At 71.7% G+C, this 57,061-nt stretch carries 49 protein-coding genes and 1 tRNA gene (2 of these 50 cut by a window edge); 32 read left to right on the top strand and 18 right to left on the bottom strand.

Features of this window, described 5'->3' with window-relative positions; translation table 11 throughout:
- Positions 1-839 carry the 5' portion of a transporter substrate-binding domain-containing protein gene (locus ACIBTX_RS05060; RefSeq protein WP_357129357.1) on the bottom strand. The gene continues 301 nt to the left of window position 1, outside the view, so only the first 839 of its 1,140 coding nucleotides appear in the window; its start codon is at positions 837-839; its stop codon lies off the left edge, out of view.
- Positions 840-1,182: 343 nt separating this feature from the next.
- On the opposite strand from ACIBTX_RS05060, the gene ACIBTX_RS05055 reads away from it, so the two are divergent.
- The 3 genes from ACIBTX_RS05055 to ACIBTX_RS05045 all read left to right on the top strand — a co-directional run bounded on the left by ACIBTX_RS05055 (position 1,183) and on the right by ACIBTX_RS05045 (position 3,388).
- Positions 1,183-1,950: an SGNH/GDSL hydrolase family protein gene (locus ACIBTX_RS05055; protein ID WP_357129360.1), complete on the top strand. Its 768-nt coding sequence runs from the start codon at positions 1,183-1,185 to the stop codon at positions 1,948-1,950.
- Between the two features lie 3 nt (positions 1,951-1,953).
- A complete protein-coding gene (locus tag ACIBTX_RS05050) occupies positions 1,954-2,400 on the top strand; it encodes an imidazolonepropionase-like domain-containing protein (protein ID WP_357129363.1) in 447 nt (148 codons plus the stop codon).
- 85 nt (positions 2,401-2,485) lie between these two features.
- Positions 2,486-3,388, top strand: coding sequence for a sulfurtransferase (locus ACIBTX_RS05045; RefSeq protein ID WP_357129366.1), 903 nt, complete (start codon positions 2,486-2,488; stop codon positions 3,386-3,388).
- Between the two features lie 94 nt (positions 3,389-3,482).
- Here ACIBTX_RS05045 and ACIBTX_RS05040 read toward each other — a convergent pair whose 3' ends face one another.
- The 3 genes from ACIBTX_RS05040 to ACIBTX_RS05030 are packed head-to-tail and all read right to left on the bottom strand — an operon-like array spanning position 3,483 to position 6,467.
- Positions 3,483-4,661 (bottom strand): hypothetical protein, encoded by a 1,179-nt coding sequence (locus ACIBTX_RS05040; RefSeq protein WP_357129369.1) that lies wholly within the window; start codon positions 4,659-4,661, stop codon positions 3,483-3,485.
- On the bottom strand, positions 4,658-5,194 hold the full coding sequence (locus ACIBTX_RS05035) for a SigE family RNA polymerase sigma factor (protein ID WP_357129372.1): 537 nt from the start codon (positions 5,192-5,194) through the stop codon (positions 4,658-4,660). The genes ACIBTX_RS05040 and ACIBTX_RS05035 overlap by 4 nt, the downstream gene beginning before the upstream one ends.
- Positions 5,195-5,225: 31 nt before the next feature.
- Positions 5,226-6,467, bottom strand: coding sequence for an MFS transporter (locus ACIBTX_RS05030; RefSeq protein WP_396832059.1), 1,242 nt, complete (start codon positions 6,465-6,467; stop codon positions 5,226-5,228).
- A 121-nt stretch (positions 6,468-6,588) separates the two neighbouring features.
- Here ACIBTX_RS05030 and ACIBTX_RS05025 point away from each other — a divergent pair, with 121 nt between their 5' ends.
- The 5 genes from ACIBTX_RS05025 to ACIBTX_RS05005 all read left to right on the top strand — a co-directional run bounded on the left by ACIBTX_RS05025 (position 6,589) and on the right by ACIBTX_RS05005 (position 14,864).
- Positions 6,589-8,382, top strand: a complete 1,794-nt coding sequence (locus tag ACIBTX_RS05025) for an HSP90 family protein (protein WP_396832135.1) — start codon at positions 6,589-6,591, stop codon at positions 8,380-8,382.
- Positions 8,379-11,246, top strand: coding sequence for a hypothetical protein (locus ACIBTX_RS05020; RefSeq protein ID WP_396832058.1), 2,868 nt, complete (start codon positions 8,379-8,381; stop codon positions 11,244-11,246). Before ACIBTX_RS05025 ends, ACIBTX_RS05020 begins: the two co-directional genes overlap by 4 nt.
- A 66-nt stretch (positions 11,247-11,312) precedes the next feature.
- On the top strand, positions 11,313-11,912 hold the full coding sequence (locus ACIBTX_RS05015; RefSeq protein WP_355048539.1) for a TetR/AcrR family transcriptional regulator: 600 nt from the start codon (positions 11,313-11,315) through the stop codon (positions 11,910-11,912).
- A gap of 71 nt (positions 11,913-11,983) precedes the next feature.
- Positions 11,984-13,321: a biotin carboxylase N-terminal domain-containing protein gene (locus ACIBTX_RS05010; protein ID WP_357129381.1), complete on the top strand. Its 1,338-nt coding sequence runs from the start codon at positions 11,984-11,986 to the stop codon at positions 13,319-13,321.
- 622 nt (positions 13,322-13,943) lie between these two features.
- On the top strand, positions 13,944-14,864 hold the full coding sequence (locus tag ACIBTX_RS05005; protein ID WP_357129384.1) for a hydroxymethylglutaryl-CoA lyase: 921 nt from the start codon (positions 13,944-13,946) through the stop codon (positions 14,862-14,864).
- A 55-nt stretch (positions 14,865-14,919) separates the two neighbouring features.
- Here ACIBTX_RS05005 and ACIBTX_RS05000 read toward each other — a convergent pair whose 3' ends face one another.
- Positions 14,920-15,480 carry a snapalysin family zinc-dependent metalloprotease gene (locus ACIBTX_RS05000; protein ID WP_357129387.1) on the bottom strand — a complete coding sequence of 187 codons (561 nt, stop codon included), beginning with the start codon at positions 15,478-15,480 and terminating at the stop codon, positions 14,920-14,922.
- 163 nt (positions 15,481-15,643) lie between these two features.
- Between ACIBTX_RS05000 and ACIBTX_RS04995 the strand changes: the two genes are divergently transcribed.
- From ACIBTX_RS04995 to ACIBTX_RS04985, 3 genes are all read left to right on the top strand, one after another.
- The gene (locus ACIBTX_RS04995; RefSeq protein WP_357129390.1) at positions 15,644-17,176 is read left to right on the top strand and encodes an acyl-CoA carboxylase subunit beta; all 1,533 of its coding nucleotides are present in this window, start codon (positions 15,644-15,646) and stop codon (positions 17,174-17,176) included.
- A 114-nt stretch (positions 17,177-17,290) separates the two neighbouring features.
- Positions 17,291-18,439 (top strand): acyl-CoA dehydrogenase family protein, encoded by a 1,149-nt coding sequence (locus tag ACIBTX_RS04990; protein WP_396832057.1) that lies wholly within the window; start codon positions 17,291-17,293, stop codon positions 18,437-18,439.
- A gap of 141 nt (positions 18,440-18,580) precedes the next feature.
- Complete coding sequence (locus tag ACIBTX_RS04985) at positions 18,581-21,253, top strand: helix-turn-helix domain-containing protein (RefSeq protein ID WP_357129398.1); 2,673 nt, start codon at positions 18,581-18,583, stop codon at positions 21,251-21,253.
- A gap of 241 nt (positions 21,254-21,494) precedes the next feature.
- Here the strand turns inward: ACIBTX_RS04985 and ACIBTX_RS04980 are convergent, their stop codons facing one another.
- Positions 21,495-21,995 carry a MarR family transcriptional regulator gene (locus ACIBTX_RS04980; protein ID WP_355048531.1) on the bottom strand — a complete coding sequence of 167 codons (501 nt, stop codon included), beginning with the start codon at positions 21,993-21,995 and terminating at the stop codon, positions 21,495-21,497.
- Between the two features lie 100 nt (positions 21,996-22,095).
- Between ACIBTX_RS04980 and ACIBTX_RS04975 the strand changes: the two genes are divergently transcribed.
- A complete protein-coding gene (locus ACIBTX_RS04975) occupies positions 22,096-22,677 on the top strand; it encodes a YceI family protein (RefSeq protein WP_357129402.1) in 582 nt (193 codons plus the stop codon).
- 283 nt (positions 22,678-22,960) lie between these two features.
- Positions 22,961-24,439, top strand: coding sequence for a glutamate--cysteine ligase (locus ACIBTX_RS04970; RefSeq protein ID WP_357129405.1), 1,479 nt, complete (start codon positions 22,961-22,963; stop codon positions 24,437-24,439).
- A gap of 102 nt (positions 24,440-24,541) precedes the next feature.
- On the opposite strand, the gene ACIBTX_RS04965 is transcribed toward ACIBTX_RS04970, so the two are convergent.
- Positions 24,542-26,104, bottom strand: coding sequence for a hypothetical protein (locus tag ACIBTX_RS04965; protein ID WP_396832056.1), 1,563 nt, complete (start codon positions 26,102-26,104; stop codon positions 24,542-24,544).
- A 122-nt stretch (positions 26,105-26,226) separates the two neighbouring features.
- On the opposite strand from ACIBTX_RS04965, the gene ACIBTX_RS04960 reads away from it, so the two are divergent.
- Entirely contained in the window at positions 26,227-26,928 is a 702-nt protein-coding gene (locus tag ACIBTX_RS04960) for a PASTA domain-containing protein (RefSeq protein WP_357129411.1), read from the top strand.
- Positions 26,929-27,052: 124 nt separating this feature from the next.
- Positions 27,053-27,859, top strand: a complete 807-nt coding sequence (locus ACIBTX_RS04955) for a PASTA domain-containing protein (RefSeq protein WP_357171721.1) — start codon at positions 27,053-27,055, stop codon at positions 27,857-27,859.
- Positions 27,860-27,866: 7 nt separating this feature from the next.
- Here the strand turns inward: ACIBTX_RS04955 and ACIBTX_RS04950 are convergent, their stop codons facing one another.
- Positions 27,867-28,310 carry a hypothetical protein gene (locus ACIBTX_RS04950; RefSeq protein ID WP_357171719.1) on the bottom strand — a complete coding sequence of 148 codons (444 nt, stop codon included), beginning with the start codon at positions 28,308-28,310 and terminating at the stop codon, positions 27,867-27,869.
- 98 nt (positions 28,311-28,408) lie between these two features.
- Positions 28,409-28,693: a hypothetical protein gene (locus ACIBTX_RS04945; RefSeq protein WP_355048524.1), complete on the bottom strand. Its 285-nt coding sequence runs from the start codon at positions 28,691-28,693 to the stop codon at positions 28,409-28,411.
- A gap of 623 nt (positions 28,694-29,316) precedes the next feature.
- On the opposite strand from ACIBTX_RS04945, the gene ACIBTX_RS04940 reads away from it, so the two are divergent.
- The 3 genes from ACIBTX_RS04940 to ACIBTX_RS04930 all read left to right on the top strand — a co-directional run bounded on the left by ACIBTX_RS04940 (position 29,317) and on the right by ACIBTX_RS04930 (position 30,981).
- Positions 29,317-30,192 carry a helix-turn-helix transcriptional regulator gene (locus ACIBTX_RS04940; protein WP_234584497.1) on the top strand — a complete coding sequence of 292 codons (876 nt, stop codon included), beginning with the start codon at positions 29,317-29,319 and terminating at the stop codon, positions 30,190-30,192.
- Entirely contained in the window at positions 30,162-30,383 is a 222-nt protein-coding gene (locus tag ACIBTX_RS04935; RefSeq protein WP_355048523.1) for a DUF397 domain-containing protein, read from the top strand. Before ACIBTX_RS04940 ends, ACIBTX_RS04935 begins: the two co-directional genes overlap by 31 nt.
- A 199-nt stretch (positions 30,384-30,582) precedes the next feature.
- Positions 30,583-30,981, top strand: coding sequence for a hypothetical protein (locus ACIBTX_RS04930; protein WP_357129423.1), 399 nt, complete (start codon positions 30,583-30,585; stop codon positions 30,979-30,981).
- On the opposite strand, the gene ACIBTX_RS04925 is transcribed toward ACIBTX_RS04930, so the two are convergent.
- Positions 30,949-31,554, bottom strand: coding sequence for a hypothetical protein (locus tag ACIBTX_RS04925; protein ID WP_357129426.1), 606 nt, complete (start codon positions 31,552-31,554; stop codon positions 30,949-30,951). The two genes, ACIBTX_RS04930 and ACIBTX_RS04925, sit on opposite strands and share 33 nt — an antisense overlap.
- Positions 31,555-31,768: 214 nt before the next feature.
- Between ACIBTX_RS04925 and ACIBTX_RS04920 the strand changes: the two genes are divergently transcribed.
- Entirely contained in the window at positions 31,769-33,325 is a 1,557-nt protein-coding gene (locus ACIBTX_RS04920) for a S8 family serine peptidase (protein ID WP_357392195.1), read from the top strand.
- Positions 33,326-33,382: 57 nt separating this feature from the next.
- Here the strand turns inward: ACIBTX_RS04920 and ACIBTX_RS04915 are convergent, their stop codons facing one another.
- The 3 genes from ACIBTX_RS04915 to ACIBTX_RS04905 form a co-directional block, all read right to left on the bottom strand.
- Positions 33,383-34,189, bottom strand: coding sequence for a WecB/TagA/CpsF family glycosyltransferase (locus tag ACIBTX_RS04915; protein WP_355048519.1), 807 nt, complete (start codon positions 34,187-34,189; stop codon positions 33,383-33,385).
- Positions 34,186-35,301: an NAD-dependent epimerase/dehydratase family protein gene (locus ACIBTX_RS04910; RefSeq protein ID WP_357129432.1), complete on the bottom strand. Its 1,116-nt coding sequence runs from the start codon at positions 35,299-35,301 to the stop codon at positions 34,186-34,188. Before ACIBTX_RS04910 ends, ACIBTX_RS04915 begins: the two co-directional genes overlap by 4 nt.
- A gap of 65 nt (positions 35,302-35,366) precedes the next feature.
- Positions 35,367-35,452: transfer RNA gene (locus ACIBTX_RS04905), tRNA-Leu, on the bottom strand.
- Between the two features lie 207 nt (positions 35,453-35,659).
- Here ACIBTX_RS04905 and ACIBTX_RS04900 point away from each other — a divergent pair.
- The 8 genes from ACIBTX_RS04900 (at position 35,660) to ACIBTX_RS04865 (ending at position 45,370) form a co-directional block, all read left to right on the top strand.
- On the top strand, positions 35,660-36,448 hold the full coding sequence (locus tag ACIBTX_RS04900) for a DUF3662 and FHA domain-containing protein (RefSeq protein ID WP_007454122.1): 789 nt from the start codon (positions 35,660-35,662) through the stop codon (positions 36,446-36,448).
- Positions 36,449-36,454: 6 nt separating this feature from the next.
- Positions 36,455-36,940 (top strand): FHA domain-containing protein, encoded by a 486-nt coding sequence (locus tag ACIBTX_RS04895; RefSeq protein ID WP_355048517.1) that lies wholly within the window; start codon positions 36,455-36,457, stop codon positions 36,938-36,940.
- The gene (locus ACIBTX_RS04890) at positions 36,937-38,397 is read left to right on the top strand and encodes a PP2C family serine/threonine-protein phosphatase (RefSeq protein ID WP_357129436.1); all 1,461 of its coding nucleotides are present in this window, start codon (positions 36,937-36,939) and stop codon (positions 38,395-38,397) included. The genes ACIBTX_RS04895 and ACIBTX_RS04890 overlap by 4 nt, the downstream gene beginning before the upstream one ends.
- Before the next feature lie 30 nt (positions 38,398-38,427).
- Positions 38,428-39,918 carry an FtsW/RodA/SpoVE family cell cycle protein gene (locus ACIBTX_RS04885; RefSeq protein ID WP_355048515.1) on the top strand — a complete coding sequence of 497 codons (1,491 nt, stop codon included), beginning with the start codon at positions 38,428-38,430 and terminating at the stop codon, positions 39,916-39,918.
- Positions 39,915-41,420 carry a penicillin-binding transpeptidase domain-containing protein gene (locus tag ACIBTX_RS04880; RefSeq protein WP_357392193.1) on the top strand — a complete coding sequence of 502 codons (1,506 nt, stop codon included), beginning with the start codon at positions 39,915-39,917 and terminating at the stop codon, positions 41,418-41,420. The genes ACIBTX_RS04885 and ACIBTX_RS04880 overlap by 4 nt, the downstream gene beginning before the upstream one ends.
- A 1-nt stretch (position 41,421) precedes the next feature.
- A complete protein-coding gene (locus tag ACIBTX_RS04875) occupies positions 41,422-42,828 on the top strand; it encodes a protein kinase (RefSeq protein ID WP_357129442.1) in 1,407 nt (468 codons plus the stop codon).
- Complete coding sequence (gene pknB, locus ACIBTX_RS04870; RefSeq protein WP_357392191.1) at positions 42,825-44,648, top strand: Stk1 family PASTA domain-containing Ser/Thr kinase; 1,824 nt, start codon at positions 42,825-42,827, stop codon at positions 44,646-44,648. The genes ACIBTX_RS04875 and pknB overlap by 4 nt, the downstream gene beginning before the upstream one ends.
- A gap of 86 nt (positions 44,649-44,734) precedes the next feature.
- On the top strand, positions 44,735-45,370 hold the full coding sequence (locus tag ACIBTX_RS04865) for an ElyC/SanA/YdcF family protein (protein WP_357129448.1): 636 nt from the start codon (positions 44,735-44,737) through the stop codon (positions 45,368-45,370).
- Positions 45,371-45,380: 10 nt separating this feature from the next.
- Here ACIBTX_RS04865 and ACIBTX_RS04860 read toward each other — a convergent pair whose 3' ends face one another.
- Genes ACIBTX_RS04860 through ACIBTX_RS04845 form a run of 4 tightly spaced genes read right to left on the bottom strand, consistent with a single transcriptional unit; the run spans position 45,381 to position 48,724 of the window.
- On the bottom strand, positions 45,381-46,031 hold the full coding sequence (locus ACIBTX_RS04860) for an aminodeoxychorismate/anthranilate synthase component II (protein ID WP_396832055.1): 651 nt from the start codon (positions 46,029-46,031) through the stop codon (positions 45,381-45,383).
- A 2-nt stretch (positions 46,032-46,033) separates the two neighbouring features.
- A complete protein-coding gene (locus tag ACIBTX_RS04855; protein ID WP_357129454.1) occupies positions 46,034-46,318 on the bottom strand; it encodes a hypothetical protein in 285 nt (94 codons plus the stop codon).
- Positions 46,319-46,322: 4 nt separating this feature from the next.
- Complete coding sequence (locus tag ACIBTX_RS04850) at positions 46,323-47,924, bottom strand: class E sortase (RefSeq protein WP_396832054.1); 1,602 nt, start codon at positions 47,922-47,924, stop codon at positions 46,323-46,325.
- Positions 47,921-48,724 (bottom strand): DUF881 domain-containing protein, encoded by an 804-nt coding sequence (locus tag ACIBTX_RS04845; protein WP_396832053.1) that lies wholly within the window; start codon positions 48,722-48,724, stop codon positions 47,921-47,923. Before ACIBTX_RS04845 ends, ACIBTX_RS04850 begins: the two co-directional genes overlap by 4 nt.
- A gap of 221 nt (positions 48,725-48,945) precedes the next feature.
- Here ACIBTX_RS04845 and ACIBTX_RS04840 point away from each other — a divergent pair, with 221 nt between their 5' ends.
- The 5 genes from ACIBTX_RS04840 (at position 48,946) to ACIBTX_RS04820 (ending at position 55,316) form a co-directional block, all read left to right on the top strand.
- Positions 48,946-49,209 (top strand): cell division protein CrgA, encoded by a 264-nt coding sequence (locus ACIBTX_RS04840; protein ID WP_007454145.1) that lies wholly within the window; start codon positions 48,946-48,948, stop codon positions 49,207-49,209.
- A gap of 306 nt (positions 49,210-49,515) precedes the next feature.
- Positions 49,516-51,714: a (Fe-S)-binding protein gene (locus ACIBTX_RS04835; protein WP_396832052.1), complete on the top strand. Its 2,199-nt coding sequence runs from the start codon at positions 49,516-49,518 to the stop codon at positions 51,712-51,714.
- A 104-nt stretch (positions 51,715-51,818) separates the two neighbouring features.
- Positions 51,819-53,141 (top strand): hemolysin family protein, encoded by a 1,323-nt coding sequence (locus ACIBTX_RS04830; RefSeq protein ID WP_357129464.1) that lies wholly within the window; start codon positions 51,819-51,821, stop codon positions 53,139-53,141.
- Positions 53,134-54,135 carry a hemolysin family protein gene (locus ACIBTX_RS04825; RefSeq protein WP_357129467.1) on the top strand — a complete coding sequence of 334 codons (1,002 nt, stop codon included), beginning with the start codon at positions 53,134-53,136 and terminating at the stop codon, positions 54,133-54,135. The genes ACIBTX_RS04830 and ACIBTX_RS04825 overlap by 8 nt, the downstream gene beginning before the upstream one ends.
- A gap of 167 nt (positions 54,136-54,302) precedes the next feature.
- Positions 54,303-55,316 (top strand): NlpC/P60 family protein, encoded by a 1,014-nt coding sequence (locus ACIBTX_RS04820; protein ID WP_396832051.1) that lies wholly within the window; start codon positions 54,303-54,305, stop codon positions 55,314-55,316.
- A 58-nt stretch (positions 55,317-55,374) separates the two neighbouring features.
- Here the strand turns inward: ACIBTX_RS04820 and ACIBTX_RS04815 are convergent, their stop codons facing one another.
- Positions 55,375-57,061, bottom strand: the 3' portion of a protein-coding gene (locus tag ACIBTX_RS04815; protein WP_396832050.1) for an N-acetylmuramoyl-L-alanine amidase. Its footprint extends 269 nt past the window's final position; 1,687 of the gene's 1,956 nt are visible here — the last part of the coding sequence; its start codon lies beyond the right edge, outside the window — the gene reads right to left on this strand; it ends in the stop codon at positions 55,375-55,377.

Raw genomic sequence — 57,061 nt, 5'->3', positions numbered from 1 at the left:
CCGGTGTTGACGCCCCACCGCTCCTGCGGCGACGAGCCGATGTCCCAGTGCCGCAGCGGTTTGACGTTCTTCAGGGTCACGGTGAACCGCTGGCCGTCGTCGCCCGGCCGGTCACCGGTGACGAAACCGGCGAGGATCGCCGCGTCGGTGGTGACCGCCTGCACCTTGCCGTCGTACATCTCCTGGATGCACTCGCTGATCCGGTTCCGGCCCACCGGCGTCGCGCCGGCCTCGGCGAGGCGCTGGATGGACGTCGAGGTCGTCAGCGAGCAGACGGTCAGGCCGCGCAGGTCCTCCAGGCTGCTCACCTGGCCCTTGAAGTCCTCCAACGTCACCACCGACTGCTCGGTATGCAGGTACGCGGCCGAGAAGACCGCGCCCTCCTCCCGGCGCTTGTCGTTGATGCTGTACGAGGCGATGACCAGGTCGACGGTGACGAAACCCTCGCCGTCCTGGGCCTGCCGGCGGGCCCGGTCCTCACTCTCGATCGGCACGAAACGCACCTGCGAGTGGTCGAAGCCGAGATAGCTCGCGATCATGTACGCGATGTCGACGTCGAAGCCCTTCCAGACGTTGTTCGGAAGGCGCTGTGAGATGCCCGGCTGGTCGTCCTTCACTCCGATGATGAGCTGCTGCTTGCCCTTGAGGTGCGCGTCCTCCAGCAACTCGTCCCGGGTCGGCGGACCCATGGCGAGGACGATCGGGACCAGGGCGGCGGCCAGCACGGCCAGCGCGACGACGAGCCCCACGAGTCGGATCTGACGGGTCCGCGTGGTGCGCGACGGTGTGTCCGCCGCCGGTGCCGGCCCGGCGGGGCTCGGCTCGCTTGCCTGACTCAACTAGGCCCTCCCCGCTACCCGGCCCGGTGACCGGCCCTCCATTGTGGGGCCTGCTGGCGAGCGAGGGCACCCCGACATCCGCCGGATTGGCGACACCGTCCCGGGCCGCAGTTGCGGTTGATCGACACGAGTTCGCCGAAGTCGGGGTATCAACTCGACTCCGATACCCCAAATCAACGACCTCGTGTCGATCAAGGCGGTCGAGCCCGGCGCTGGGCTCAGGCACGGCCCTCGATCGAGGCGCGCGCATGACCTCCGCCACGTCGGCCGGTCGGGGCACCGGCCGACGCGCCTGCGGTGAAAGACTGTCGCCGCAGGCAACGGGTGGCGTGAGGGGGCGCGGGTGCGCTGGCGCAGTTTTGTCGCGGTCGGGGACAGCTTCACCGAGGGTATGGACGACGCGTACCCGGATGGCACCTTCCGGGGTTGGGCCGACCTGGTCGCGACCCGGCTCGCCGCCGAGGCGGGCCCCGACTTCCGGTACGCGAACCTGGCCATCCGGGGTCGGCTCTTCCCGAGCGTGGTCGCCGAGCAGGTGCCCTCCGCGGTGGCGATGAGGCCCGACCTGATCAGCTTCGCGGCCGGCGGCAACGACGTGCTGCGCCGCACCTTCGATCCGGAGACGCTGGTCTCCCGCTTCGACGATGTCGTCCGGCAGCTCCGCTCGGGCGGCGCGGACGTGCTGCTCTTCCGATTCGCGGACGTGATGGCACGCCTGCCCGGCCAGCGTCTCGTCGCTCCCCGGGTGCAACTGCTCAACCAGGCGGTCGGCGAGACCGCCGCGCGGCACGGCGCGATCCTGGTCGACCTGTACGCCGACGACACGTTCCTCAACCCGATGCTGTGGAGCACCGACCGGCTGCACCTCTCCCCGGCCGGTCACCGACGGGTCGCCGGGCAGGTGTTGAACGCGCTCGGCGTGGGCTGTGACGAGGAGTGGCTGCTGGTCCCGCCGCACCCGGCGCCGTCGCCGTGGCTCGCCGCGCGTGCGTCCGACCTGCGCTGGGCCGGGCAGTACCTGGCCCCGTGGATCAAGCGGCGGCTCACCGGCCGGTCGTCCGGCGACACGGTGACCGCGAAGCGCCCGCTGCTCGGGCCGATCGCCGACTGAAACGTGCGCACGTTGCACACCGCGCCGCTGCTGCGCCTCGAACGGGACGGCGAGCCGGTGCCGGAGCACGGCGTGCTGGTCAGCGGCGACCGTATCGAGGCGGTCGGCTCGCTGGCCGAGTTGACCGAGGCCCACCCGGAGGTACGGGTCCGTCGCTGGCCCGGCACGCTGGGGCCGGGCCGGCTGTGGGCCGAGCCCTTGCCGGCAGCGCCCACCCCGCGCGAGCGGGTGCACGCGCTGCTGCGTACCGGAGTGACGGCGGTACTGGCCGACCGTCTGGCCGATCCGGCACTACGGGGCGCCGTCGACCGCAGTGACCTGCTGGTGCTGGCCGGACCAGTGGCACCGACCCTGGTGACCGGTGGTCGGGCGGACCTGTCGGTGCACGACGTCGACGGAACCTGCCTCGCGACCGTGGTCGCCGGCCGGATCGTGCACCGACGCGCCTGAACGCGCGGCGTTAGCTGCGACACCCCTGACCCCCCGATCCCCGATGGCGGACCGCCCGGCGGTGTCGCGGCGTACCTTGGGGCTCATGTCTGTGCCGAACGATCCTGATCCCCGCCTCCAGTCGTACGCCGACCCGCGGCGGCTGGTCACCACCGACTGGTTGGCCGAGCACCTGGGCGACGAGGGCCTCGTCGTGGTCGAGTCCGACGAGGACGTCCTGCTCTACGAATCCGGTCACCTCCCCGGCGCCGTCAAGGTCGACTGGCACCTCGACCTGAACGACCAGGTCACCCGGGACTATCTCGACGCGACCAGCTTCGCCGAGATGTGCGCCGCGAAGGGCATCGGTCGGGGCGACACCGTCGTCTTCTACGGCGACAACTTCAACTGGTGGGCCGCGTACGCCCTCTGGGTCTTCTCGCTCTTCGGCCACGCCGACGTGCGGCTGCTCGACGGCGGCCGGCAGAAGTGGGTCGCCGAGGGGCGAGAGCTGACCCGCGACAAGCCGGCCCGGCCCCGCGCCGACTACCCGGTGCCGCTGCGGGACGACGCGCCGCTGCGCGCGTTCCGCGAGCAGGTGATGGCCCACATCGCGGTGGGCCGGCCGCTGGTCGACGTCCGGTCCCCGGGCGAGTACACCGGCGAGATGCTGCATATGCCGGACTACCCGCAGGAGGGCGCGCTGCGGGGTGGGCACATCCCGGGCGCGGTCAACAAGCCGTGGAAGTCCGCCGCGAACGAGGACGGGACGTTCAAGTCCGCCGACGAGCTGAAGGCGATCTACGCCGACCAGCTCGGGCTCAGCCCGGACGACGACGTGATCGCGTACTGCCGGATCGGCGAGCGGTCCAGCCACACCTGGTTCGTGCTGCGGCACCTGCTCGGCTACCCGCAGGTGCGCAACTACGACGGCTCGTGGACGGAGTGGGGCAACCTGGTCCGGGCGCCGGTGGTGAAGGGCGACCAGCCCGGCGGCATCGCCGCCTGAGACGCAAGCTCGGCCGGCTGAGCACGCCACGCTGCTCAGCCGGCCAGTACCAGCACGCCCGCTCTTCCGCCGGCCAGCGCCAGCACTCCGCTGCTCAGCCGGCCAGCGCCAGCACGCCGCGCAGCTCGGCGATGATCCCGGTGATCTCGCCGGTCTCCGGGTCCCAGCGCGCCAGGGCGGCCGGTTCCAGGCGCAGCAGCACCGCGCCCTTGTTGTCCCAGCCCAACACCGGGCAGCAGCCCTTGGCGCGGTCCCGCCCGAGGTCGAGCAGGTGGGTCACCGAGCCGGTGCGCGAGTCCAGCACGGCCACCCCCTCCGCGCCGCTGATGTGGGCGTTGACGATCCACGCGGCGCTGGCCAACCGGCCCCCGTGCAGCCAACCCCGGCCGTAGAACTCGTTCACCTGATAGGGCGGCGGAAGCGAGTCCACGGTGATCGGCTGTTCGGAGCGGACCGGGCCGTCGAGGGCCGTCCGGCTCTGCAGCTTCAGGCCACCGCGCTCGCCGACCAGCTCGAGCAGAGCCGCCCCGCGACCGGCCTCCGGATCGGGCGTGACCACATGCCAGGCCGACAGGTCGGTGGTGCTGGCCGCCTCGGTGTCCCGCTGCACCACGTACGTCCGGTCGTCGCCGCCGACCAGCACCCGGTCGTGCGCCCACACCACCAACTCCAGGTAGCCCTCGAGGGGGATGCGACGTACGCCCGCCGTGGTGAGGTCGACCATGATCAGCTCGTTGGTCTGCGCGAAAGCTGCCCACCGACCGTCCGGCGACAGGACTCCCGGCTTGACCGCTGTCGCCTCGTTGCCGCTCTCATCCCAGGTGGGTGCCGGCGTCACCACGTCCAGACTGCGGACCACGCCGTCGTCGCCGAGGATCCGGATCACACCGTCCGGTTGACCCTCCTCGCTCAGCGGCTGGAACAGCGCCAGCGCCCGCTGGACCGGTCGGGCGGACAGCGCCACGGTCGGCGGGCCGCTGATCCGGCTCAGCGGATCGGGTGGGTACGTCAGCTTGGCGGGCGGGCGCTGCACGGGATCGGCGTGGGTGGGCGCGACGGTCGGCGCCACCGGATGGGCCAGGCGTGGATCGGGGGACGGTCGCAGGGCGACCGCCGCGCCGCCGGCCAACGCCACGGCCACGACGACCGCGCCGACGGCCCGTCGGGTACGTCGGGTACGTCGCGCCCGATCCCAGCCGTCCGACGCCGGTGCGCTGGGCAGCACGTCCTGCACGGTGACGGTGAACAGGTCGCGCAGGTCTTGCTCGTTCACTGGTTCACCTCCACACCGTTGGCGCCCCGACCCGGTCGGTCGTCCCCGGTGAGGGCGGGAGCAACCTCCCGGAGCCGCCGCAGCGCCAGGTGGCACTGGCTCTTCACGGTGCCGACGGTCACCCCGAGCGCCTCGGCCGTGGCGACCTCGGTCAGGTCCTCGTAGTAACGCAGCACCAGCACGGCCCGCTGCCGCGGCGGCAGCGTCCCCAGCGCGTCGTGCAGGGTCAGCCGCAGCGCGCCGTCCCGGTCCGGCGCGGCCCGCTCCGGCGGCGTGGCGCTGAGCCACTCCCGGCGACGACGTCGCCACCAGGACACCGCGTCGCGGTAGAGGATGGCCCGCACGTACGCGGCGGGATCGCCGTCGCGGACCGAGGTCCAGCGCAGCGCCAGCTTCAGCAGGGCGTCCTGGAGAAGGTCCTCGGCCTGGTGCCGGTTGCCACAGATCAGGAAGGCCGCGCGCAGGAGCCGGTGCTGGTTGCCTTCCACGAACGCGAGGTAGCCGTCGCGGCCGTCGTCCGCCGTCGATCCCATCCGCACCCCTTCCGGCCGCCCGCGGTGCGCGTCACCCGACAGACGCACGGGAGGGCGGAAAAGGTTGGACCGATTTTCCGGCCGGTCGCAGGATCCGCCACGCCACCACCGTCACCAGCGCGAAGACGCCCGCCGCCGCGCCCACCACCGGGACCGTCCCATGGGCGGCGGCGACCAGCCCGGCCAGCCCCGCGCCGACCGGCGCGGTGAGCAGACCGATCATCCGCTGGGCGGCGCCGACCCGACCGAGCAGCCTCGACGGCACCTCCCGCTGACCGTACGACGCCCACAGGCTGTTCCACACCACCGTCCCGGCGGCGAAGACGGCAAGCGCGAACCCGCCCGGCACCGGATGCCGGGCCAGCGCGAAACCGGTCAGCGCCACGGTCTGCGTGGCGAGAACCGCACCCAGCGCGGGTACGGTGCCGAGCCGGGCGGCGAGCCGGTCCGATGCCAGCGCCCCGGCGACCCCGCCGAGGATCACCGACGCGGCGAACAGCCCGTACCCGGCCGGCGGTATCCGCAACACGTCCAGCGCGTAGAGCACCAGCACCGCCATCAGGCCGGAGATCGCCAGGTTGCTCGCCGCGGCGAGCAGGGTGACCCGCCACATGGTCCGGTGCGCGCGCAGCCACCGCACTCCCTCGACGACGTCGCCCCACACCGACGCGCGCCCGGTCGCCGGCGTGGCGGGTACGGGGGCCGGAGCGGTGAGGGCGATCACGAGCAGGGCGGCCACCGCGAAGGTGACGGCGTCGAGAGCGAACGGGAGGGCGGGAGCGGCGGCGAACAGGACACCGGCGGCGGGAGCGCCGAGGAAACCCCCGGCCACCGCCGAGCCGGCCTGGAGGCGACCGTTCGCCCGGGGCAGCGCGGTCGGCGGCACCAGGGCCGGGAGCATCGCGAAGGAGACGGCGTCGAAGAGCGTTCCCAGCGCGGCGAGCAGGAACGCCGCCACCAGCAGGAGCCCGATGCCGGCCCGGTCGACGGCCACCGCCACGGCCACCGCCGCCACCACTGCGGCGCGTGCCCCGTCGATGCCGGCCATCGTCCGGCGGCGGTCCCAGCGGTCCGCGTACACCCCGCCGAGCAGGCCGAAGAGCAGCGGCGGTATCTGCGCGGCCACGGTGACCGCGGCGATGACCCGGGGGTCGCGGGTCAGCGTGGCCGCCAGCAGCGCCAGCGCCGGCGTCCGCAGCGCGTCCCCGAAGCGGGACGCCACGGCGGCGGACCAGAGCAGCCGGAAGTCCCGGCCCAGAACGGAGGAGGTCATGCCGCCGACCGTGCCGGTTCGACCGGGTCGAGGGTCAAGCCGCCGGGCGAAAGGGGGACGCGGGCCGCCGGTGATCTTGGGTACGGTGAGCGCCGGCATCGGGACCGGGGAGAGCACAGGCGTGGACCACACCTTCCAGGTCGACCTGCGTGGCGTGGTCGACCTGCTCAGCCATCACCTCTACGGCAGCCCTCGGGTCTACGTCCGAGAGCTGCTCCAGAACGCCGTGGACGCGATCACCGCCCGGCGTGCCACCGAGCCGGACGCGCCGGCGCTGGTCCGGATCGAACCCCCGGAGATCACCGGAGACGGCACCCTCCGCGTGCACGACACCGGCGTGGGCCTGACCGAGGCGCAGGTACACGAGCTGCTGGCGACCATCGGCCGCAGCTCCAAGCGTGACGAGTTGGGCTTCTCCCGGCACGAGTTCCTCGGCCAGTTCGGCATCGGCCTGCTCTCCTGCTTCCTGGTGGCCGACGAGATTCAGGTGCTCACCCGCCACGGCGACGATCCCACCGTCCGGTGGACCGGATACGCCGACGGCCGGTACGCGGTGACGGTCGCGCCGCCGGAGGAGGCCCGCGCCGACGTGGGCACCACCGTGACGCTGGTGCCCCGCCGTGATGCCGACCAGTGGTTCAGCACCCCGACCGTCGTCGACCTGGCGCGGCTCTTCGGCGCGTTGCTGCCGGTCACCGTCCGGGTCGGCGACGTGGTCACCACCGTCGGTGAACCGCCCTGGCCGACGACGCCGGGCACGCCGGTCGACCGGGCGGCGCTGATCGCGTACGCCCGCGACACGCTCGGGGTGGACCCGTTCGACGTGCTGCCGCTGAGCGTCCCCGAGGCCGGGCTGACCGGTGTCGCCGTCATCCTGCCGACCCCGGTGAACCCGGCGGCCCGTGCCGGGCACCGCGTCTACCTCAAGCGGATGCTGCTCACCGAGAACGCCGACGGCCTGCTGCCGGACTGGGCGTTCTTCGCGCACTGCGTCGTCGACGCGACCGAGTTGCGTCCGACGGCCAGCCGGGAGGCCCTGTACGAGGACACCCTGCTGACCGCGACCCGGGAGGCGCTCGGCGACCAGGTACGTGGCTGGCTGGTCCGGCTGTCGCGACACGACCCGCACCGGTTGGCCCAGTTCCTCCAGGTGCACCACCTCGGCGTGAAGGCGCTGGCCCTGCACGACGACGACATGCTCCGGCTGGTCGACAGGTGGTGGCCGATGGACACCAACGTCGGCACGCTCACCCTCGCCGAGTTCCGGGAACGCCACGGGGTGGTCCGCTACGCGGCCAGCCTCGACGAGTTCCGCCAGCTCGCCGCGGTGGCCGCCGCGCAGGACCTGGCCGTCGTCAACGCCGGTTACACGTACGACACCGAGCTGATCGAGCGGCTGCCGGCGGTGGACCGCTCGGTGCTGATCGAACGGCTCGAGCCGAGTGACCTCACCACCCGGTTCGAGGCCCTCGACCCGTCCGTGGAACTGGCGCTGCGGCCGTTCCTCACCGCCGCGCAGCGGGCCGTCGAGCGTTCCGGCTGCGAGGTGGTCATCCGGGCGTACGACCCGGTCTCGCTGCCCACGCTCTACCTGGTGAGCCGGTCGGCGGCATTCAACGACCAGCTCGCCGCCAGCCGCGACCGGGCCGACGAGCTGTGGGGTGGGGTGCTCGACGCGCTCGCCGCCACCGCCCCACCGGACCGCCCGCAACTGGTGCTCAACCACCGCAACCCGCTGGTGCGACGGGTCACGATGCTGGGCGACCCGGAGCTGGTCGGGCTCGCCGTCGAGGCGCTGTACGGGCAGGCGCTGCTGCTCGGGCACCACCCGGTCCGCGCGGCCGACGCCGCGCTGCTGAACGACGCCTTCCTCGGCCTGCTCGGCCGGGCCGTACCGGGACGGGAGCAGGCATGAGCGACGAGGACCTGTGGCGGGTGCTGCGCGGCATCGCCGACATGCCGTACGGGGCGGGGCAGATCGCCGCGTTGGAGCAGTTGCTGCGCCGGGTGGACGCCACCGACGACCGGCACCTCGCCTATGTGACCCGGATGCAGGCGACGACCGGGTACGTCTACGGAGGCGAGCCGGCGAAGTCGTTCGTCACGTTCTCCTGGTGCCTGTCCGAGTTCGACCGAGACCCGCAGCCCTACCACCAGCAGCACCTGCACCAGATGCTGTGGCACTTCAAGTACATGGTGTCGGGTCTGCTGGAGTTCCCCGAGGTGCCACTGGACCGCACGTACGCCGTGCTCGACGACATGGAGCGGCACTACCGGGCCGGCGGGCACAGCCTGCAGACCGTCCACAAGCACCGGTTCCGGGTCGCCGACCACGTGGGTGACGCCGAGGCGGCCGCGCACTGGTACCGGCTGTGGCAGACGGCGCCCCGTGACGAACTGTCCGACTGTGCGGGTTGTGACCCGACGAGCCAGGTGGGCTACCTCGCCGCCACCGGTCGGGACGCCGAGGCGGTGGCCCTCGCCGAGCCGGTGCTCGCCGGCCGGCTCACGTGCACCGAGCAGCCGCAGGCGATCCTCACGGCGCTTCTGCTGCCGTACCTGCGCACCGGTCGGGGTGAGTCGGCGCGCGACGCGCACCGTGAGGCGTACCGCAAGCTGCGCGGCAGCCTCGCGGACCTGTGGGACATCGGCGACCACGTCGAGTTCTGCACGCTCACCGGCAACGAGGCGCGGGCGGTCGAGCTGGTCGAGCGGCACCTGGACTGGCTGGACCGACCGCCGTCGCCGGCCGCCGCCATGCACTTCGCGGCGACCGCCGCCGCCGCGCTGCGCCAGGCCGGTCTCGCCACCGTGTACCGGCGGGCCGCCGAGGGGCGGCCGGCGGCCGAGGTGCCGGCGTCGGCGCTGGCCGCCGAGCTGGCCGACAGGGCGACCGAGCTGGCCGCCCGCTTCGACGCCCGCAACGGCACCACCCACCAGTCGGAGTGGATCGCCCGTCGGCTCGCCGTACGACCCGGTGGTGAGCACCTGCCGCTGTCCGCGAGCGTTCGTCGCCGTTCGGCCCGAACCGGTGGGGACGCGCTGGCCGGCGGTGCGACGCCCGCGTCCGAACGGCCCGGCCGGGCACCCGTCGAGGTGTCCACCGTGGCTCTACCCGCCGACGCCGACGAGCTGCTGACCGTCGCCGAGAAGAGCTGGGGCCAGCACGACCGGGCCACCTTCCGGGCGGCGCTGGCCGCGTACGACGACCGGTTCGACGCCGCCGACCTGCCACCGCGTACGGTCGCGCACCGACTGGCGCTGCGGGCGGCCGAGCGGGGCGACGAGGACGACGTCGAGGGTGCGGTCGAGCTGAACCGGGCGGCGTTGGACCTGTACCGCTCGGCGGGTGAGGAGCTGCCCGCCCAGGTGGTCGCGGGGCGGCTGGGTGTGCTGCTGACCCGCGCCGACGAGCACGCCGAGGAGGGGCTGACGTTGGCCCGGGAGGCCGCCGAGGCGCTGGATCGACTCGGTGACCCCCGGCAGCGCGCCGCCGGTTACGACCGGCTGGCGTTGGCGCTGCTGCACCGGCAACGCTGGGCGGACGCCCTGACGGCCCTTTCCCGGATACCTGCCGACGCCGGTGGCGATGAGCACCTGGCGGCCCGGATCGCGCTGCACCGGGCACATCTGCTGGAGGGGTCCGACCGCGTCGACGAGGCCCTTGCCGCCGCCGTCCAGGCCCGCCGGATGGCCCGTGAGCTGGGCGTCGACGAGCTGATCACGGCCGCCTGCCTGGCCTGCGCCCGGACCGTCGACGATCCGGCGGAGGCGGTGGCCGCCTGCGACGAGGCGCTGCGGGTGGCGCCGGGGGACGCGGAGCTGCCCGTCCGGGTCGCCCGCGCGCGGGCACTGCTCTCCGCCGGCCGGGCCGCCGACGCGGTGGACGACTTCGTCGAGGCGGTGACGCTCTGCGTGGAGCGTGACGCCGAGGGGGACGCGTTCCTGCGCTGGGAGCTGGCGAACGCGTACCGGGTGGTGGGTCGGCTCGCCGAGGCGGCCGAGGTCGCCGAGGAGGCCGTGCTCGGCCTGGACCGCCTGGGCGCCCAGGCGGAGGCCGACCGCTGCCGGCACCTGCTGGCCGGGGTGTACGGCGGGCTCGGCGAGATCGACCCCGCGTTGGCTCTGCTGGAGCAGTTGTCCGTCAACCTGGACGGCCCGGACAACCTGCCCATCCGGGCCCAGGTGCTGGAGGAGGCCGGCGGGATCCTGTACGACGCCGACCGGGACGCCGCGGCCGCCGAGCGGTTCACCGCCGCCGCCACGGCGTACCGGCTCGCCGATCTGCCGTTGGACGAGCTGCGCGCCCGTCGCCGGGAGGCGTACGCCTGGTTCTGGTCCGACAACCTGCCGGAGGCGGTCCGGGTCGTCGAACTGGCGGACGGGTTGGCGGCGGTGTTGGCCGGGCAGCCGGAGCCGCCGCCACCGGTGACGTACGAGCTGGCGATGATGGCCGAGACGGGCGCGCGGGTGCTGACCGGGGAGGGCCGGGCGGACGAGGCGCTGGCACGGCTCGCCGGGGTGCCCGACCGACTGCGGTCGATCGAGGCGTTCGGTGAGGCGGCCCAGGTGGAGGTCCTCGTGGGTGAGCTGCTGCTCCGACTGGACCGGCCGGTCGAGGCGGAGCCGCTGTTGCGGCGCGTACTCGGTGGGTTGCCGGCCGGATCGCGGCCGGTCCGCCAGACCGCGTGGTTGCTGGCCCGCGCGTTGGACCTGCTCGACCGGCCCGCCGAGGCGGCCGCCCTGCGACAGGAGCACGACCTCGACCCGGACGACTGACCGCTGCGGGCCGCCGACCGGTATCCGTCGCCCCACGGTGTCCGGCTCGCGGTCTACGCTTGCCCGGTGACGGTGGAGCAGCAGGCACGGGGGGCGGCGGGTACGGGCCGGCGCCGGTCCCGCAAGGACGAGATCCTGGAGATCGCGGTCGGTCTGTTCGCCGCCCGCGGCTACCACGGCGTGTCGATGGACGACATCGGCGCGGCAGCCGGGGTGACCGGTCCGGCGCTCTATCACCACTTCGCCGGCAAGGAGGCGATGCTGGCCGCGGCGCTGATTCCGGTCAGCGAGGGGCTGCTGGCCGGCGGGCGGGAACGCGCCGCCGGGCACCCGGACGACCCGCGCGGCGTGCTGGAGTCCCTGATCGACTTCCACGTCGAGTTCGCGCTGGCCAACCCGGCCGTGATCGCGCTGCACCTGCACGAGTTGGACCGCCTGCCGGAGGAGCCGCGGCGACGGATCCGCCGGCTGCAACGGATGTACGTCGAGGAGTGGGTGACGGTGCTCACGGCGCTGCACCCGGGCATGCCCGACGGCGAGGCTCGGGTGCTCGCGCACGCGGCGTTCGGCCTGATGAACTCGACTCCGTTCCTCGGCGGCGAGGTGGACCGCCGACGTCGGGCCGAGCTGTTGCGTGGAGCGACCCTGGCCGCGCTGCTCGCCTGAGCCGACTCGTCAGAAGTACGCCGGTCATGATTCCCTGACATCGTCCCAACATCCGGACGCCGGGAGGAAACATGATCGAGTCACTGCTGGTCGCCAATCGGGGCGAGATCGCCCGCCGGGTCATCCGGACCGCCAAGCGGCTCGGCATCCGCGCGATCGCGGTGTACTCGGAGGCGGACGCCGACCTGCCGTTCGTCACCGAGGCGGACGAGGCGGTCCTCATCGGCCCGCCGAATCCGGCGCAGAGCTACCGCAACGTCGAGGCGATCCTCGCCGCCGCCAAGTCGACCGGCGCGCAGGCCATCCACCCCGGCTACGGCTTCCTGTCGGAGAACGCGGAGTTCGCTCGTACCGTCGAGGCCAGCGGGCTGGTCTGGGTCGGACCCGGCGCGGACGCGATCAGCGCGATGGGCGACAAGATCAATGCGCGGAACCTGATGGCGGCGGCCGGCGTGCCGGTCGCGCCCGGCACCACCGATCCGGCCGCTGACCTGGACGCGGCCGTGACGGCCGCCGCCGAGATCGGCTACCCGGTGATGGTCAAGGCCGCCGCCGGTGGCGGCGGCATGGGCATGGGCGTGGCCGTCGACGAGGCCGCGTTGCGCACCGAGTACGACAAGGTGCGCGCCTTCGCCGAGCGGATGTTCGGTGACGGATCGGTGCTGATCGAGCGGTACTTCCCCCGGGTGCGGCACGTCGAGGTGCAGATCCTCGGCCTGGCCGACGGTCGGGTGGTGGCGCTCGGCGAGCGGGAGTGCTCGGTGCAGCGACGCAACCAGAAGCTCGTCGAGGAATCCCCGTCGCCGGCCGTCTCGCCGGAACTGCGAGCGCGCCTGCTGGCGGCGGCGGTACGGGCCGGCGAGGCCGTGGGTTACCGCAACGCGGGCACGGTGGAATGCCTGTTGGACCCCACTTCCGGGGAGTTTTTCTTCCTCGAGATGAACACGCGCCTTCAGGTGGAACACCCGGTGACCGAGTACGTCTACGGGATCGACCTGGTTGAGGAGCAGTTGCGGGTGGCGTCCGGGCTGGCGCCGACGTTCGACCCGGACGCGCTCGCGCCGAGCGGGCACGCCATCGAGATGCGGATCAACGCCGAGGACCCGAAGCGGTTCCTGCCCGGCCCCGGCGTGATCCGGACGTGGGTGGAACCGACCGGCGAGGGTGTCCGGGTGGACTCCGGCTACACCGGGGGCAACACGGTCACGCCGTTCTACGACAGCCTGCTGGCCAAGCTGATCGTCACCGGCGCGACCCGCGACGAGGTGCTAGAACGCGCGCAGGAAGCGGTGGCCGCCTTCCAGATCGAGGGCCCGAAGAACAACGTCCCGTTCTTCGCCGAGCTGCTGGGCAACGAGGAGTTCCGCTCCGGCGCCTACGACACAGGAATCGTCCCCCGCATGCGCTGACCTGTTCCGATCCCCTACCTGTAGTTGATCAAGAGGTTTGCGTCATCCGTGGCCGGAATTTTGACGCAAACCTCTTGATCGACGCGGCTGGCGAGGGCCTGTCAGCGGCACCTGGGGAGGTTGTCGGGGTTGTCGGTCTTGTGCCAGGGTTGGTTGGCCAGGCGGGGTGGCTCGCCTCGGCTCTGGCCGGGGAGGCCGGGACCGCCGGTGTCCAGCCTCGGTGCACGGTGGTTGCCCGGTACCGGGCCGCTGGCCCGGAAGTGCCGGGCGCGCGTGCGCCGGCGCCCTCTCGACCGCACTCCGATGCGCTGCGGAGCTCTTGGAAGGACCGTCGCAGCGCTGACCACCGGAGGCGTCCAGACGGTGGGGTCGAGCCGATGGCTGGCCCCGCCGTCCCGCCGGCACCAACGTAGCCACCCGACCGCCCGCAGTTCCATGCCGCCGCCGGTGATGGCATCCTTCTGGCCTGATTCATCCGCCGAAGGGTGGTCCGGTGCTGGCTGGACGGCCCACCTCGGCGGAGAGCCATCGCACACCGTGTCCGTACCGTCCTCGACGCTGGCGGTTATTCGGGCCGATGTCGCTACCGTTGCCCCATCAGGGCAGACAGTGAGGTGACCCCATGGCGGAACTGCCAAACTCCGTGTCGATCCGTGAGGTTGGGCCGCGGGATGGATTGCAGAACGAGGAGCCCATCCCCGCCGACGCCAAGGTGCGACTGCTCGACGCGCTCTCCGCCACCGGCGTACGCCGGATCGAGGCGGTGTCGTTCGTGCACCCCAGGGCGATTCCGCAGATGGCCGACGCCGACGAGGTGTGGCGGCGGGCGGCGAAGGTCGACGGGGTGCGGTATTCGGCGCTGGTGCCGAACACCCGGGGCGCCCAGCGGGCCCTGGCCGCCGGCTTCACCGAGATCGAGGTGGTGGTGTCGGCCAGCGACACGCACAACCGCCGCAACGTCAACCGCTCGACCGACGAGTCGCTGGACGACATCGCCGAGCTGATCGACCTTCTGCACGGGGCCTCCGCGCGGGTCGAGGTGATCGTGGCGACCAGCTTCGGGTGCCCGTACGAGGGGGACGTCGACCCGCGCCGTGTCGCCGGCATCGTCGACCGGGTCGTCCGCGACGGCGCGGACCGGGTGGCCTTCGGCGACACGACCGGCATGGGCACGCCGCGTCGGGTCCGTGAGCTGCTGACCGCGGTACGCGACCGCAACGCGCACGTGCCGGTGCTGCTGCACTTCCACAACACCCGGGGTACGGCGCTGGCCAACCTGCTGACCGCGCTGGAGCTGGGGGTGACCGAGTTCGACGCGAGCGTCGGCGGTCTCGGTGGCTGCCCGTATGCGCCGGGTGCGAGTGGCAACCTGGCGACGGAGGAGGCGGTGCACATGCTGCACGACATGGGCATCGACACCGGCATCGACCTGGACGCCCTGATCGAGGTGGCCGAGTTGGCCGAGGAACTGCTCGGCAAGACGCTGCCGTCCGGTGTGCTGCGGGCCGGCCCGCGTACGCGACTGACGCCGATGCCGAGCTGAGAAAAGCGCGGAAGGGGCCGGCGCACTGCCGGCCCCTTCGTGGTGCGCGGTTCGGTCAGCCCACCGTGGTGAGCGCCGACGGCCAGCTGTCGCGGAAGATGTCCGCGCTGCGGTCGGTCGCGCTGAACGTACCGGCGAACAGGTTGCTCACCCGGTTCGCCTCGGCGCTGCTCGGGTACGGGTTGGTGCAGCTGGTGCCGGCGCTGCCGCCGGACATCAGGATCGCGCAGTTGCCGTTGTAGTTGTCCGGCAGACCGAGGATGTGCCCGATCTCGTGGGTCATGATCCGCAGCGGGCTGTACTGCGCCGCCTGCTGGGTGTCGATGTAGACCCGGCCGTTGCCGAGGCTGGTCCGCACGGCGTACGAGCCGCCGCCGGTGATCTGGTAGATCCGCAGGTTGGAGCCGCAGTTCGCGGAGAGCGTCAGGTTGACGGTGGCGTTGTTCCAGATCGAGGCGGCCTGGTTGGCGGTGCCCGCGTAGGCGCCTGCCTGGCTGGTGTTGTAGCAGATGGTCATCGCGGCGGACGCGGGCGCGGGGTTGGCGACCGTGACGCCGAGCGTGGCACCTGCCGTCGCGACCAACGCGACGGCGAGCCGACTGAGTCGTGAGGTCATCGCTGACTCCTTATCCGGGAGGGGGTGCCAGGAGCCTATCCACAGAGATTAATAGATTTCAATGTTTCGTTCGAAGGAGCGTCGGTGCGGCATGGGTCGCCGGAGGGTGCGCGGATGCGATAGCCTAACGATCGTTCAGGTCAGCACGGGCGAGGGAGTCGGCGTGACGCTCGACGGTGAGGCGCTGGAACAACTGCGCAAGCGGGCCCGGTCCGGTGGCGCGGACAAGTACCACGCGGCCAACGAGGCCAAGGGCAAGCTCTTCGCCCGCGAACGCGTCGCGCTCCTCGTCGACGAGGGCTCCTTCGTCGAGGACGGCCTCTACGCCAACGCGCTCGCCGACGGCCTGCCGGCCGACGGCGTGGTCACCGGCACCGCCACGATCGACGGCCGGCAGGTCTGCCTGATGGCCAACGACTCCACCGTGAAGGCCGGCAGTTGGGGCGCCCGTACCGTCGAGAAGATCATCCGGATCATCGAGCGGGCCTACGGGGCCGGCGTCCCGATGGTCTACCTGGTCGACTCGGCCGGCGCCCGGATCACCGACCAGGTCGACCTCTTCCCCGGCCGCCGTGGGGCCGGCAAGATCTTCTGGAACCAGGTCCGCGCCTCCGGCTCGATCCCGCAGGTCTGCGCGCTGTTCGGCCCGAGCGCCGCCGGAGGGGCGTACATCCCGGCGTTCTGCGACGTGGTGGCGATGGTCGACGGCAACGCCAGCATGTATCTCGGGTCCGACCGGATGGTCGAGATGGTCACCGGGGAGAAGACCACCCTGGAGGCGATGGGCGGGGCCAAGGTGCACACCGCCGAGTCCGGCGTCGGGCACTTCCTCTGCAAGACCGAGGCCGACGCGCTCGACGTGGTGAAGACCTACCTGTCGTACCTGCCGGCGAACTGGACCCAGGCGCCGCCGGCCGCGCCGGCGGTCGCCGCGCCCGCGAAGGCCGACCTGGCCGCGCTGGTGCCGGCCAGCGAGCGGCAGGCGTTCGACATGCGACGGTACGTCAAGGGCCTGCTCGACGAGGGTTCCTTCTTCGAGATCCAGGCACTGTGGGCCAAGGAGCTGACCATCGGCTTCGGCCGCCTCGACGGCCAGGTCGTCGGCGTGCTCGGCAACAACTCGATGTTCAAGGGCGGCGTGCTCTTCGTCGACTCGGCCGACAAAGCCACCCGGTTCGTGCAGCTCTGCGACGCGTTCAACGTGCCGCTGCTGTTCCTCAGTGACGTGCCCGGCTTCATGGTGGGCAGCGCGGTGGAGAAGCAGGGCATCATCCGGCACGGCGCCAAGATGATCACCGCGATCTCCGAGGCGACCGTGCCGAAGATCTGCGTGGTCGTCCGCAAGGCGTACGGCGCGGGCCTGTACGCGATGGCCGGCCCCGGCTTCGAGCCGGACGCGACGATCGCGCTGCCCAGCGCCAAGATCGCGGTGATGGGCGCCGAGGCCGCCGTGAACGCCGTCTACGCCAACAAGATCGCGGCGATCGAGGACGCGGACGAGCGGGCCGCCTTCGTGGCCGCCAAACGGGCCGAGTACGAGCAGGACATCGACGTCGTCCGGCTCGCCAGCGAGCTGGTGGTGGACGCCATCGTCGAGCCGCACGACCTGCGCGACGAGCTGGTCCGCCGGTTCGCGGCGGCCCGCACCAAGGACCGCACCTTCTCCCGACGCCGCCACGGCGTCACCCCCGTCTGACCCGCAAGGAAGGGCCCCTACTTAACGCCTGGGGTATAGGAGGGGGCCCTTCCTAACGCTTCAGCCGCTTCCGCGTCACGAGCGCCGGGCGGCCCGCCCAGTAGGAGGATCGAGATGGACTTCCGGCTCACCGACGAACAAGCGGCGCTGCGGGAGATCGTGCGGGACTTCGCCCGCGAGGTGGTTGCCCCGGTGATCGCCGAGCACTACGAGCGGCACACCTTCCCGTACGAGGTGATCCGGCAGATGGGCAAGATGGGCCTGTTCGGCCTGCCCTTCGACGAGGAGCACGGCGGGATGGGCGGCGACTACTTCGCGCTGTGCCTGGCCCTGGAGGAGTTGGCCCGGGTCGACTCCAGCGTGGCTATCACGTTGGAGGCGGCCGTCTCGCTCGGCGCGATGCCGATCTACCGCTTCGGCACCGAGGAGCAGAAGGCGACCTGGCTGCCCCGGCTGCTCAGCGGGGAGGCCCTGGCCGGCTTCGGCCTCACCGAGCCGGGCACCGGTTCCGACGCCGGCGGCACCCAGACGCGGGCCGTGCTGGACGGCGACGAGTGGGTGATCAACGGCGCGAAGGCGTTCATCACCAACTCGGGCACCGACATCACGGCCATGGTGACCGTCACGGCGGTGACCGGCACCAACCCGGACGGCTCCAAGGAGCTGTCGACGATCATCGTGCCCACCGGCACGCCCGGATTCACGGTGGCTCCGGGTTACTCCAAGGTCGGTTGGACCGCCTCGGACACCCACGAGCTGACCTTCGACGACTGCCGGGTGCCGGCGGCCAACCTGCTCGGTGCGCGCGGACGGGGCTTCGCACAGTTTCTGCGGATCCTCGACGAGGGCCGGATCGCGATCGCCGCGTTGGCTGTCGGCCTCGCCCAGGGCTGCGTCGACGAGTCCATCAAGTACGCCAAGGAGCGGCACGCCTTCGGCCGGCCGATCGGCGACAACCAGGCCATCCAGTTCAAGATCGCGGACATGGAGCTGAAGGCGCACACCGCGCGCCTGGCCTACTACGACGCCGCCGCCCGGATGCTTGCCGGCGAGCCGTTCAAGCGGCAGGCCGCCATCGCGAAGCTGCACGCGAGCACGATCGCGGTGGACAACGCCCGGGAGGCCACCCAGATCCACGGCGGCTACGGATTCATGAACGAGTACCCGGTCGCCCGGTTCTGGCGGGACTCCAAGATCCTGGAGATCGGTGAGGGCACCAGCGAGGTGCAACGCATGATCATCGCCCGCGATCTGGGCCTCTGATCCCACCCCTCGGGCGATCTCGGGGGTTACCGACCACTCCCCGTCGATCGACCCCTCGGCTGTCGGATTATCGGCGAGCGGACGTCGGCAGGACGACGTTCGACTGCCGATGGTCGGAGGCGAACCGTACTCTTCGTGCCCATGACTCCGGATCATGGGTGGTCGCGGAGCCCGGCCGGTCGTACCGGGCTGCCGGAGCTGCTCCGTGCGCACCGGCGCGCCGCCGGTCTGACCCAGGCGGAACTGGCGTCCCGTGCCCGAGTCGGTGTGCGGACGGTGCGGGACCTGGAGCGTGGCCGGTCGGTCCGGCCACAGCGCACCACCGTCGATCTGCTCGCCACGGCGTTGGGGTTGACCGGTGCCGTCCGGGCGGCATTCCTGGCCACGGCCCGTGGCCCTGTCGGCGGCGAGCCGCCGTCGGATGTCGGCCCGGGCGCGGTCGGCGTCGCGTCGGCGCAAGCCACCCGAGTCGACGCGCCGGTCGCCCTTCCGCCGCCGGTCGCCCTGATCGGACGCGATCGCGATGTCACCGAGTTGGCCGCGATGCTGACCGCGGAACACGGACCACGGCTGATCAGCCTCGTCGGCCTGGCCGGGGTCGGCAAGACCGCGCTCGCGCTCGCCGTGGCCCACGCGGCGGCACGGGCGCATCCGGGCGGTGTGGCCGGCGTGCTGGTCGGCGAGGGTTCGGACGGGCCGGACGTCCTCGCGGCCTCGATGACCGTCCTCGGCGCCGCCCGGTTACCGGAACTGGTCGCCCGCCTCGCCGGCCGGCGGGCGCTGCTGGTCATGGACGCCGTCGAGCGCGCCCCCGGCCCGGTGGCCGAGACACTGCACCGGTTGGGCACCGTACTGCCGTCGCTGCGGGTGCTGGTCACCGGCCGGCATCCGGTCGGGCTACCCGGCGAACGGGTCTGGCCGGTCGCCCCGCTCGAGGTGCCACCGCCGGACGGCGAACAATCCGGTCCGGCCACGCTCGTCTCGTGGCCAGCGGTCGCGCTGTTCATCGCACGGCTCGCCCAGGTCCGTCGGGAACCGCCCGGCCCCGACGAGCTACCAGCACTGGCCGCCCTGGTCCGCCGGCTGGGTGGCCTGCCACTGGCCATCGAGCTGATGGCCGCCCGGGGGCGGCTGCTCGACCTCACCGAACTGCTCGACCGGTACGGCGACCGGGTCCTCGACCTGACCACCTCGACCGAGGAGACCCGTGCCCGGTGGGACGGGCCGGAGTCGGCCGCCCGCCGTCCGTACGCCACCGATGCCACCCGGGCGGCGGTGGCGGTGACCCTGCGGGACGCGGTGGCGACCAGCTACCGCCTGCTCGCGCCGCACGAGCGCGACGCGCTGCGGCGACTCGCCATGTTTGGCAACCGGTGGTCGGTGGAGATGGCCGAGGAGATGCTCGCCGACGAGGCCGACCGGGACGGAACCGTCGCCATCGATCCGGTCCCGGTGCTGGACCGCCTGGTCGAGCTGGGCCTGCTGAGCGTTCGCGGCACCGGGCCGTTCCGGTTCCGCCTGCTCGACGCGGTCCGTGACTTCGCCGTGGAGCAGGCGGTCGGCGGTGGTGAGCTGACCTGCGTACGGCGTCGGCACGCGGAGGTGACCGCCCGCCTCGTGGCGCGGACCGCCGCCGACCTGGCCGGCCCACGGATGCTCGACGCGGTGCACCGGCTCGACCAGCTGAGCAGCGATATCAGCTCCGCGCTCGCCCACGCGGCCACCGATGACCCCCTGACCGCGCTCCGGCTCGCCGCCTGCCTCCCCCGCTGGTGGCGGTTCCGGGGCCGGGACGTCGCCGGGCGGCAGTGGCTGCGACGTCTGCTGGCCGACCCGCGAACCGCCGACGCGGACCCGATCCTGCGCGGCTGGGCCAGCCTCGGGATGGCACGGCTCGCGGCCGAACACGGTGCCGAGGCAGAAGAGTTACCCACGGCACGCGCCGCGTTGGAGATCTTCCGACACTCGGGCGACGTGACCGGCGAGTTGGAGGCGCGCGGGGTGCTCGGTGCTCTGCTGACCACCGTCGGCGGGCACGACGAGGCGCGGGATCAGGCCGAGGCGGTGCTCCGGCTCGCCGCCCGCAACGGTCGTACGCGTGATCTGGCGGTGGCGCAGAACAGCCTTGCCTGGCACGAGATCCGCGTCGGCGACCTGGCGGCGGCACGCCGGCGGCTGGCCGCCGTGGACCGGCTCGCGGCCGAGGGGGGTGAGCAGCGGTTGCGCGTGCTGGCCTGGGCCAACCGGGCCGAGGTGTCCCGCCTCGAGGGCCGGTACGCCGACGCCGTCGACCAGGGGCGGCGTGCGGTGGCGGCGTTGTTCGAGCTGGGCGACCCGGGACATCGCCGTCGGGTGCTCGGCACGGTCGGTCTGGCGCTGGCTCAGGACGGCCGTGCCGCCGAGGCGACCGAGGTGCTCACCGAGCTGCGCGCCGGCGGTGCCGAGGCGACCGTCGCCGTGCCGGGGCGGCAGTGGTTGGAGCGGGTCGGACTGCCGCGACCACGGTCGGACGACAGCGTGTTGTCGTGGAGCGGACCGGAGGCGGGGATCTGCGCGCTGATCGAGGGGAACCTGGCGCTGCACCGGGGTGATCGGGAGTTGGCGGCCGAGTGGTTCGCGGCCGCCGTCGAGGCCGGTCACGATCGCCGGGACGTCGTGGAGGCGCTGGTGGGCCTCGCCGCGAGCACCGGAGACCCGACGGTCCTCGATCGTCTGGACCAGGTCTGCGAGGAAACCGGGATCCGACTGCTGCCGCAGGAGTCCGGGCTGCTCTACGCGCTGATCGCCGCCCGGGGTGGAGCCACCGAACGGTGAGCGGTGGCCGGTCGGCGTCGATGGACCGCCGGATGGAGAGTGGCGCGGGCGAAGAGCCCCCTTGGTGCTACCCCTCGCTGTTCGCCCGCGCCGTCACCCCCCGGTGATTCCCCGGTGGGCGAAAGCCTGCCACCGTTGCCGGGGAAGAAGGTGTTTTTCAAGAGGTTTGTCCGGTCTTTGGGGTCAGTTCTGCCGGTCCTTCTGCCGGTACCGCCCGGAAGCCCATCTTGCGGGCCGACGGTCAGGTCGGGTCGCAGTCGTCGGCCGTCTCCTGCTCGGTACTGCCGGCGGTCGCGCCAGGATGGACCGCGTCCCGCACCCGCCGCAGGCCGTCGAGCAGTGCCGCCAGGGCCTCGGGTTCGAGTTGGCCGGTGAACCACTGTTCGATGATCCGCAGGTGCCCGGGCAGTGTCTCGTCGAGCCGCTGCATTCCGGACGCGGTGACCACCGCATACGAGCTACGGCGGTCGTTCGGGCATGCTCGACGGGTGAGCAGTCCGTCGCGTTCCATCCGGTCCACCACCCGGGTCACGCCGCTGGTGGACAGTGAGGTCTGTGCGGCGAGGTCGGTCATCCGTAGCTGGTTGCCGGGCGAGCGGGCCAGTCGGGTGATCACCTCGAACTCGACCTGGGAGAGGCCGTGCTCCTCGAGTTGGGCGGCGAACCGGGCTGAGAGCCCGGCGTGGGCCTCGTACAGGAGGCCAACCGCGGTGATCCGGGGGTCGTCGAACACGTTGGTCACTCGTTAATCCTACCAGTCCTTGACACGGGGAATGTTGTTGCGGTTATATTTGCTGAAGCAGTCGTTGGGCTACTAAACAATCCTCTGGAGGACACCAGTCATGACCAGCAGCATCGACGCGGTTACCCGCGACTGGGACGGTCTCACCATCCCGGCGGCCGGCACCTACGTGCTGGACGCGGCGCACAAGCGGGTCGGCTTCGTCGCCCGGCACATGATGGTGAGCAAGGTCCGCGGTGAGTTCAACGAGGCGACCGCCACCATCACCGTCAGCGAGGACCCGCTGCAGTCCTCGGTCGTCGCGACCATCCAGGCCGCCAGCATCGACACCACCCAGGACGACCGGGACGCGCACCTGCGCAGCCCCGAGTTCCTCGACGCGGAGCAGTACCCGACCCTGGAGTTCCGCAGCACCGGCGTCAAGTCCCGCAAGGGCAACGAGTTCGTGCTCGACGGTGAGCTGACCGTCAAGGGCGTCACCCGTCCGGTCGAGCTGGAGGTCGAGTTCGAGGGCGTGGGTCGCAGCCCGTTTGGCCAGGACATCTTTGGCTTCTCCGCGAGCACCGAGATCGACCGCGAGGAGTTCGGTCTGACCTGGAACGTCGCCCTGGAGACCGGCGGCGTGCTGGTCGGCAAGAAGATCAAGATCGAGATCGAGGGCGAGGCCGTCCGCCAGGCCTGATCCCACGGATCACCCGTACACCGGGCCCGCGCCGCACGTCGGCGCGGGCCCGGTGTCGTCCGTGCCGGGCGCGTGTGAATTGTCACGACTTGTTCTTGCCCCCGCGAGGTCCGGCATGCTGGCGACGGGGTAGAGATGGCGCCACGAGCGAATCCACTCGGCCGTCGTCGGATCACCGTCGTCGGCCTCTGGCCCCGGCCAGGCGAGCGCTCTTACCGTTGATGGTTCACAATGCGCTTCCGGGACGGCAGAATCCCGACCGCGCGGGTTGTCGGGAGGACACATGGGCAGGGACGTCTCGCAGGGCGCCTTCACCCGGGAGGACCGCGTCCGCTACCGGCAGAAGGTCCGGCGGTGCCTCGACGTCTTCGCCCTGATGCTCGACGACTTCGGGTTCGACGCCGACCGGCCGATGACCGGCCTCGAGATCGAGCTGAATCTGGTCGACTCGGCGGCCGAGCCGGCGATGCGCAACGAGGAGATCCTCGCCGAGATCGCCGATCCGCTCTTCCAGACCGAGCTGGGGCAGTTCAACCTGGAGTTGAACGCCGAGCCCCGGCTGATCGAGGGCGCCGGTTTCGCCGACTACGAGCACGACCTGCGTAGCAGCCTCTCCCGGGCCGACGAGCGCGCCGCCAGGTCCGACGCGAAGATCGTCCTGGTCGGCATCCTGCCCACCCTCACCGAGGGGCACCTGGTCGAGGACAACCTCTCCACCAACGAGCGCTACCGGGTCCTCAACGACCAGATCGTCGGCGCCCGAGGCGAGGCCATCGAACTCGACATCCGTGGCGTCGAGCAGTTGCGGACGCACACCGACTCGATCGCCCCCGAGGCGGCCTGCACGAGTCTCCAGTTCCACCTCCAGGTCGCGCCGGACAGCTTCGCCGACTACTGGAACGCGTCCCAGGCCATCGCCGGAGTGCAGGTGGCGGTCGGGGCGAACTCGCCCTTCCTCTACGGCCGCCAACTCTGGGCCGAGACCCGGATCGCCCTGTTCAAGCAGGCCACCGACACTCGTCCGGAGGAACTCAAGGCCCAGGGCGTACGCCCCCGGGTCTGGTTCGGCGAGCGGTGGATCACCTCGATCTTCGACTTGTTCGAGGAGAACGTCCGGTACTTCCCACCACTGCTGCCGATCTGCGAGGACGAGGACCCCGTGGAGGTGCTGCACGCCGGCGGGGTGCCCCAACTCAGCGAGCTGCGGCTGCACAACGGCACGGTCTACCGCTGGAACCGCCCGGTCTACGACATCATGAACGGCCGCCCGCACCTGCGGGTGGAGAACCGGGTGCTGCCCGCCGGTCCCACCGTGGTGGACATGCTGGCCAACGCGGCCTTCTACTTCGGACTGGTCCGCGGCCTGGCCGAGGCCGACCGGCCGATCTGGAGTCAGCTCACCTTCTCCTCAGCCGAGGAGAACTTCCACTCGGCGGCCCGCCGTGGTCTGGACGCCGTGCTGCACTGGCCCGGGGTCGGTGACGTGCCGGTCACCAAGCTCGTACTCGATCAGTTGCTGCCCGTCGCCGCGACCGGACTGGACGGCTTCGGCGTCGCGCCGGCGCAACGGGACCGGCTGCTCGGCATCATCGAGCAGCGCTGCCGTACCGGTCGCAACGGCTCCGTCTGGCAGACCGAGGCGGTCTGGGCGGCGGAGCACCACCACGGCATGGACCGCCCGGCAGCCCTGCACCACATGGTCAAGCGCTACGCGGAACTCCAACGCACCAACGAACCAGTCCACACCTGGCCCGTCCAGTAACCACCCCACCCCACCCCGGGCCTGGTTGATCAAGAGGTTCGCTTCAGAAATCGCGCCGCTGATGACGCAAACCTCTTGATCAACAGGTGGATGGCGGTGGGGTCAGGTGGTGGGGCGTCGGGGTGGGCGGGCTCGGGGCGCGGTTGGGGCGTTGGTTGGGGCGTTGGTTGGGGCGTCGGTTGGGGGCGCGGCGTCGGGGTTGGGGCGTGGGGCCGGGACGCGGGGTGCGGTGGTGGTCGCGTCGGCGGGCTGGTCCCCGCGCGGGCTTGTCGGTGCCGACGGCGTCCTGCCGCGTCGGGTTGCCGTGCCGGCTGCGGCGTCGGTCACCGAGCGGGCGCGGCGTCCGGGTCGCCCGGCGTCCGCCACGCCCTCTCTCGTGGGCGTCGTCCGATCGGTCGGGAGCCCTCCGGCCCGGGTGAAGTCCGCCGGAGGGGCCGACGTCGAGCCGGGTGAGCGGGCCGGAGGGGCCGACGCCGGTTCGCGTTGGCCGGTCGGAGCGGTCGACGTCGGGTCGGACACGTCGCCCGATGTCAGCTTGGGGTTCGCCGACCCACCCGTCGAGGCGGCGTCCGGACCGGCGGCCGGGGCGGTCGGACGGCGGTCGGCGGCCCGTCGGTGGCCGGCCCTCTCGGCGAGCCGGGCGACCAGTATCGAGCCGCCGACCCCGGCGATCACCGCGTACGGGGCGATGAGCTGGGTCGAGAACTGTGCCGGGCCGGGGGTCGCCCACCTCGGCACGGTGGTCAGGTAGGCGAGCGCGACGAGCAGCGGGCCGGCCGCACCGGAGGCCGCCGCGCCCACCCGGTGTCCGCCCGGACGCGCGGCGCCGCGGGCGGCGAGGGCACCGATCAGAAGCGCGGGTACGAGTGCCAGCAGCGCGCCCGGCCAGTAGATCTGGCCCCCGATCCAGTACCGCCCGTGGTCCGGGTCGAGCTGCCAGGTGCCGAGTTGGGCACCGGTCAGCCCGCGTCCGACGCGTACACCGTCGATGACCGAGACCACGGCGAGCAGCCACAGCCAGGCGGCCGTCGCGGTGATGTTCACCGCGACCGTGCGGGAGCGCAGCGCCCAGAGCGCGACGAGGACGCCGATCAGGATTCCCAGCGCCGCGTGCAGGGCCGCGACCCGCTGCGGCGCGCCGGTGTCGGCGCCTGCGGCGACCCGCGCCGGTACGGCGACCAGCAGTACGGTGACCAGTCCACCGAGCCCGGCACCGAGCGCCAGGGACAGCCGGCGGAGCAGACCGGGGTGCTCGACGGCCACCGGTTCGGCCCGATCGATGACCGGCCGATCCTGCGGATCGATGACCGGCCGATCCTGCGGCACGTCGGCGCCCTCGGCCCAGGTCGGTTGGCCCGGCGTGAGCGCCGGCGACTGCGGCAGGTCAGCATCGTCGGCCGCTGCGGCGCCGGTCGTCGGCGTGGGCGTGGGCGTCGCACGCTGGTGCAGTCGCTGCGCGCAGACAGCTCCCAGCACAGTGGAGCTGGCGGCGAGCCAGGTGGCCCAGGCGAGGCCGTCGGCCCAGGCCGTGCCGTTGGCCCCGGCCTCGGTGGGCGTCCAGGTGATGACGCCGAGCCCGTAGCCGAAGCCCAGTTGCGCGGCGCCCGCGCCGGCAGCGACCCCGACCGCCGTCGCGATCGATACTCCCCAGCCCCGTCTGGCCATGCCGGGCAGCGTAACGTCCCGTCGTCGGTGCGGCGAGTCGCGGCGACCCGCCGGTACGGACCGTCGGCACAACGTGGTGGGCGGCGAACGGTACGGTCGCCGGTGATGAGGCGGTGGACGGTATGACGGACGCGAACACGGGTCGGCAGGAATCCTCCGGTGGCCGGGACGGCGGTGACGGCCGCCGAGCTGGCGTGTTGCTCGGTGGCGGACTGGTCGCGGTGCTCCTCGCCGTGGTCGGCGCGACCGGCGGTTGGCTGCTGGCCGGCGAGGACGACGAGTCTCCGGGGACCCCGCAGGCGGTCGCCACCACGGCAGGTACACCGACCGAGGAGGCCACCTCGTCTCGACCGACCACCGGCCGGACCACCCCGTCCGCTCCCCGCACGACCGCCTCCGCGACGAAGGGGACCGGGCTGACCGTGCCCCCGGTGGTCGGGACCGACTTCCTCCAGGCGCGCGAGATGCTGCGCGAACAGCGGTTGGGTTGGCGGCTGGTCTTCGGCGTCGGCACCGGACGCAGGGTGGAGAGCGCCTCGCCGGCGGTGGGCACCCCGGTGACCCGGGGTACCACGGTTCAACTGCAGATCGCCGGGCCACCGCCGGCCGCCGAAGTGCCGGACGTGGTCGGCGACGACTGCGCCAAGGCAGCGGAAGAGTTGGTCGAGGAGGGGCTCTACCCGAGTTACCGCAGCGGGCGCAGTGGAAAGGTCAGTCGGCAGGAACCGGCCGAGGACGGTCCGGCACGCTGGAACGACGAGGTCAGCATCTGGTGCGGCGCGGCGGCCCCACCGAGCCAGCCGACCGCGAAGCCCACCCCCTGACCCGAGCGGCCCCGACCCGCCGGCGGCACGCGGTTCGTGCCACCGATACCGGCCGATGTCGACCTGGGCGGTTAGGTTGACGTCGAGGGCCAGGGCGCCCGCCCGGTTCGGGAAGGGACGTGCGATGAGCGACGACCGCCAGGAGCCCCCCGCCGGGACACCGGACGACGACCGCACGCGCCCTCTGCCGCCCATCGGCGGCGACCGCCCGCAACCGCCCGCGTCGACCGACGAGACGATGCCTATCGACCGGGCCGCGTCCGGCGGTGGCGCGTCGCCGGACGAGACGATGCCTATCGACCGGGCCGCGTCTGCGTCTTCGGCGGATCGGACGGCGCGGATGCCGGCCGAGCGGTCGACGCCACCGTCGTGGTCGGGGCGGGCCGAGGTACGGGCACCTCGACCGGCCGAGCCGTCCGCGGACTGGTACGTGGAGGAGCAGGGCGGCCGTCGGTGGTGGCTGCCGATCCTCTGGGGCGTACTCGCGTTGTTGTTCGCCGCCCTTCTCGGCGCGGCCCTGTGGGTGGTGTTGAGCGCGCGGGAGGACGACCCCGACGACCCGGCCACGCCGTCCGTCCCGCCGACCAGCGTCACCGCCGCGCCGACCAGCAGCGCCCCGACGTCGGCGGCGCCCACCAGCGCGACGCCGAGCAGCCCGGCGGCCACCACCGAGGGGGCGCAGCTACCGGTGCCGCCGCTGACCGGCCTCGGGCAGTCCACCGCCGAAGGACTGCTGGAGCGACTGGGCCTGAGCTACCGGGTGGTGTACCGCCCGTCCGAGCTGCCGCCGGGCACGGTGGTGCGGACCGATCCGGAGGCCGGCACCCTGGTGCCGACCGACCAGGAGGTGCTGGTGGTGATCTCCCAGGCCCGGCCGTCGCCGGGCGGCAGCTCGACCAGCCCGAGCCCGACGGCGACGGCCACGCCGTGACCGGTTCTCACCACCTACGGCGGCGGGTGCCGACGAGGCCGAGGCCGGCGAGCGAGATGGTGAGGCCGAAGATCCCGGACCAGAAGAGCGACCGGCGTACGTCGGTGCCGTGGTGGCCGCCCGACGTCGTCTCGGCGAGTGCCTGCTGACCGTCGGCCTGACCGCCGGCGCCGGAACCGGTGGCCGGGCCGGTCGCGTCGGCCGCCGCCCCGGCGTACCCGTCGGGGGTGTCGGCGCCGATCCAGCCGTACTCGTCCTCGGGAGGCTCGGAGCCGGCCACGGTGATCTCCGGCGCCGGTACCGGAACGGCCAGCCGGGTGGACGACGACGCCGGATCGTGGACCAGGACCACGACGGTGGTCAGGGCCCCGAGGAGGGCGAGCAGTCCGAGAGCGTAGGTGATACTCCAGCGGTGGTGCCGCCGCACGGCGGGCTGATTGACCATGACCATCCCAGGCTCAGGGTCCTGGACGTGCGGGTGGAACGGTGCCGGGGTGGGCGTACCGATTCTATGGCGACGGCACGCCTACCCGCGGCGGATCGCGCTGGTCAGCCGACTCTGACCGGCGTACGGGTAACCGGTCGCCGGGTCCGTACGGTGTGCGGGCGGGGCACCGGCGCGGCCTGCACCTGTTGCAGCCCTTCCCGCTGTACGAAGATCGACCGGCGGTTGACGGCGTCGCCGGCGGCGTTGAGCTCGTAGCCGTCGAGCCAGAGCCAACCGTCGTAGGTCGGCCAGTCGAGCACCCGGATCACCCGGAACATGATCGGCCTGAGGAACTGGACACTCGCCGCGCGAGTCACGTGCAGAACGTCACCGGAGCGGGGAAGCACATGGGCTCCTGGGGAGGGTAAGCCGGCGGCATGCCGGCGGTGACTGGTCTGGGATGTCTCGGCCCGGTTGCGGGATCGCGCCTCGTGGACCGTCTGGTGCTGGTGGTGGTCGGGCCGTACCCGCTGGTGGCGTGCCGCCACCCGACCATCACCTGACTGCTGCCGGGAACCGCGCCCACCGCCGCAGTCAGCTGGCTTGCAGCGGTGGGGTCATTACCCCGGCGCAGGTCCGGGTGTCGCTGGCCGGGCCTGCGTTCGGTCCGGCTGCCCGGGGTCGGTGGGTTCACCACTCCCGGAGAGCGGACCGGAACGCTGAGTGATCCGAGCCATACGGACAGAGTGCATCAGCGACGTGCTTCATGCAAGTTGCACGTCGACTTTTGCCGATACGTGAGTTCGCCACGCAAAGCGGCGCTTGAAGCGATCCGCGTGTGGGCGGCACACTGAGGGCCGGTTTCGCCCGTCGCGGCCGGCCGATGACCGGCACCATCCCTCGTCGCGAACGCTCGCCGGGCGACGGTCGCGCCCCCGGCAGGCGACAACCAGTGGCGCGGCGACCGGAGGTAGCCCGAGAGTGGGGTCGAGCAACCAGCGGCAAGAAACAGAAGTGTCGAGGCCGCGCGATGAGTGAACGGCGCAGCCCGACGATCCGACGGCGACGGCTCGGCGCGGAGTTGCGCCGGCAGCGGGAGTCGGCCGGGATCACCATAGAGGTGGTGGCCGAGCAGTTGGAGTGCTCGGCGTCCAAGGTCTCCCGCATCGAGACGGGCCACACCACGGCCACCCCGCGCGACGTGCGGGACATGCTGCGGATCTACGGCGTCGTGGGCGCCGAGAGCGACGAGCTCGTGCAGATCGCCCGCGAGGCGCGGCAGAAGGGCTGGTGGCACCCGTACAGCACGGTGCTGGTCGGGGCGTACGTCGGCCTGGAGGCGGCAGCCAGCTCCATCCGGGCGTACGAACAGCAGGTCGTCCCCGGCCTGTTGGAGACCGAGGAGTACGCCGGGGCGATGATCCGCGCCGCCCGTCCGGACTTCACGGCCGATCAGGTACATCAAAGGGTGCGTGTCCGTCTGGGCCGTCAGTCGTTGTTGACCCAGGACGATCCGGTCGATCTGTGGGTGGTGCTCGATGAGGCGGTGGTAAGTCGGCCGGTGGGCGGGGACGAGGTGATGCGCGGCCAACTCAGGCGGTTGGTCGAGGTGGCCGAGTTGCCGAACGTGACGCTCCAGATCCTCCCCTTCGAGGTGGGTGCGCACGCCGGCATGGACGGCACCTTCACGATCCTCAGCTTCCCTGAGCCCGGTGATCCGGATGTTGTGTACGCGGAGAACGCCACGGGTGGGCTTTTCCTCGAGAAAAGCGACGAACTGCAGAAGTACAGCTTCATCTTCGATCACATCCGCGCTGCGGCCATTCGTCCGGAGGAGTCCGTCGCACACATCGCAAAACTGGCAGAGGAGCCGAAATGGCGACCAAGAGGTTCCCCGTGGACCTGACGCAGGCGACGTGGTTCAAGAGCTCGAAGAGTGGGCCCAACTGCGACAACTGCGTGGAAGTGGCGTACGTGACCGGTGCGGTCGGCGTCCGGGATTCGAAGGACAAGGCCGGTCCGGCCCTGGTCTTCGCTCCCGGCGACTGGCGTGCCTTCGTTGCCGGAGCCAGGGGTGGTGTGTTGGGCTCGGCCTGACCGAGTGGTCGATGAACGTCCCCGTCCGGTCCTCGACCGGGCGGGGACGTTCCGTGTCCGCGCTCCTCGCGGCCGGCACGGCGAGGTTCCGCCGGGATTCCCGTCGCCACAGCGGGCCCGCCTCGTTGAACCCGTCGGTACGGCGTTGGTCGATGGCCCCCGCCGTACCGACCGCAACCGAGCGAGGTAGGCGAGACGGATGACGATCGGTTCAGAGAACCTCACCAACGGTCCGGGCAAGCCGGAGCGGTTCGGTGGCAAGTACCGCGGGGCGCGTCGGGACACCGTACTGACCGAGGTGGTCTCGACCGACCAGGAGTTGAACGGGCGGGACGTGTCGGCCCCGGACGCCGGGGACGCGCCGCTCTCACTGCCGTCGCTGGACCCGAACCCGCTGGTCGAACCGTCGTTCCCGCCGACCGGCTGGCCGATGGAGCCCACCGGTTCGCTCGCGGACCACCCGCTGCTGCGGGGCCTGCTGCTGGAGCTGCCGCCGAAGGGCAGCGTGCCGCCGCCCGGCTGGCTGGACCGCTGGTTCGAGGCGACCCGGGCGATCCTGGAGCTTCTATACGTGCAGGGGATCGGCCGCTCGCGCTGACCGCGTGGCGGCGGCGGTGGGCTGCGCCCGCTCGATGAGCCGGCTGTGTCGCAGCGCGTGCCGGACCCCGATGGCCGCCACCGCCAGTGCGCCGACGGTGATCGCCGGGCCGGTGATCCCGGGCTCGGCGCCGAGGTCCGTGCCGGCCGCCGCGATCACCGCCGGAAGTATCGCCAGGGCGGTGACCTGCAACGGCACGCCGACGAGCGGGTGGGCCGCGGCGGCCCGCAGCCCGTGCGGGGCGGGTGTGCCGGGTGCGCTGTCGAACGCTCCGGCCCCGGCCCGCAGCCGGCGGATTCGCCGTATCGAGCAGACGGCCACCACGAGCGCCGGGCCGGTGGCGAGGGTGAGCCCGGCGCCGGCACGATCGATCGGCGCGGCCCCGGCGCTCGTCAGGCCGCCGACGGCCACCGCCGCGATCAGCGCGAGGCCGACCAGCGCGAGCGCCAGCAACCATCCGGTACGCCGACGGAGCGCACGCGCGTCGCGCAGCCGGGGCAGTCGGTCGGCCAGGACCCCGGCGGCCAGCCAGACGGCGGCGACCGGCAACAGGATGGTGAGCTGACTCTCCATGTCGGAGAGTCTTTCCCGTTCTTCGGTGCGGTGAATCGGGGCCGGACCCCCGTTGGCCCCGGAGGTCGGGCCCGTAGGGGCATCCCATCCGGGTGATGGACGTTTCGACATGTTTATCTGTCGCACCGGCGGACCTACTCTCAGCGAGATCGGCAGTTGTCGATCGAAGGTGCCGGTGGTCGCGCTTCGCCGCCGGTCGGAGGGAGGTAGGGAGATGGGTCTTCCACGCAGGTTCGCACTGGTCGGGGTGGCCACCGCGACCGTGCTGGCCGTCGGTGCCCCGGCTCTGGCCGCCGAGCCGGTGGGCGTCGTACGGGAGGCTGGCGGAGCCACCGCCGTGCCCGACAGCTACATCGTCGTCCTCAAGGACGGCACCGTGGCGCCCAACCAGGTCGGCGACACCGCGCAACGGCTGACCGGCCGGCACGGCGGGAAGGTCGCCCGCACCTACGGCACCGCACTGCGGGGCTTCGAGGTCACCGTCAGCGCGGCGGCAGCGGCACGGATCGCCGCCGACCCGGCTGTCGCGTACGTCGAGCAGAACCACACCGTGTCCATCTCCGGAACGCAGGCCAACCCGCCGTCCTGGGGCCTCGACCGCATCGACCAGCGCAACCTGCCGCTGGACAGCTCCTACACGTACCCGAACACGGCGAGCAACGTGCACGCCTACATCATCGACACCGGCATCCGCTTCTCCCACAACGACTTCGGCGGCCGGGCCACCTCCGGCTACGACGCCGTGGACGGCGGGTCGGCCGACGACTGCAACGGGCACGGCACGCACGTCGCCGGCACTGTCGGCGGCTCGACGTACGGGGTCGCGAAGGGCGTCCAGTTGGTCGGCGTACGCGTGCTGAACTGCTCCGGCAGCGGCACCAACGCCGGTGTGATCGCCGGCGTCGACTGGGTCACCCAGAACGCGATCAAGCCGGCCGTGGCGAACATGAGCCTCGGCGGCGGGGCGAACAGCTCGCTGGACACCGCCGTACGCAACTCGATCGCCTCCGGCGTCACGTACGGCCTCGCGGCCGGCAACGACAACGGCGCGAACGCCTGCAACACCTCGCCGGCGCGGACCACGGAGGCGATCACGGTCGGCTCGACGACCAGCTCGGACGCCCGCTCGTCGTTCTCCAACATCGGCACCTGCCTGGACATCTTCGCGCCCGGCTCGTCGATCACCTCGGCCTGGTACACCAGCAACACCGCGACCAACACGATCAGCGGCACCTCGATGGCCACGCCGCACGTGGTCGGGGCGGCGGCCCTGGTGGCCAGCGCCAACCCGAGCTGGACCCCGGCTCAGGTACGCGACCAGTTGGTGTCCAACGCCACCCCGAACGTGGTCAGCAATGCCGGCTCGGGCTCACCGAACCTGCTGCTCTACGTGGGCAGCGGCGGCACCACCCCGCCGCCCACCGGCTGCACCGGCACCAACGGCACCGACGTCTCGATCCCGGACGCGGGCGCGGCGGTGACCAGCTCGGTCACCATCTCCGGCTGTGGCCGCAACGCCTCCTCGGCCGCCACGGTGGCGGTGAACATCGTGCACACCTACCGCGGTGACCTGGTGATCGACCTGCTCGCCCCGGACGGCAGCTCGTACCGGCTGAAGAACAGCAGCACCTCGGACAGCGCCGACAACGTGAACGCCACGTACTCGGTCAACCTCTCCGGCGAGGCGGCGGACGGCACCTGGCGGCTCCAGGTGCGCGACACCTACTCGGCGGACACCGGCTACATCAACAGCTGGACCCTGACCGTCTGACCTGTTCCCCAGGGACGAGGCCCCATCCGGACGATCCCGGCGGGGCCTCGTGTCGTCCTAGACCGCGAAGGTGGCCGGCCGCTCGGTCGCCGGGGCCGGCGGGCGGGCCTTCCACAGGCCGGTCTTCTGGCCGGCGAGCCGAGCCAGGTAGGCCGGGTTGAGGATCACGTAGCGACGCCAGAGCCGCTTCGGCTCCAGCCCGAGCCGCCAGAACCACTCCAGGCCGGCGCGCTGCATCCACGGCGGAGGTTGGCGCAGCAGCCCGGCGTGGTAGTCGAACGCGGCGCCGACCGCCATCATCGGCATGTCCAGCAGCGGGCGCATGGCGTACGTGAAGACCTCCTGGCGCGGGCAGCCGAGCCCGACCAGGACGAGCCGGGCGCCGCTGGACCGGATCCGGTCGGCGATCTCGGCGTCCTCGCCCGGCTGGACCGCGCGGAACTTCGACGGCTCCACCCCGGCGATCTTCAGGGCCGGGAACATCCGCTCCAACGCCGGGATCAGCTTCGCCAGCGTCTCCTCGGTCGAGCCGTACAGGTAGACGGGCAGCCCCTCGTCGGCGAACCGGGAGAGCACGTGCAGCGTCAACGTCGGCCCGTAGACCCGGTCGGTGAGGCCGGCGCCGTGCAGCAGGTTGAGCGCCCAGCGCACCGGCTGCCCGTCGGGGGTGACCACGTCGAAGGAGTTCAACCGGGCGTTGTGCGCCGGATCGAGCACCCCGGTCATCACGCCGTGCACGGCCAACGCCGTCAGCGCCAGGGGCCGCCGCTCGTGCGCCGCGGTCACCACCGCGTCGGTCGCCGAGGCGTAGTCGGTGGCGTCCACGAGGACGCCGAGCACGTTGCGCTTGGTCTGCGGAGTCATGGCTGCGGCACCCACTTGTCCACGTTCGCCTCGTAGATCTCCCGGAGGATCATCGGCACGTCGTACGTGATCTTCCAGTCCGGGTACTGCGCCTCGAAGCGGGCCATGCTGCTCACGTACCACTGGTGGTCGCCGGTGCGGTTCTGCTCGACGTAGTTGATCCGCGCCTCACGGCCGGTGATCTCCTGGGCGATCGCGAACGCCTCGATGTGGGAGGTGTTGGAGTGCCGGCCGCCACCGAGGTTGTAGACCTCGGCCGAGCGGGGGGCCCGGAAGAACGCCTCGAACGCGGTCAGCACGTCGTGCGAGTGGATCGCGTCGCGGACCATCTTGCCCTTGTAGCCGAACAGGTTGTACGTCCGGCCCTCCATGACGCAGCGCATCAGGTACGCCAGGAATCCGTGCAGCTCGGCGGCCGAGTGGGCCGGGCCGGTCAGGGTGCCGCCCCGGAAACAGGCGGTCCTCATGTCGAAGTAGCGGCCGTACTCCTGCACCATCACGTCCGCGGCCACCTTCGAGGCGCCGAAGACCGAGTGCAACGAGTGGTCGATCGACATCTCCTCGGTGATGCCCTCGTACCAGCGGTGGTCCTCGGGCAGCTCGTACCGGGTTTCCAGCTCGACCAGCGGCAGGCTGTTGGGCCGGTCGCCGTAGACCTTGTTGGTCGAGCAGTGGATGAACGCCGCCTCGATCGCGTGCTGGCGGGTGTTCTCCAGCATGTTGAGCGTGCCACCGGCGTTCACGTCGAAGTCCGTGTACGGCTCCTTGGCCGCCCAGTCGTGGCTGGGCTGGGCAGCGCTGTGGATCACCACGGCGATGTCCGAGCCGTACTTCTTGAACACCTGCTCCAGGCCGTCCCGGTCCCGGATGTCCACGGGGTAGTGGGTGTAGGAGTTACCGAGGTCGCGGCCGAGCCGCTCCAGGCTCCACGAGGTGGAGCCGTCCTCTCCGAAGAAGTACCGGCGCATGTCGTTGTCGATGCCGACGACGTCCAGACCGAGGCCGGCGAAGTGCCGGACCGCCTCGGAGCCGATCAGACCGCCCGACCCGGTCACCAACGCGACACTCACACGCCACTCCTGGTCCATCGGAGGCAGAAACCATCGGAGCATAGCGTGACGCCCGGCACGCCCCGATATGACGGAAGGGCCCCGCATCAAGCGGAGCCCTCGCCTTTTGGTGGGGATGGGGGGAGTTGAACCCCCACGCCCTTTCGGGCACACGGACCTGAACCGTGCGCGTCTGCCATTCCGCCACATCCCCGTGGCACGACCCGGGACACTATAGCCGCCCCGAACCCGCTGTCTCCAACAGGCCCCGGGAATACTACGCTGTCCCAGACGCTCGCCACGAGCGGTTACCGTTCGTGGCGGACGAAAGATTAGCACGGTGGTCCCGGTCCTTCCGAACGGGTCGGGAGCAGGCGGCCGAGCGGCGTGTGAGCTGCGCGCGCGCCGGCCGGATACCATCATGTCCTCGGGACCCGAGGAGGAGCCGGTGAGCGTGCTGCAACGCTTCGAGAAGCGTCTGGAAGGCCTGGTCGAAGGGGCTTTCGCCAAGGTCTTCAAAGGGGTGGTCCACCCCGTGGAGATCCTCAACGCCATGCAGCGGGAGGCCGAGGCGCACAAGGCGATCCTGGCCGGTGGGCGCACGTTGGTGCCCAACCGCTACGTGATCGATCTCTCGCCGTTCGACCACAGTCGTCTGGCGCCGTACGCCGCCGCGCTGGCCCAGGAGTTGGCCCAGTCGCAGGCGGAGTTCATCGGCGAGCAGGCCTGGACGGTCTACGGCGACGTGATCGTGGAGATCGAGCGGGGCGAGGGCCTGGACACGGGCATGTTCCGCGTCACCGCCGAGGTCTACACCGGCGGCGAGGTCGCCCCGGTGTCGGCGCCCGGCTACGACGCCGGTCCGCCCGCCTACCCCGCGTACGACCAGGGTGGCGGCTACGGCCCGCCGCCTGGGCACGGTGGCGGTCGCAACGTGCGGCTGGTCTCCGGTGACGGACGCACCTACCCCCTCCAGATGGGGTCGACGGTGATCGGTCGCGGCGACCAGGCGAACCTGCGCCTGCCCGACGTCGGTATCTCCCGGCGACACGCCCGACTGGATTTCGACGGCGGCCAGGTTGTGCTGACCGATCTGGGTTCCACCAACGGCACCATGGTCAACGGGCAGCGGGTCTCCGCCGTCGCGCTGAACCCGGGTGACATGGTCCAGCTCGGCACCACGACGCTGACCTTCCGCGTGGACGGCTGAGCCGCCTTGCCGGCACTGGTCATCACCGTTGCCCGGTTCGGGTTCCTGATCCTGCTGTGGATCTTCGTGTTCACGGTGGTCGGCGTGATCCGCCGAGATCTCTTCGCGGGAGCCCGATCCGGTCGCCTGGTGGCGGCACCGCGCGCGGTTGGCGCCTCGACGGGGCAGGCGGCCAAACCGGCGAAGGCGAAGCGGGGTAGGGCGGCCCACCAGCTGGTGGTCACCGCCGGTCAGTTGGCCGGCACCCGCATCACTCTCGGTGAAGCGCAGATCACCATCGGTCGGGCCGAGGACTCCACCCTGGTCATCACCGACGACTACGCCTCCGCGCGGCACGCGAGACTCCTACCGCGCGAGGGTCAGTGGTTCGTCGAGGATCTCGGCTCGACTAACGGCACGTACCTGGATCGCGCTAAGGTCACCGGACCAACCCCCGTACCCCTCGGCGTGCCGATCCGGATCGGCCGCACTTCCCTCGAATTACGGCCATGACTCTGACCCTGCGCTATGCGGCCCACAGCGACCGCGGTCTGATCCGTGACGGCAATCAAGACTCCGTCTACGCCGGGCCGCGGCTACTCGCCGTTGCCGACGGCATGGGCGGCATGGCCGCCGGTGACGTCGCCAGCAACATCGTCATCGGTGCCATGGCGCCGCTCGACGAGGATGTCCCCGGGGACGCCCTCGTCGACGCGCTGCGTTCGGCCGTGGGCACCGCCAACCAACAGCTCCGCGACACGGTGGACGCCAACCCGCAGCTGGAGGGGATGGGCACCACACTGACGGCGACCCTCTTCTCCGGCAGCAAGCTGGGGATGGTCCACATCGGTGACTCGCGGGCCTATCTGCTGCGCAACGGTGAGTTCGCGCAGATCACCAAGGACGACACGTACGTCCAGATGCTCGTCGACGAGGGCCGGATCAGCGCCGAGGAGGCCAGCAGCCACCCACAGCGGTCGCTGCTGACCCGCGCGCTGGACGGCCGGGACATCGACCCGGAGTACTCGGTGCGCCAGGTGCTCCCCGGTGACCGCTACCTGATCTGCAGCGACGGCCTCTCCGGGGTGGTGAGCGCCGAGACCATCGGCGAGACCCTGCGCGAGTACACCGACCCGCAGCAGTGCGTCGAGCGGCTGGTGCAGCTCGCGCTTCGCGGCGGCGGCCCGGACAACATCACGGTGATCATCGCCGATGCCACCGACCACGACATCGTCGAGGCGACCCCGATCGTCGGCGGTGCCGCCGCCCGGGACCGGGGCATGGCCACCTCCGCCGACGACTCGACCCCGGCCGCCCGGGCCTCGGCGCTCTCCGCGCCGCGCCCCGCCGCGCCCGAGGAGCCCGCCGCCGCGGACGACGAGCCGGAACCGCGCAAGCGCCGGCCGGTACGCGCCACCGCCATGGCCGTGGCCCTTCTGGTGATCCTCGGCGGCGGACTCTTCGCCGGCTGGACGTACACCCAGCGCCAGTACTACGTGGGCGCCACCGACGAGGGCCAGGTCGCCGTCTTCCGCGGCATCCAGGGGCAGATCGCCGGGATGGACCTGTCCACCGTGCACCGCACCAGCGGCACCCGGTTGGACGACCTCACCGTCGCCGCCCAGGACACGGTCAAGGTGGGCATCCGCGCCAAGAGCGAGCCGGACGCCGAGCGGCAGCTCGCGGAGCTGACCAGCGACACGCCGACCAACCCGAACCTGAAGCCGCTCTGTCTGCCCGATACGGGCGCGGTGACCGGCTCGCCGACGCCCACTCCATCCCCGACCCCGCCCGCGACGTCCCCGACGCCGGCCACCAGCCCCAGCGCGTCGGTGAACGGGGTCCTCAGCGCGAGCCCGACCACGGCGGCCACCGCCGGCGGGACCGATCCGACCACCGCACCCGACGCCACGCCCTCCGACTCGGCACCGCCGGCGCTCGACCCGGCCGGCTGCCGGTCTCCTGAGTGAGCGTCGACTGAGATCCCAAGGACTCCACCCGTGACCGTAGCGGCCACACCGGCATCCTCGCCCGCCACCACGGGCGGGGAGTCCGGCGTACGCCTGGCCCGGTCCCGGCGCAACGCCGAGCTGTCCCTGTTGCTGCTGGCCATGGTGCTGGTGGCCGCGTACATGGCGACCGTCGAGGCGAACCTCCTGGACACGGTCACTCCGGACTTCTGGATGCCCGCCGCCGCGCTCGGGGCGGTCTTCCTCGGCCTGCACCTGGTCATCCGGTTCCTCGCCCCGTTCGCCGATCCGGCTCTGCTGCCGGCGGTGGCCCTGCTCAACGGTCTCGGCGTGGGCTTCCTGCGCCGGATCGACCTGGGTGAGGCCGCGCCGGTGGACCGGGAGGACCTGGCCACGTTCGCCGGCATCGGCGGCCGGCAGCTCGCCTGGACGCTCGCCTCGGTGATCCTCGCCGCGGGCCTGCTCGCGATCATGCGCGACCACCGTTCGGTGTCCCGGTACGCGTACACCCTGGGACTCGCCGGCATCGTGCTGGTGATGCTCCCGGCGGTGCTGCCGCGCAGCATGTCCGAGATCAACGGCGCCAAGCTGTGGATCCGCCTCGGCGGGTTCTCGATCCAGCCGGGTGAGTTCGCCAAGCTGGCGCTGCTGGTCTTCTTCGCGTACTACCTGGTGCGCAAACGCGAGGTGCTCTCGCTGGCGAGCCGGCGGTTCCTCGGTATCGACTTCCCGCGCGGTCGGGACCTCGGTCCGGTGGTCGTGGTCTGGTTGATCAGCCTCCTGGTGCTGGTCTTCGAGAAGGACCTCGGCACCTCCTTGCTGTACTTCGGCATGTTCGTGGTGACCCTCTACATCGCCACCGAACGGGTCAGTTGGCTGCTGATCGGTCTACTCCTCTTCTTCGGCGGGGCCTACCTCGCGTACGTCCTTGGTTCGACGGTCGGCGGGCCGTTCGCCAACTTCTACGTGCGCGCCGAGATCTGGCTGGACCCGTTCGCCGACCCGACCGACAAGGGCTATCAGCTCGTCCAGGGCCTGCTCGCCCTCGGCACGGGCGGGCTCTTCGGCGCGGGACCGGGCGGCGGTCAGCCGGACATCCTGCCCGAGGTGCAGAACGACTTCATCTTCGCCGGCATCGGTGAGGAGATCGGCCTCTTCGGTCTCTCCGCGCTGCTGGTGGTCTACCTGCTGATCGTGGAGCGGGGTCTGCGCGCCGCGCTGGCGGTCCGTGACTCGTTCGGCAAGCTGCTCGCCGGCGGTCTCGCCTTCACCCTGGGCCTCCAGGTCTTCGTGATCGTCGGCGGCATCAGCAAACTGATCCCGCTGACCGGCCAGACCACGCCGTTCCTGTCCGCCGGTGGCTCGTCGTTGATGGCGAACTGGCTGCTCATCGCGGTCCTGCTGCGGGTCTCCGACGGGGCCCGGCGGCCGGTTACCGGTGGCGCCGGCAAGGCGGCCCGACCGGCGGGTGGTCCGCCCGAGCAGTTGCACGGTGCTCCCACGGAGGTGATCAAGCCGTGAACGCACCCCTGCGTCGTGTCGGTGTCGTCGTCATGGTCCTGTTCGGTCTGCTCTTCGCGAACCTGAACTGGATCCAGGCGTACAAGGCCGACGAGTACCGCACCAGTGACTACAACGGTCGGGTCCAGGTCGCCGACTACAAGCGCAAGCGCGGCAACATCGAGGCCGGCGGCACCGCGTTGGCCACCAGCAAGGAGACCACCGGCAAGCTGAAGTTCCAGCGCACCTACCCGGGCGGCGCCAAGTACGCCCATGTGCTCGGCTACAAGCCGGTCAACCTGGCCGACACCGGCATCGAGCAGTTGGAGAACGACTTCCTGGCCGGCACCAGCGACCAGTTGATCGGCGACCGGTTCAAGGACATGTTCACCGGCGACGAGACCGCCGGCGGCAACGTGCTGCTGACGCTCTCGAAGCGGGCGCAGGACGTGGCGTACGACCAGATGCGCAACAACCAGGTGGAGGCGAAGAGGGGCGCGGCGATCGCCATCGACCCGCGCACCGGCGCGGTGCAGGCCCTGGTGTCGATGCCCAGCTTCGACCCGAACCCGCTCGTCAGCCACGACACGACCGCGGCGGCTGCGGAGATCAACAAGCTGGAGCAGAACCCGGACGGTCCGCTGAAGAACCGCGCCCTCTCCGAGACGCTGCCCCCGGGCTCCACCTTCAAGATCGTGGTTGCCGCGGCGGCGTTGGAGAACGGCGTCACCAAGTCGACCCCGATCCCGGCCGGGTCCAGCTACACACCGCCCACCTCGGGCAGCCCGATCCGTAACGCCGCAGCGTCGATCTGCCCCGAGCCGCAGGTCACCCTCCAGGAGGCGGTCACCGAATCCTGCAACACGGGCTTCGCGCAGCTCGGCGTGCGGCTCGGCGCGGACAAGGTCAAGGAGAAGGCCCGTCAGTTCGGCTTCGAGCAGGAGGACCTCACCGTCGGCCAGCTCGGCGAGGGCGGCCTGCGGACGGCGGCCAGCCGGACCGGCGACATGCAGAACCCGGACGGCAGCACCGACCCGGCCGCGCTGGCCCAGTCCTCGATCGGTCAGAACAACGTCCGGATGACCCCGTTGCAGGGCGCGATGATCGCCGGGGCGGTCGCCAACGGCGGCAGCCAGATGCGGCCGTACCTGGTCCGGCAGCTCCTCGCCCCGGACCGGACCACCAGCTACTACACCGCGAAGGCACGGGAGCTGCGCCAGCCCGTCGAGCCGCAGGTCGCCTCCGACCTGCGCGACATGATGGTCAGCGTGGTGCAGAAGGGCACCGGCCAGAAGGCGGCGATCAGCGGTTACACGGTTGGCGGCAAGACCGGTACGGCGCAGTCGGCGCCGGACCGCCCCGACCACGGCTGGTTCATCGGCTTCGCCCTGGACAAGAACGGCAACCCGGTCTCGGCCGTGTGTGTCGTACTGGAGCAGGCCGGCAGCGGTGGCAGCGCAGAGGCGGCCCGGATCGGTGGCCAGATCATGCGGGCCGCCATCGCCGACCCGGGGGGCCGCTGACATGCTCAGCCCCGGCGTCCAGCTCGGCAACCGCTACCGCCTCGACGAGCGGATCGCAAGCGGCGGCATGGGCGACGTCTGGCGCGGCACCGACCAGGTGCTCGGCCGGACGGTCGCGGTGAAGAGCTTGCTCCCGGCGTTGCTCGACGACCCGGACTTCGCCGAGCGGTTCCGGGGCGAGGCCCGGACGATGGCCACGATCAACCACCCCGGAGTCGTCGACGTCTACGACTTCGGCAACGATCAGCAGATCGCGTTCCTGGTCATGGAGTACGTCGAGGGCGACGCCCTGTCCTCCACGCTCAGCCGGGTCGGCCGGCTCACCCCGGCCCGCACCATGGCGCTCGTCGCGCAGGCCGCGGACGCCCTGCACGCCGCGCACGAGAAGGGCATCGTGCACCGCGACGTGAAGCCGGGCAACCTGCTGGTCCGGCCGAACGGCACGCTCGTGCTGACCGACTTCGGCATCGCCCGCTCGGACATCGTCGGCCAGCTCACCGCCGCCGGCTCGGTGCTCGGCACCGCCTCGTACATCTCGCCGGAGCAGGCCACCGGGCAGGTGGCCACCCCGGCGTCCGACGTGTACGCGCTCGGCGTGGTCGCCTACCAGTGCCTCGCCGGCCGGCGACCGTTCGAGGGGGACAACCCGCTCGACATCGCCATGCGGCACGTCCGGGAGACGCCCCGCCCACTGCCCAACGACATCCCGCCGCAGGTCCGGGCGGTCGTCGAGCGGGCGTTGGCCAAGGACCCGGCCGCCCGCTGGCCGAGTGCCGCCGCCCTCGCCTCGGTCGCCCGGCAGCTCAAGGCCGCGCTGTCCCAGCAGGCCCGGTCCGGTGGTCACTCCGCGCCGATCTCCGGGGCGCCGTCCTCGCCCGCCGCCCCCGGGCGGGCGCAGGTGCCGCAGGCGCAGCAGTTCCGCCCGCCGGGCGCGCCACACCGGCAGCCGTCCGTCGGGCAGCGACCGACCGCGGTCACGCCGGCCCAACAACCCCGTCCGACCGCGGTCGCGCCGGCCGTACCGCACGCCCGGCCGCCGGTCGCCCAGGCCGGCTATCCGCGCGGCGCCGCGGCGGTGCCGCCGGCACAGACCCGGCAGGAACACCCTCCGGCGTACGCCCGGCCGGCCGGTGCGGCGTCCGAGCCCAGCCGGTCCCGACCCGGGATGGTGCTCGTCGCCATCCTGCTGGCCTTACTGGTCCTGCTCTGCTCCGGCGTGATTTCCTACAAACTGCGGAAGGCGTCGCAGACGGGTACGTCCGGGGCGACGACTTCACAAACCGTGACGTCCGGCGCGCTGCGGCTCGACGGACGCGACGATGCGACCCGGACGTCGTACCGTCGTGAGGTACGACTCCGGCCGGGTGACGGCGGGACGACGACGAGCGAAGGACGACAGACGCGATGACAGCGCAGGCCCGCCTGCTCGGTGGCAGGTACCAGGTCGGCGAGCTGCTCGGCTACGGCGGCATGGCCGAGGTGCATCGCGGTCGCGACCTCCGGCTCGGTCGGGACGTCGCGATCAAGATGCTCCGTACCGACCTCGCCCGGGACGCGACGTTCCAGATGCGCTTCCGCCGGGAGGCGCAGAACGCGGCGTCGCTCAACCACCCGGCGATCGTGGCGGTCTACGACACCGGCGAGGAGACCGCCCCGACCGGCGAGACGTTGCCCTTCATCGTCATGGAGTTCGTCAACGGACGGACGTTGAAGGAGGTCCTCGGCGTCGAGGGCCGGTTGCAGCCCCGCCGTGCGCTGGAGATCTGCGCCGACATGTGCGCGGCCTTGGAGTTCAGCCACCGGCACGGGATCATCCACCGGGACATCAAGCCGGGCAACGTCATGCTCACCCAGACCGGCCAGGTCAAGGTGATGGACTTCGGTATCGCCCGGGCACTGGCCAGCGGCGCGACCACCATGACGCAGACCAGCGCGGTCATCGGCACGGCTCAGTACCTGTCGCCGGAGCAGGCGCGCGGTGAGGCCGTGGACGCCCGCTCCGACGTGTACGCGGCCGGCTGCGTCCTCTTCGAGCTGGTCTGTGGTCACCCGCCGTTCGTGGGTGACAGCCCGGTCAGCGTCGCGTACCAGCACGTCCGGGAGACTCCGCCGACCCCGAGCGACATCAACCCGGACGTCACTCCGGCGGTCGACGCGATCGTGCTCAAGGCGCTGTCGAAGAACCCGCTGAACCGCTACCAGAGTGCCGGTGAGATGCGCGCCGACCTGCTGCGTGCCGCCGCCGGGCGACCGGTGCTGGCCACTCCGGTGCTGCGCGAGGCGGAGACGGTGGCGATGGCCCCGGCCGGCGGCGGTGCCGCCGGCTACCCGCCGGCCGCCACCGGGCAGCAGACCCGGCAGATCCCGGCCCGGGTCGGCGACCCGCGTCAGCGTAAGGCGTCCTCCTGGCTGATCGCCCTGTTCAGCGCGGTCGGCGTGCTGGCGGTGATCGCCCTGGTCGCCGCGCTGCTGTGGAGTCAGCAGCAGGACAAGGACCTGAAGGCGGTGCCGACGCTCGCCGGCAAGACACGCGACGTGGCGGTCACCGAGATCCGCAACGCGGGCTTCAACCCGGTGGTCGGCGATCCCGTCCTGGCCAACGACTGCACGAAGGGCACCGTCGCCAAGCAGGACCCGGCGGCGGGCGCCCGGCTGAAGCAGGCGAGCACGGTGACCGTCCAGATCTGCGACGGCAAACCCGACGTCACGATTCCCCCGGGCCTGGTCAACTCGCAGTTCGAGAACGTGAAGCCCCAGCTCGAAAGGTTGGGCTTGGTCGTGGAGGAGAAGGCCGTCGACAATCCCGCGCAGAAGGGCATTGTCGTCAAGGTCAATCCGCCATCTGGGTCCACCGTCGCCCAGGACACCAAGGTGACCGTCGAGGTCTCACGCGGCAATGTGAGCAAGGTGCCGAACGTCGTCAACTCCACGAAGGACGACGCCGCCGCCGAGCTCCGCGCGGCGGGTTACGTGGTCAGCTTCCGCGAAGGCGACGAGGTGCCGGCCGCCGAGGCCGGCCGGGTTCAGAAGCAGAACCCGAAGGGCGGCACCGAGCTGGCCCAGGGCAAGACGGTGACCATCGAGGTCGGCATCCCGGAGCCGGTCGAGGAGACGCCCACGCCCCCGGGGTCGCCGACGCCGACGCCGAGCGGCACGCCGACGCCGCCCGGCGGCGGTGGCGGCACGGGCCAGCCGATCTTCCCGCCGTTCCGGATGGACGGGGAATAGCCGTCCGCATCCGGGTGCCGGGCCTGTGGACACCCGTCGACGACCGCCCACCGGCGGCGGGTCGCTGGCGACGGCGGCTGCGACGCGTGGCGGTCCTGGGCGTGGTCGTGCTGGCGCTGAGCAGCGTCCCGTGGCTCTGGACGACGATCGGCGCGCACGGGCACACCCACGACGAGGCGGGGGCGCCCGCCGCCGACGTCGTGATCGTCCTCGGCACGGCGGCGGCAGCGGACGGACGGCAACCGGGTGACCGGCTCGCCGGCCGTCTGGAGACCGCCGCCGAGCTGGTGCGTACCGGTCGGGCGCGGGCGGTGTTGGTGTCCGGGGACGGGGGCGGCACCTCCGGCGATGAGCCGACGGTGATGACCGCGTACCTGACCGAGCGGCTCGGCGTCGACCCGGCACGGGTGGTGGCGGACCCGTTCGGCCTGGACACGTACGACAGCTGCGTCCGCGCCCGGGACGTGTACGGCGTCGAGCGCGCGCTGATCGTGACGCAGTCCTACCATCTGTCCCGGGCGGTGACGCTCTGCCGGCACCTCGGACTCGACGTCGACGGGGTGGCCGCCCGCTGCGACGGGTGCGGTTCCGTGATGCTCGCCGGTAAGGCGGTCCGGGACTACCTGGCCAGCGGCAAGGCGGCCTGGGACGCGTTCCGGGAGCGGCCACCCGCCGTCCGGTCACCCGCGAGCCCGGCCGTGCGGGACGCCCTCCGGAGCTGACCGGGCGTTTTCAGGTGGTGGCGAAGGCGGCGAGCCGCCGGGCGTCCACCTCGGCGGCCAGCGCCGGCGCGCGCTCCAGCGCCTCGGTGTGACCGCAGCTCGCCAGCCAGTTGGCGAGCATCAGGTGGCCGCCCTCGGTGAGCACCGACTCCGGGTGGAACTGCACACCCTCGACGGGCAGCGTCCGGTGCCGCATCGCCATCACCACTCCGGACCCGGTCCAGCCGGTGACCTCCAGCTCGTCCGGCAGCGTCTCGGGCAGGACGGCCAGCGAGTGGTAGCGGGTGGCGGTGAACGGGTCGGGCAGGCCGGCGAGTACGCCGACGGAGTGGTGGCGTACCTCGGAGGTCTTGCCGTGCAGCAGTTCGGGGGCCCGGGTGACGGTCGCTCCGAAGGCCTCTCCGATGGCCTGGTGACCGAGGCAGACGCCGAAGATCGGCAGCTTGCCCGCGTACTCCCGGATGACGTCCAGGCAGATGCCGGCGCGGTCCGGACTGCCCGGACCGGGTGAGAGCAGGACGCCCGCCGCGCCCAGCCGGCCGACGTCGGCGACGTCGATCTCGTCGTTGCGGCGCACGTCGCAGTCCACGCCCAGCTGGCCCAGGTACTGCACGAGGTTGAAGACGAACGAGTCGTAGTTGTCGATCACCAGGACGCGCATCGTCACCTGCTCGAAGGGGTCGGCTCGGGGTTGTTCCGTTCCGTGTCGTACGGCAGGTCGTGCTCGTCGTCGGTCGGCGTGTCGCCGGTCACCGCATCGCCGTCGCTCGGCTCGCCGGGAACGCCGGAGTCCTGGGTGACCTGGACGTCGTCGAAGGGCAGCAGGGGCTCGGCCCACGGGAAGGCCACATACCAGAGCAGGGCAACCGTGGCGGTCGCGAGCAGCACCGAACCGACGAGCTTGCCGGCCAGTCCGAACGGGAGCTTGCGCCAGATGAACGCGTACACCGGGTCAGCCTCCCAGCTCGGTCGGGCGACCCGCCGACTTGGGCTGGGTCCGGTCCAACTCCGCGTGGATGATCAGGCGCTGGTAGTTGTCCCACTTGGGGTTGCAGGTGGTCAGGGTGAGCATCCGCTTGGTCGGCTTCTTGTTCGGCTCGCCGGGCACGGGCGCCACCACCTCGACCTGCGTCGGCTTGACGATGCGGGTCTGTGCCACCCGGTAGACGTACCAGTCGGTCTTGCTCTCGACCACGATCGCGTCGCCGTCGTGCAACTCGTCCAGCCGCCAGAAGGTGGCCCGGTTCCGGTGGCCGGCGACGGAGAAGTTGCCGACCTGGCCGGGCAGCGCGCTGGTCGGGTAGTGGCCCGGCGCGTAGCGGATGTCGTCCTGGGTGACGCCCTCGACCACCACCCAGTTCTTGTCGAGCTTGGGGATGTAGAGGCCGGCGATCGGCTTGCCCCGCACCGGCGGGGACGGCTTGGCGCTCGGGGCCTTCGACGGGACGACCGTCGGGTCGTCGGTCGGGCCCCACTCTCGTGCGAGTTGGCTGCTGAGGTCGTTCTGGTGGGCGTCCACGACGGCGGACTTGCCCCACACCTCGTAGCCGGCGAAGAGGAGCACCACCAGGCCGAAGGTGATCAGGACTTCGCCGGTGGCCCGGATGCCGGTCCGGAGCCGGGAGGCGATGGACGGACGGGTCAGCTCCGAGTAGACGCTCTTGTAGCCCTCGCCGGTCTGGTGCGGCCGGAGTTGGACGACCCGCTCCCCCCGACGCGGCCGCGGCGGCTCGGCGGCGCTGTCGCCCTCGCCGGCCGACCCCTCCGGAGCCGGCGTACGGGGAACCGCACCCATCAGCGCCGTCGTGTCGATGGACGGGGGCCGGGGTGTCGGCCTGGCGGTCACGGTGGGGATGAGCGCGGTGGCGTTCGGGTCGGCGGTGCCGCCGGGGGCGGCTGGGGAAACCGGGGCGCCCGAGGCGCTTGCCGTCCGCGTGGACCCGGGGGTGACCTTCGGGATGAACGCGGTCGGCGCATTGCCGCCTGCTGAAGGGACACCGGGGGGCGGGGAGGCGCTCGGTGGCGTGGGCGTGCTCGGGGGTGTGGAGACACCCGGGGCGTTACCGGGCGGGGTCGGCGCGTGTGTGGGGTCGGTGCCCTGGGCTGTCGGCCGGACCGGCCCCGGTGGGGCCGGTGCGCTCGGTTGGCTGGGAGTGGCGGCGAGGGGAGGCCCGGACTCGGCGCGCGGTGCCGCGTTACCCGGCCAGCGCGGCGGCGCGGTCGGCGTCGGGCGGTCGGGGCTGCCCTGCCGGTCAGGCCGTCCGGCGCTCGGTGCCTCGAAGGCGGCGGGTGGGCCCGTCGGCCGTGACCGGCTGGGGAGCACGGGATCGGGCCAGTTGCCGGTCGGCGTCCGCCCCGGAGTCGGGTCGGGCCGGGACGGCGACGACTCGGGTTGACCTCCGGTGGACTCGGCCTGGCCCGGGGAGGATTCCACCGGGCCCGCAGGCGGCTCGGCGCGACCCGGCTCGGGCCGGTTGACCTTCGGCAGGAAGGCCGTCGGCTCGTCGGCCTGGTCCCGGTGTCGGCCGTCGCGGCGCTCGTCGGGGCCGCTCACTTGGGCACCGTCGCCGAGCGCAGGGCGGTCGAGTCCTCGAAGGCCGGGACGGTCACCGTGGAGACGGACTCCTTGTAGCCGAGTTGGTAGTCGTCGACTGCGTCCTTGAACAACCGGACTCCCTCAGAGCTGGCGAGGGCCTGCTGGAGGGCAGCGGGATCGCCGATTGCTACGATCTTGAACGGTGGGGAGTACACCCGGCCATGAAGCAGCAGGGTGTTACCGACGCAGCGTACCGCGCTGGTAGCGAGCACGCGGACGTTCATGATTGACATGGCCTCCGCACCACCCGCCCAGAGCGCGTTGACCACCGCCTGCACGTCGCCCTGGTGCACGACCAGGTCGTCGTTGGTGGCGTCGGAGTGGGCCTCGTCGTTGTGCTGGGGCGCGTCGTTCAGCTCGACCGTGACGGCCGTGCCCGTGAAGGGAGTGAACCCGGCTGCCGCGAGGCTGCGTTGGGCTCGGTTCTGCTGGGCCTTGATCGGGGCGTCCGAGTCGGCCAGCGTGTTGGTGCGTTGCTCGACCTCGCCGCGCAGGGTGGCGGCGCGGCGCTCGCTCGCCGTGACCTGCTGCTGCCGCTCCTCGATGAGCTGGTTGAGCTGGGGCCGCCGGTCCTCCCGGAGGGCGGTGCCGCCGGCGGTGGTCGCGGTGGTGGTGAAGAGCAGTCCCGCCGCGGCGGCGATCAGGGGCACCCCGATCGACCAGCCCGGTCGCCGTTGGCGTGGCCGCCGGGGCAGCAGCCCGGCGGCGGCCCGTCGGAGGACCTTCTGCCAGGAGGCGGCGCCGGATGTGTACTCCACCGAGCGTTCCTTCCGAGTGTCGGGGATCGGTTCGTGACGACTGGGCCGCGATACGAACAGTCCCGCCCTTTTCGGTCACTCCATGTACCTGCCTGACCCCATTCGTGGTCCAGGCGGCCGTTCGGGACTACGCTAGCTGTCGAACATTATTGGCCATGAACCGTCGCCTCCGCGTCCGGTTGTCAGGCCGGACGAGGTTGTCACCCCCTCTGGAGAGCGCCGTGCCCAAGTCTCAGGTCCGCAAGAAGAAGGTGTACACCCCGCCGACGGACGTCCGTCCGACGACGACGGCGGCGTCGCGCAAGCCTAGCCCGGTGTGGCTGCCGATCACCGCGGTCGCTCTGATCGTCGCGGGCATCGGCTGGCTTGTCGTCTACTACCTCTCCGAGCAGGAGTACCCGGTCGCCTCGTGGCAGTACTGGAACCTGGCGGTCGGCTTCGGCGCGATGGTCGCGTCGCTGGTGCTGCTCTCCCGCTGGCGCTGAGCCCGGTCGGGCCGCCGCCGCACCGCGCGATCCACCACCGGACCGCAGGATCTCCGTCACCCGCCATCCCCCTGCCCGGCAGGACCGGGCCGGGCACCCTATGGTGTCCGCAGGCGGCGTGGCCTACTGCGAGATGACTCACGTTACTGCTGGGTAACCTTGCGCGTAGGCTGCACTGCATGACCGAGCGGAGCGAGGTCATCGACCGGTCCGGTCGCAGGTGCGGCGGCGCGACGCTGTCCTACGCCTGTCCCGGCCCCGGTTGCTGAACCGCTCGACGAGCAGCAGACCGGGGAGGCCAACTCGATGGGCAGCGTCCAGATCGTCACCACGATCCTCGCGGCTGGCATCACCGCCGTGGCGGTGTGGCTGGCGGTGCGCGCGGTCATGAAGATGACGGCCGTGATCCGGCTGGGGCAACCCGCTCCGGAGCGGTTCGCCGACAAGGGCGCCCGCACCAGGAAGATGCTGGTGGAGACCGCCGGCCACACCCGGATGCTCAAGTGGGGTGTGGTGGGCGCCGCCCACTGGTTCGTGATGGTCGGCTTCATCGTGCTGTCGCTGCTGGTGCTCGAGGCGTACTTCGAGGTCGTCACGCCGACCGGTGGCCTGCCGATCGTCGGGCACTGGACCGTCTTCGGGCTGGCTACCGAGATCATCACCGTGCTGGGGTTGGTCGGCATCCTGGTGCTGATGGCGATCCGGCTGCGAAACCGGCCGAACCGGCCCGGCGGTCGCTCCCGCTTCACCGGCTCGACCATGTGGCAGGGCTACTTCGTCGAGTGGGTCGTGCTGCTGGTCCTGATCTTCGGCCTGGTGATCCGGGGCTTCAAGGTCGCCACCGACCACTTCGAGTACCCGGTCTGGGCGACCCCGGTCAGCCACGCGGTCGGCGCGATCCTCCCGGACTGGTCGGACGGGGCGAGCGTCGCCGCGCTCATCAAGATCGTCATCTCGATGACCTGGCTGATCGTCATTTCGCTGAATGTCACCATGGGCGTCGCCTGGCACCGCTTCCTGGCGTTCCCCAACATCTTCTTCAAGCGCGACCCGGAGAAGCCGGCCGGCTCCGGGCTGGGTCCGCTGCGTCCGATGACCAGTCAGGGCAAGCCGCTCGACTTCGAGGAGGCCGACCCGGAGAAGGACCAGTTCGGCGTCGCCCAGGTCGAGCAGTTCACCTGGAAGGGCCTGCTGGACTTCAGCACCTGCACGGAGTGCGGCCGCTGTCAGTCGCAGTGCCCCGCCTGGAACACCGGCAAGCCGCTGTCGCCGAAGCTGCTCGTGCTCAGCCTGCGCGACCACGCGTACGCGAAGGCGCCCTACCTGCTGGCCGGCGGCGGCAAGGACCTCACCGGCGAGGAGAAGGCCACCCAGGCGCAGCTCGCGCACCTGGACGTGCTGTCGCTCGCCGAGGGTGACAAGCCGCTGATCGGCACGGCCGAGGAGGGTGGGGTCATCGACCCGGACGTCCTCTGGTCCTGCACCACCTGTGGCGCCTGCGTCGAGCAGTGCCCGGTGGACATCGAGCACGTGGACCACATCGTCGACATGCGGCGCTACCAGGTGCTCATCGAGTCGAGCTTCCCCTCCGAGGCCGGCGTGATGCTGCGCAACCTGGAGAACAAGGGCAATCCGTGGGGTGCGCCGCAGAACACCCGCGAGGACTGGACCAAGGGCCTCGACTTCGAGGTGCCCCGGGTCGGCGAGGTGGACGACTTCGAGTACCTCTTCTGGGTCGGCTGCGCCGGCGCGTTCGAGGACCGGGCCAAGAAGACCACCCGCGCGGTCGCCACCCTGCTCAACGAGGCCGGCGTGAGCTTCGCGATCCTCGGCGAGGGCGAGACGTGCTCCGGCGACCCGGCCCGCCGGATCGGCAACGAGTTCGTCTTCCAGATGCTCGCCCAGCAGAACGTCGAGACGCTGAACGAGGCGTTCGAGGGCCGCGAGAAGACCAAGCGCAAGATCGTCGCTACCTGCCCGCACTGCTTCAACACGCTCGGCAACGAGTACGGCCAGCTCGGCGGCGAGTTCGAGGTGGTCCACCACACCCAACTGCTGGCTCACCTGGTCTCCACCGGCAAGCTGACCCCCGTACAGCCCGTCGACGGCGGTGTCACCTACCACGACCCCTGCTACCTGGGCCGGCACAACCGGGTCTTCGCCGCCCCGCGTGAGGTGCTGGGCGACTCGATCCAGGGCGAGCTGACCGAGATGCCGCGCAACAGCGAGCGCTCCTTCTGCTGCGGCGCCGGCGGCGCCCGGATGTGGATGGAAGAGAAGATCGGCAAGCGGATCAACGTGGACCGGGTCGAGGAGGCCATGGCCACCGGGGCGAAGACGGTAGCCGTTGGTTGCCCGTTCTGCTCGACCATGCTCAACGACGGCGTCAACGGCAAGGGTGCCGGCGAGCAGGTCGAGGTCATCGACGTGGCGAGCGTCCTGCTGCGCTCGGTCAAGCCCGAGCAGCCGCGCGGCGACAAGGAGTCGACGCCGGTCGCCGGCTGAGGCGTACCCCTCGGTTCCGAACATCGGTGGCGGCGGCCCGCAGGGGCCGTCGCCGCCGTGCAAGAATCTCGCCGAGGTGAGGGGACATCGACGGCCTGCTCTTGATGACGCTGCTGCCGCTGGTCGGGTTCGTTGCGCTGACCGCCGGCAACGCGTTCTTCGTCGCGGCCGAGTTCGCCCTGGTCACGGTCGACCGCGCGGAGATCGACCGGCGGGCCGCCGCCGGCGACGAGGCCGCCCGGACGGTACGCACCGCGCTGCGCGAGCTGTCCTTCCAGCTCTCCGGGGCGCAGCTCGGGATCACCATCACCGCCCTGCTCACCGGCTACCTGGCCGAACCGGCGCTGGCCCGGATCTTCACCCCGCTGCTGCGTCCCGTGGCCGGGGAGAGCACCGAGCGCTTCACCCCGTTCCTGGCGCTGGCCCTGGCGACGCTCCTGTCCATGCTCTTCGGTGAGCTGGTGCCCAAGAACGCGGCGCTGGCCCGGCCGATGCCCGCCGCGCTGGCCACCGCCGGGCCGATGCACACCTTCTCCCGGACGTTCGGCTGGTTGATCCGGGGCTTGAACGGTTCGGCGAACCGGCTGGTCCGTGCGCTCGGCGTGGAGCCGCAGGAGGAGTTGGCCAGCGCCCGCTCGCCGGAGGAACTCGGGCTGCTGGCCGCCATCTCGGCCCGCGCGGGCGCGCTGCCGCCGGACACGGCGATGCTGCTGCGGCGCACCATCCGGTTCGGCGACAAGCGGGCGGCCGAGGCGATGACCCCGCGGGTCGACGTGGTCGCGCTACGGGCCACCGCGACGGTGGCCGAGCTGCTGGAGGAGTCCCGGCGGACGGGACGGACCCGCTTCCCCGTGTACGAGGAGACCCTCGACCTCGTCACCGGCGTGGCGGGCGTGCCGGACGCGCTGGGCGTGCCGCTGGCCGCGCGGGCGTCGACGGTGGTGGCAGCGGTGGCCCGTGAGCCGGTGTACGTGCCGGAGAGCCTGGACCTGGACGGCGTGCTGGCGGCGTTGAAGGCGGCCGGGGCCGACCTGGCGATCGTCGTCGACGAGTACGGCGGCACCGATGGCGTGGTGACGATCGAGGACCTGGTCGAGGAGTTGGTGGGCGAGATCGCCGACGAGTTCGACCCGGCCAGCGTGGACGATGTCGAGCCGTTCGAGCTGACCGTTCCGGGCGGCGAGCGCACGGTGCTGGTCGACGGGGTGCTGCGCTCCGACGAGTTGGTCGAGCAGACAGGCTTCCGGCTGCCCGAGGGGCCGTACGAGACGCTGGCCGGGTTCCTGCTGGCACGGCTCGGGCACATTCCGCTGCCCGGCGAGACGGTCGACGCCGACGGCTGGGAGTTCACCGTGGTGGAGGTGGAGCGGCACCGGATCGAGCAGGTCCGGGTGCTGCGACCGGCGGAGCCGGACGCCGATGACTGAGCTGCTGGTGGCCGTGCTGCTCCTGCTCGGCAACGGCTTCTTCGTGGGTAGCGAGTTCGCGCTGATCGCGTCCCGGCGGACGGTGATCGAGCCGTTGGCAGCCGGTTCGAAGCGGGCCCGCTGGGCGTTGTCGGCGATGAACCAGATCCCGCTGATGATCGCCGGCGCGCAGCTCGGCATCACGGTCTGTTCGCTGGGCCTCGGCGCGATCGCCGAGCCGGCGTTGGCCCATCTGCTCGAGTCGCCGTTCCACGCCGTCGGTCTGCCCGAGCGCGCGGTGCATCCGGTGGCGTTCGTGCTCGCGCTCGGTGTCGTCGTCTTCCTGCACACGGTGGTCGGCGAGATGGTGCCCAAGAACATCACGCTGGCCGGTCCGGAGGTCTCCGCGCTCTGGCTGGGCCCGGCCATGCTGGCGTTCTGCGTGGCCACCAAGCCGCTGCTGCTGGCGATGAAGTGGGCGGCCCGCCGGGTGCTGGCCCTCTGGCGGATCGAGGCGACGGAGGCCGTGAAGACGGTGTTCACGGCCGAGGAGTTGGCGGGCCTGGTGTCGCAGGCGCGTACGGAGGGGCTGCTCGACGCCGAGGAGCACGCCCGCATCACCGGCGCTCTGGCCCTGCACACCCGTACCGCGGCGGACGCCCTGCAACCGTGGTCGACGGTGACGACGGTCGCCGAGGACGTCTCACCGGCGTCGCTGGAGGTGCTGGCGACCCGTACCGGCCGGTCCCGGTTTCCGGTGGTGCAGCGGTCCACCCGGCGGGTGTTGGGCTTCGTGCACGTCAAGGACGTGCTCGGGTACGCCGGGCAGGGCCGCCGCGCCCCCGTGCCGGAGGCGGTTTACCGGCCGTTGGCGGTGGTCCCGCCGGACCGTACGCTCGCCGATCTGCTGCTGGCCATGCGCAGGGAACGGCGGCACATGGTGCTGGTCAGTGACGGGCGCCGACCTCTCGGTGTGGTGACGCTCGATGATGTATTGACCGCAATCGTTGGTTAATTGACCAACACCCTTGGTGTGCAAGTGGTTGCGCGACAGTGACGGTGACTCGGCTCGCCTTGAATTCGGTCCGGCGCTTCCCTAATGTGGTGCACCGACCGCTGTGGGTCGTCTGCCTCGGCCCTTCCCTCACGCGAGGCGCCCGGCGGTCGGTTGCAAAGGAGTCGGTGCCGGTGGCAACCATGCCCCCTCATCGTCACGCACCAGGGTCGCCCGTTCGACCGCGTGGTCTGCGCCGGGTCGCACGTCGCCTGATCGTGCTGGTCGCCGCCGCCGCGGTCGGTGCCGGCATGATCGCCGTGCCGGCGCAGGCCGAGCCGACGGTCGACGAGATCGAGGCGCAGATCGACAAGAAGTGGGAGGAGTTGGAGCCCACGATCGAGAAGTACAACAAGGTGCGGGCGCAACTCGCCGTCAACCGCAAGAAGTCGTCTGAGCTTCAGAAGAAGATCGAGCCGCTGGCCCTGCAGAGCGAGCTGGCACTCAACCGGGTCGGCGACCTCGCTTCCCGTTACTACATGTCGGGCCCCTCGCAGGAGATCGGCGCGCTGCTGGTCAGCGCCAAGCCGGACACGCTCACCGAGCAGCTCACCCTCCTCGACCGGCTCGCCTCCCAGGAGCGCAAGCAGGTTGAGGGTGTGCTCGCCGTCCGGGCCAAGTACGACGGCGAGAAGCAGAAGCTGGACGCGCTGATCGCCACCCAGACCAAGCAGCAGAGCGAGCTGGCGGCCAAGAAGAAGCAGATCGACGCCGAGATCAAGAAGCTCGAAGCGTCGATGCCCAAGACCACGGTCAAGACCGCCGGCTGCCCGACCATCAACGGCGTGGTCTCTGTGGCGGCGCGGAAGGCGATCAAGACCGCCTGCCAGCAGGTCGGCGATCCGTACGTCTGGGGCGCCACCGGCCCGAACTCGTTCGACTGCTCGGGCCTGACCCAGTACGCCTACAAGTCGGCCGGGATCTACCTCACCCACCACACGGGTGATCAGTGGAACGAGGGCAAGGCCGTCTCGCGCGCCGACGCCCGTGCCGGTGACCTGGTCTTCTTCTACTCGGGCCTGAGTCATGTCGGGCTGTATCTGGGCAACAACCAGATGGTGCACGCGCCACGCGCCGGTAAACCGGTGCAGGTGTCCAGCATCAACACCATGCCGGTCGCCGGGTTCCGCCGACCTGGCTGATCCCCAGCACGCACGACGACGGCCCCCGGTCACCTCGACCGGGGGCCGTCGTGGTTCCTCAGCGGGGTGCGCCCACCGGGGACGGCAGCAACTGCACGTCGGCGAGGTCGACGTACATGACGCGGTGGCCGAACTGGATCTGGGCGTACCGGTTCTGGCCCCGGATCACCGTCCAGTCGCCGGGCGAGGAGCCGTCGAACGTGCTGGCCCGGTAGTACTCGCCGGGCAGCACCGCGCCGACGGCGTACCGCTGGCCGGCGGCGAGGGTGTACTGCAACGGTGAGATCGCCTGGTACGGCACGCCGGCCGGGTAGGCCGCCTGCTCCGGGTACGCCCGCCCGTAGACGGGGATCGTGGCCCGGCCGGGCTTCGGGGTGACCACCATGCCGACCGTCCAGGTGGCCGTTGGCGCGGACGCGGGGTTGTGGAACCACGCCCGCTGCCCGAGGTACCAGATGGCCGTCCAGTCGCCCTGTCGACCGGCCAGCGCGTACGTCTGGCCGGCGGACGCGCGGGCACCGTGGTCCGACACGTCCATCGTGTTCGGGGTGCCGTCGGGGCGCAGCGCGATGTCGTTGACCAGTGGCGCGTCCGGAGCCGGCGCGGTGCGTAGCACCACCGACGAGGAACCGCGGGGCGCGCACGGTGCCCCCGGGGTGACGCATCCGGTGAACGCCGGCTGGTTTGTCGCGTAGTCGGGGTCGATCCGGACCAGCCCGGTGGCCGGGGTGCCGGTGTCCAGCCGAGGGGCGTGCAGCAGGTCGAAGTAGTGCGTCCAGTCCCAGTACGGCCCCGGGTCCCAGTGCATCCCGCGGACCGTCGCCGCCGTGGTGCCGGGCACGTTGTCGTGGCCGATGATGTGCTGGCGGTCCAGCGGGATGCCCAGCCGCAGCGCGAGGTGCCGCACCAGCTTCGCCGACGTGCGGTACATCGCCTCCGTGTACCAGGTGCCCTGCGCGGCGAAGCCCTCGTGTTCCAGCCCGATCGACTTGGCGTTGACGTACCAGTTGCCGGCGTGCCAGGCGACGTCCTTGGTGCGGACGTGCTGGGCGATGTGCCCGTCCACCGAGCGCAGCGAGTAGTGCCAGCTCACGTAGGTCGGGTCCTGGACGAGTTGCAGGGTGGTCGCCCAACTCGCCTCGGTGTCGTGGATGACGATGTACTCGATCTTCTGCCGGGCGGGCCGGTCGGACAGGTCGTGGTTGCCGTAGTCGCCGTCGCCGAACGCCGCGTAGGGTGCCGGGATCCACTCACAGGACACGGTGCTCGGGCACTCCAACCCGTCCGGGCGGGCGAGTCGCCGCAGCCCCAGTCGGTCCAGCCAGGACCGCTCGGGTCGTACCGCTTGGGCCGGCAGCGTGACCCGCTGGCCGTCGTCGGTCACCCGCGTCTCGCCGGCGCCGATCGTGGTGAAGACCTCGTCGGCGAAGGCCGCCGCGGCATCGGCGCTGTCCGCGCCGGCATATCGGGCCACCGCGCCGTACCAGGTGCCCGGGTCGGTGCCGACTCCGACCGGGGCGCCGACCTCCCGTTGGTACGCGGCCAGCAGCGCCGCCCCACCCCGGAGGTTCGTCGTCGGGTCGGTGCGCAGCGCCTCGGCGGTGGCGCCGGTGAGCGCGGCGGCGGCGTCCACGGTCTGCAGCGCGGCGCTGGGCGGCGCGTTGCCGGTGGCGGGCGCCGGTGCGAGAGGACGACGGGACTCGTCGCCGCGCGGATCCTCTCCCGGGGCGTCGTGGTGACCGCCC

The sequence above is a fragment of the Micromonospora sp. NPDC049359 genome (assembly GCF_044466585.1).
In the GTDB taxonomy this organism is placed as follows: domain Bacteria; phylum Actinomycetota; class Actinomycetes; order Mycobacteriales; family Micromonosporaceae; genus Micromonospora.
The sequence above is the reverse complement of the archived record's forward strand: the minus strand, read 5'-3'. Positions and strand labels throughout refer to the sequence as shown.

Excerpts from the sequence above, each read along its gene's own strand:
- ACIBTX_RS05045 (WP_357129366.1), top strand. The coding sequence starts at position 2,486 with ATGTCTGTGCCGAACGATCCTGATCCCCGCCTCCAGTCGTACGCCGAC.
- ACIBTX_RS05035 (WP_357129372.1), bottom strand. The coding sequence starts at position 5,194 with ATGGGATCGACGGCGGACGACGGCCGCGACGGCTACCTCGCGTTCGTG.
- ACIBTX_RS05030 (WP_396832059.1), bottom strand. The coding sequence starts at position 6,467 with ATGACCTCCTCCGTTCTGGGCCGGGACTTCCGGCTGCTCTGGTCCGCC.
- ACIBTX_RS05020 (WP_396832058.1), top strand. The coding sequence starts at position 8,379 with ATGAGCGACGAGGACCTGTGGCGGGTGCTGCGCGGCATCGCCGACATG.
- ACIBTX_RS05010 (WP_357129381.1), top strand. The coding sequence starts at position 11,984 with ATGATCGAGTCACTGCTGGTCGCCAATCGGGGCGAGATCGCCCGCCGG.
- ACIBTX_RS05005 (WP_357129384.1), top strand. The coding sequence starts at position 13,944 with ATGGCGGAACTGCCAAACTCCGTGTCGATCCGTGAGGTTGGGCCGCGG.
- ACIBTX_RS05000 (WP_357129387.1), bottom strand. The coding sequence starts at position 15,480 with ATGACCTCACGACTCAGTCGGCTCGCCGTCGCGTTGGTCGCGACGGCA.
- ACIBTX_RS04990 (WP_396832057.1), top strand. The coding sequence starts at position 17,291 with ATGGACTTCCGGCTCACCGACGAACAAGCGGCGCTGCGGGAGATCGTG.
- ACIBTX_RS04985 (WP_357129398.1), top strand. The coding sequence starts at position 18,581 with ATGACTCCGGATCATGGGTGGTCGCGGAGCCCGGCCGGTCGTACCGGG.
- ACIBTX_RS04975 (WP_357129402.1), top strand. The coding sequence starts at position 22,096 with ATGACCAGCAGCATCGACGCGGTTACCCGCGACTGGGACGGTCTCACC.
- ACIBTX_RS04970 (WP_357129405.1), top strand. The coding sequence starts at position 22,961 with ATGGGCAGGGACGTCTCGCAGGGCGCCTTCACCCGGGAGGACCGCGTC.
- ACIBTX_RS04965 (WP_396832056.1), bottom strand. The coding sequence starts at position 26,104 with ATGGCCAGACGGGGCTGGGGAGTATCGATCGCGACGGCGGTCGGGGTC.
- ACIBTX_RS04960 (WP_357129411.1), top strand. The coding sequence starts at position 26,227 with ATGACGGACGCGAACACGGGTCGGCAGGAATCCTCCGGTGGCCGGGAC.
- ACIBTX_RS04955 (WP_357171721.1), top strand. The coding sequence starts at position 27,053 with ATGAGCGACGACCGCCAGGAGCCCCCCGCCGGGACACCGGACGACGAC.
- ACIBTX_RS04950 (WP_357171719.1), bottom strand. The coding sequence starts at position 28,310 with ATGGTCATGGTCAATCAGCCCGCCGTGCGGCGGCACCACCGCTGGAGT.
- ACIBTX_RS04940 (WP_234584497.1), top strand. The coding sequence starts at position 29,317 with ATGAGTGAACGGCGCAGCCCGACGATCCGACGGCGACGGCTCGGCGCG.
- ACIBTX_RS04935 (WP_355048523.1), top strand. The coding sequence starts at position 30,162 with ATGGCGACCAAGAGGTTCCCCGTGGACCTGACGCAGGCGACGTGGTTC.
- ACIBTX_RS04930 (WP_357129423.1), top strand. The coding sequence starts at position 30,583 with ATGACGATCGGTTCAGAGAACCTCACCAACGGTCCGGGCAAGCCGGAG.
- ACIBTX_RS04925 (WP_357129426.1), bottom strand. The coding sequence starts at position 31,554 with ATGGAGAGTCAGCTCACCATCCTGTTGCCGGTCGCCGCCGTCTGGCTG.
- ACIBTX_RS04920 (WP_357392195.1), top strand. The coding sequence starts at position 31,769 with ATGGGTCTTCCACGCAGGTTCGCACTGGTCGGGGTGGCCACCGCGACC.
- ACIBTX_RS04915 (WP_355048519.1), bottom strand. The coding sequence starts at position 34,189 with ATGACTCCGCAGACCAAGCGCAACGTGCTCGGCGTCCTCGTGGACGCC.
- ACIBTX_RS04910 (WP_357129432.1), bottom strand. The coding sequence starts at position 35,301 with ATGCTCCGATGGTTTCTGCCTCCGATGGACCAGGAGTGGCGTGTGAGT.
- ACIBTX_RS04900 (WP_007454122.1), top strand. The coding sequence starts at position 35,660 with ATGTCCTCGGGACCCGAGGAGGAGCCGGTGAGCGTGCTGCAACGCTTC.
- ACIBTX_RS04890 (WP_357129436.1), top strand. The coding sequence starts at position 36,937 with ATGACTCTGACCCTGCGCTATGCGGCCCACAGCGACCGCGGTCTGATC.
- ACIBTX_RS04875 (WP_357129442.1), top strand. The coding sequence starts at position 41,422 with ATGCTCAGCCCCGGCGTCCAGCTCGGCAACCGCTACCGCCTCGACGAG.
- pknB (WP_357392191.1), top strand. The coding sequence starts at position 42,825 with ATGACAGCGCAGGCCCGCCTGCTCGGTGGCAGGTACCAGGTCGGCGAG.
- ACIBTX_RS04860 (WP_396832055.1), bottom strand. The coding sequence starts at position 46,031 with ATGCGCGTCCTGGTGATCGACAACTACGACTCGTTCGTCTTCAACCTC.
- ACIBTX_RS04835 (WP_396832052.1), top strand. The coding sequence starts at position 49,516 with ATGGGCAGCGTCCAGATCGTCACCACGATCCTCGCGGCTGGCATCACC.
- ACIBTX_RS04830 (WP_357129464.1), top strand. The coding sequence starts at position 51,819 with ATGACGCTGCTGCCGCTGGTCGGGTTCGTTGCGCTGACCGCCGGCAAC.
- ACIBTX_RS04825 (WP_357129467.1), top strand. The coding sequence starts at position 53,134 with ATGACTGAGCTGCTGGTGGCCGTGCTGCTCCTGCTCGGCAACGGCTTC.